This is a genomic window from Saccharopolyspora flava, assembly GCF_900116135.1.
Lineage (GTDB): Bacteria > Actinomycetota > Actinomycetes > Mycobacteriales > Pseudonocardiaceae > Saccharopolyspora > Saccharopolyspora flava.
The window spans coordinates 1205334-1261551 of sequence record NZ_FOZX01000001.1 but is presented as its reverse complement, the minus strand read 5'-3'; the positions used below and the strand labels follow the sequence as shown (position 1 = coordinate 1261551).

The 56218-nt window shown below is 68.3% G+C and carries 61 protein-coding genes (2 of these 61 only partly in view); 54 read left to right on the top strand and 7 right to left on the bottom strand.

Going from position 1 to position 56218, the window contains the following annotated elements; translation table 11 throughout:
* The 37 genes from BM424_RS05780 to map form a co-directional block, all read left to right on the top strand.
* A protein-coding gene (locus tag BM424_RS05780; protein WP_093414206.1) for an ADP-ribosyltransferase crosses the window boundary here: on the top strand, positions 1–649 show its 3' end. 4730 nt of this gene lie to the left of the window's left edge; 649 of the gene's 5379 nt are visible here — the last part of the coding sequence; its start codon lies beyond the left edge, outside the window; its stop codon occupies positions 647–649.
* 34 nt (positions 650–683) lie between these two features.
* A complete protein-coding gene (locus tag BM424_RS29365; protein ID WP_281248674.1) occupies positions 684–2900 on the top strand; it encodes an ADP-ribosylglycohydrolase family protein in 2217 nt (738 codons plus the stop codon).
* Positions 2901–2927: 27 nt separating this feature from the next.
* Positions 2928–4166: an ADP-ribosylglycohydrolase family protein gene (locus tag BM424_RS05770; RefSeq protein WP_139274009.1), complete on the top strand. Its 1239-nt coding sequence runs from the start codon at positions 2928–2930 to the stop codon at positions 4164–4166.
* A gap of 113 nt (positions 4167–4279) precedes the next feature.
* Positions 4280–6331, top strand: coding sequence for an ADP-ribosylglycohydrolase family protein (locus BM424_RS29055; RefSeq protein WP_245775616.1), 2052 nt, complete (start codon positions 4280–4282; stop codon positions 6329–6331).
* Between the two features lie 18 nt (positions 6332–6349).
* Positions 6350–10024, top strand: coding sequence for an ADP-ribosylglycohydrolase family protein (locus BM424_RS05755; protein ID WP_245775615.1), 3675 nt, complete (start codon positions 6350–6352; stop codon positions 10022–10024).
* Positions 10021–11457, top strand: a complete 1437-nt coding sequence (locus BM424_RS05750) for a TNT domain-containing protein (RefSeq protein WP_093414203.1) — start codon at positions 10021–10023, stop codon at positions 11455–11457. Before BM424_RS05755 ends, BM424_RS05750 begins: the two co-directional genes overlap by 4 nt.
* 509 nt (positions 11458–11966) lie before the next feature.
* A complete protein-coding gene (rpsL, locus tag BM424_RS05745; RefSeq protein WP_009948619.1) occupies positions 11967–12341 on the top strand; it encodes a 30S ribosomal protein S12 in 375 nt (124 codons plus the stop codon).
* On the top strand, positions 12341–12811 hold the full coding sequence (gene rpsG / locus BM424_RS05740) for a 30S ribosomal protein S7 (protein ID WP_093414201.1): 471 nt from the start codon (positions 12341–12343) through the stop codon (positions 12809–12811). The genes rpsL and rpsG overlap by 1 nt, the downstream gene beginning before the upstream one ends.
* Positions 12812–12908: 97 nt before the next feature.
* The gene (gene fusA / locus BM424_RS05735) at positions 12909–15011 is read left to right on the top strand and encodes an elongation factor G (RefSeq protein WP_093414200.1); all 2103 of its coding nucleotides are present in this window, start codon (positions 12909–12911) and stop codon (positions 15009–15011) included.
* 203 nt (positions 15012–15214) lie between these two features.
* A complete protein-coding gene (gene tuf / locus BM424_RS05730) occupies positions 15215–16408 on the top strand; it encodes an elongation factor Tu (RefSeq protein WP_093414198.1) in 1194 nt (397 codons plus the stop codon).
* A 511-nt stretch (positions 16409–16919) separates the two neighbouring features.
* Positions 16920–17225, top strand: a complete 306-nt coding sequence (rpsJ, locus tag BM424_RS05725) for a 30S ribosomal protein S10 (protein ID WP_009948626.1) — start codon at positions 16920–16922, stop codon at positions 17223–17225.
* A gap of 35 nt (positions 17226–17260) precedes the next feature.
* Positions 17261–17911, top strand: a complete 651-nt coding sequence (rplC, locus tag BM424_RS05720; protein ID WP_093414197.1) for a 50S ribosomal protein L3 — start codon at positions 17261–17263, stop codon at positions 17909–17911.
* Positions 17911–18594 carry a 50S ribosomal protein L4 gene (gene rplD, locus BM424_RS05715; protein WP_093414195.1) on the top strand — a complete coding sequence of 228 codons (684 nt, stop codon included), beginning with the start codon at positions 17911–17913 and terminating at the stop codon, positions 18592–18594. Before rplC ends, rplD begins: the two co-directional genes overlap by 1 nt.
* Positions 18591–18890, top strand: a complete 300-nt coding sequence (gene rplW, locus BM424_RS05710) for a 50S ribosomal protein L23 (protein WP_093414194.1) — start codon at positions 18591–18593, stop codon at positions 18888–18890. The genes rplD and rplW overlap by 4 nt, the downstream gene beginning before the upstream one ends.
* A 31-nt stretch (positions 18891–18921) precedes the next feature.
* Complete coding sequence (gene rplB, locus BM424_RS05705) at positions 18922–19755, top strand: 50S ribosomal protein L2 (RefSeq protein ID WP_093414192.1); 834 nt, start codon at positions 18922–18924, stop codon at positions 19753–19755.
* A gap of 18 nt (positions 19756–19773) precedes the next feature.
* Positions 19774–20055, top strand: coding sequence for a 30S ribosomal protein S19 (rpsS, locus tag BM424_RS05700; protein ID WP_093414191.1), 282 nt, complete (start codon positions 19774–19776; stop codon positions 20053–20055).
* Between the two features lie 42 nt (positions 20056–20097).
* Complete coding sequence (gene rplV, locus BM424_RS05695) at positions 20098–20511, top strand: 50S ribosomal protein L22 (protein WP_093414189.1); 414 nt, start codon at positions 20098–20100, stop codon at positions 20509–20511.
* Entirely contained in the window at positions 20511–21350 is an 840-nt protein-coding gene (gene rpsC, locus BM424_RS05690) for a 30S ribosomal protein S3 (protein ID WP_093414188.1), read from the top strand. The genes rplV and rpsC overlap by 1 nt, the downstream gene beginning before the upstream one ends.
* Positions 21351–21353: 3 nt before the next feature.
* Positions 21354–21773, top strand: a complete 420-nt coding sequence (rplP, locus tag BM424_RS05685; RefSeq protein WP_093414186.1) for a 50S ribosomal protein L16 — start codon at positions 21354–21356, stop codon at positions 21771–21773.
* Positions 21773–22015 carry a 50S ribosomal protein L29 gene (gene rpmC / locus BM424_RS05680; protein WP_093414185.1) on the top strand — a complete coding sequence of 81 codons (243 nt, stop codon included), beginning with the start codon at positions 21773–21775 and terminating at the stop codon, positions 22013–22015. Before rplP ends, rpmC begins: the two co-directional genes overlap by 1 nt.
* Positions 22012–22287, top strand: coding sequence for a 30S ribosomal protein S17 (gene rpsQ, locus BM424_RS05675; protein WP_093414183.1), 276 nt, complete (start codon positions 22012–22014; stop codon positions 22285–22287). Before rpmC ends, rpsQ begins: the two co-directional genes overlap by 4 nt.
* Positions 22288–22435: 148 nt before the next feature.
* Positions 22436–22804 carry a 50S ribosomal protein L14 gene (gene rplN / locus BM424_RS05670; protein ID WP_010315405.1) on the top strand — a complete coding sequence of 123 codons (369 nt, stop codon included), beginning with the start codon at positions 22436–22438 and terminating at the stop codon, positions 22802–22804.
* A gap of 2 nt (positions 22805–22806) precedes the next feature.
* Positions 22807–23121 carry a 50S ribosomal protein L24 gene (rplX, locus tag BM424_RS05665; protein WP_093414697.1) on the top strand — a complete coding sequence of 105 codons (315 nt, stop codon included), beginning with the start codon at positions 22807–22809 and terminating at the stop codon, positions 23119–23121.
* Positions 23122–23123: 2 nt separating this feature from the next.
* Positions 23124–23687, top strand: coding sequence for a 50S ribosomal protein L5 (gene rplE, locus BM424_RS05660; protein WP_093414182.1), 564 nt, complete (start codon positions 23124–23126; stop codon positions 23685–23687).
* 3 nt (positions 23688–23690) lie between these two features.
* The gene (locus BM424_RS05655; protein WP_093414180.1) at positions 23691–23876 is read left to right on the top strand and encodes a type Z 30S ribosomal protein S14; all 186 of its coding nucleotides are present in this window, start codon (positions 23691–23693) and stop codon (positions 23874–23876) included.
* A 243-nt stretch (positions 23877–24119) separates the two neighbouring features.
* A complete protein-coding gene (rpsH, locus tag BM424_RS05650) occupies positions 24120–24518 on the top strand; it encodes a 30S ribosomal protein S8 (RefSeq protein ID WP_093414178.1) in 399 nt (132 codons plus the stop codon).
* Between the two features lie 16 nt (positions 24519–24534).
* Positions 24535–25074 (top strand): 50S ribosomal protein L6, encoded by a 540-nt coding sequence (gene rplF, locus BM424_RS05645; protein WP_093414176.1) that lies wholly within the window; start codon positions 24535–24537, stop codon positions 25072–25074.
* Between the two features lie 2 nt (positions 25075–25076).
* Entirely contained in the window at positions 25077–25475 is a 399-nt protein-coding gene (gene rplR, locus BM424_RS05640) for a 50S ribosomal protein L18 (protein ID WP_175547934.1), read from the top strand.
* 35 nt (positions 25476–25510) lie between these two features.
* Positions 25511–26122, top strand: coding sequence for a 30S ribosomal protein S5 (rpsE, locus tag BM424_RS05635; protein ID WP_093414173.1), 612 nt, complete (start codon positions 25511–25513; stop codon positions 26120–26122).
* A 5-nt stretch (positions 26123–26127) separates the two neighbouring features.
* Complete coding sequence (rpmD, locus tag BM424_RS05630; protein WP_093414171.1) at positions 26128–26310, top strand: 50S ribosomal protein L30; 183 nt, start codon at positions 26128–26130, stop codon at positions 26308–26310.
* Position 26311: 1 nt separating this feature from the next.
* The gene (rplO, locus tag BM424_RS05625; RefSeq protein WP_093414169.1) at positions 26312–26761 is read left to right on the top strand and encodes a 50S ribosomal protein L15; all 450 of its coding nucleotides are present in this window, start codon (positions 26312–26314) and stop codon (positions 26759–26761) included.
* Between the two features lie 348 nt (positions 26762–27109).
* The gene (locus BM424_RS05620; protein ID WP_093414167.1) at positions 27110–27598 is read left to right on the top strand and encodes a hypothetical protein; all 489 of its coding nucleotides are present in this window, start codon (positions 27110–27112) and stop codon (positions 27596–27598) included.
* Between the two features lie 12 nt (positions 27599–27610).
* Positions 27611–28258, top strand: a complete 648-nt coding sequence (locus BM424_RS05615; protein ID WP_093414165.1) for a hypothetical protein — start codon at positions 27611–27613, stop codon at positions 28256–28258.
* Between the two features lie 140 nt (positions 28259–28398).
* Positions 28399–28998, top strand: coding sequence for a hypothetical protein (locus BM424_RS05610; protein WP_093414163.1), 600 nt, complete (start codon positions 28399–28401; stop codon positions 28996–28998).
* A 341-nt stretch (positions 28999–29339) separates the two neighbouring features.
* On the top strand, positions 29340–30653 hold the full coding sequence (secY, locus tag BM424_RS05605; protein ID WP_093414161.1) for a preprotein translocase subunit SecY: 1314 nt from the start codon (positions 29340–29342) through the stop codon (positions 30651–30653).
* Positions 30654–30847: 194 nt separating this feature from the next.
* Complete coding sequence (locus tag BM424_RS05600) at positions 30848–31402, top strand: adenylate kinase (RefSeq protein WP_217649622.1); 555 nt, start codon at positions 30848–30850, stop codon at positions 31400–31402.
* A gap of 97 nt (positions 31403–31499) precedes the next feature.
* Entirely contained in the window at positions 31500–32294 is a 795-nt protein-coding gene (map, locus tag BM424_RS05595) for a type I methionyl aminopeptidase (protein WP_093414159.1), read from the top strand.
* Positions 32295–32550: 256 nt separating this feature from the next.
* Here map and BM424_RS05590 read toward each other — a convergent pair whose 3' ends face one another.
* Positions 32551–33147 (bottom strand): class I SAM-dependent methyltransferase, encoded by a 597-nt coding sequence (locus BM424_RS05590; RefSeq protein WP_093414157.1) that lies wholly within the window; start codon positions 33145–33147, stop codon positions 32551–32553.
* Between the two features lie 117 nt (positions 33148–33264).
* On the bottom strand, positions 33265–33807 hold the full coding sequence (locus tag BM424_RS05585) for a class I SAM-dependent methyltransferase (protein WP_245775663.1): 543 nt from the start codon (positions 33805–33807) through the stop codon (positions 33265–33267).
* Positions 33808–34275: 468 nt separating this feature from the next.
* On the opposite strand from BM424_RS05585, the gene infA reads away from it, so the two are divergent.
* The 8 genes from infA (at position 34276) to truA (ending at position 38972) form a co-directional block, all read left to right on the top strand.
* Positions 34276–34497: a translation initiation factor IF-1 gene (infA, locus tag BM424_RS05580; protein ID WP_009948665.1), complete on the top strand. Its 222-nt coding sequence runs from the start codon at positions 34276–34278 to the stop codon at positions 34495–34497.
* A gap of 53 nt (positions 34498–34550) precedes the next feature.
* Positions 34551–34664 carry a 50S ribosomal protein L36 gene (rpmJ, locus tag BM424_RS05575; protein WP_093414693.1) on the top strand — a complete coding sequence of 38 codons (114 nt, stop codon included), beginning with the start codon at positions 34551–34553 and terminating at the stop codon, positions 34662–34664.
* A gap of 162 nt (positions 34665–34826) precedes the next feature.
* Positions 34827–35207, top strand: coding sequence for a 30S ribosomal protein S13 (gene rpsM / locus BM424_RS05570; protein WP_093414155.1), 381 nt, complete (start codon positions 34827–34829; stop codon positions 35205–35207).
* A gap of 25 nt (positions 35208–35232) precedes the next feature.
* A complete protein-coding gene (rpsK, locus tag BM424_RS05565; protein ID WP_093414154.1) occupies positions 35233–35637 on the top strand; it encodes a 30S ribosomal protein S11 in 405 nt (134 codons plus the stop codon).
* 27 nt (positions 35638–35664) lie between these two features.
* A complete protein-coding gene (gene rpsD, locus BM424_RS05560) occupies positions 35665–36270 on the top strand; it encodes a 30S ribosomal protein S4 (RefSeq protein ID WP_093414152.1) in 606 nt (201 codons plus the stop codon).
* A 148-nt stretch (positions 36271–36418) separates the two neighbouring features.
* A complete protein-coding gene (locus BM424_RS05555; RefSeq protein WP_093414151.1) occupies positions 36419–37501 on the top strand; it encodes a DNA-directed RNA polymerase subunit alpha in 1083 nt (360 codons plus the stop codon).
* A gap of 50 nt (positions 37502–37551) precedes the next feature.
* On the top strand, positions 37552–38073 hold the full coding sequence (gene rplQ / locus BM424_RS05550) for a 50S ribosomal protein L17 (protein ID WP_093414149.1): 522 nt from the start codon (positions 37552–37554) through the stop codon (positions 38071–38073).
* Between the two features lie 17 nt (positions 38074–38090).
* Entirely contained in the window at positions 38091–38972 is an 882-nt protein-coding gene (truA, locus tag BM424_RS05545) for a tRNA pseudouridine(38-40) synthase TruA (protein ID WP_093414147.1), read from the top strand.
* 269 nt (positions 38973–39241) lie between these two features.
* Here truA and BM424_RS05540 read toward each other — a convergent pair whose 3' ends face one another.
* Together BM424_RS05540 and eccE are read right to left on the bottom strand one after the other, a co-directional pair.
* Complete coding sequence (locus BM424_RS05540) at positions 39242–39973, bottom strand: hypothetical protein (protein ID WP_093414145.1); 732 nt, start codon at positions 39971–39973, stop codon at positions 39242–39244.
* A complete protein-coding gene (eccE, locus tag BM424_RS05535) occupies positions 39970–41184 on the bottom strand; it encodes a type VII secretion protein EccE (protein ID WP_245775613.1) in 1215 nt (404 codons plus the stop codon). Before eccE ends, BM424_RS05540 begins: the two co-directional genes overlap by 4 nt.
* Before the next feature lie 263 nt (positions 41185–41447).
* Here eccE and eccB point away from each other — a divergent pair, with 263 nt between their 5' ends.
* The 3 genes from eccB (at position 41448) to BM424_RS28725 (ending at position 44813) form a co-directional block, all read left to right on the top strand.
* Complete coding sequence (gene eccB / locus BM424_RS05530; protein WP_093414142.1) at positions 41448–43004, top strand: type VII secretion protein EccB; 1557 nt, start codon at positions 41448–41450, stop codon at positions 43002–43004.
* Positions 43005–43161: 157 nt separating this feature from the next.
* Positions 43162–43473 carry a hypothetical protein gene (locus tag BM424_RS05525; protein WP_093414141.1) on the top strand — a complete coding sequence of 104 codons (312 nt, stop codon included), beginning with the start codon at positions 43162–43164 and terminating at the stop codon, positions 43471–43473.
* Between the two features lie 2 nt (positions 43474–43475).
* Positions 43476–44813 carry a WXG100 family type VII secretion target gene (locus BM424_RS28725; RefSeq protein ID WP_175547933.1) on the top strand — a complete coding sequence of 446 codons (1338 nt, stop codon included), beginning with the start codon at positions 43476–43478 and terminating at the stop codon, positions 44811–44813.
* 305 nt (positions 44814–45118) lie between these two features.
* On the opposite strand, the gene mycP is transcribed toward BM424_RS28725, so the two are convergent.
* Positions 45119–46513, bottom strand: coding sequence for a type VII secretion-associated serine protease mycosin (mycP, locus tag BM424_RS05510; protein ID WP_093414137.1), 1395 nt, complete (start codon positions 46511–46513; stop codon positions 45119–45121).
* A 13-nt stretch (positions 46514–46526) separates the two neighbouring features.
* Positions 46527–47969 (bottom strand): type VII secretion integral membrane protein EccD, encoded by a 1443-nt coding sequence (gene eccD, locus BM424_RS05505; RefSeq protein WP_093414136.1) that lies wholly within the window; start codon positions 47967–47969, stop codon positions 46527–46529.
* 311 nt (positions 47970–48280) lie between these two features.
* On the opposite strand from eccD, the gene eccCa reads away from it, so the two are divergent.
* Positions 48281–52366: a type VII secretion protein EccCa gene (gene eccCa, locus BM424_RS05500; RefSeq protein ID WP_093414135.1), complete on the top strand. Its 4086-nt coding sequence runs from the start codon at positions 48281–48283 to the stop codon at positions 52364–52366.
* A 958-nt stretch (positions 52367–53324) separates the two neighbouring features.
* Here eccCa and BM424_RS05495 read toward each other — a convergent pair.
* Positions 53325–53546, bottom strand: a complete 222-nt coding sequence (locus BM424_RS05495; protein ID WP_093414134.1) for an HC3 family zinc finger protein — start codon at positions 53544–53546, stop codon at positions 53325–53327.
* Between the two features lie 113 nt (positions 53547–53659).
* Between BM424_RS05495 and BM424_RS05490 the strand changes: the two genes are divergently transcribed.
* The 5 genes from BM424_RS05490 to BM424_RS28720 all read left to right on the top strand — a co-directional run.
* Positions 53660–54502: a helix-turn-helix domain-containing protein gene (locus BM424_RS05490; protein ID WP_139274005.1), complete on the top strand. Its 843-nt coding sequence runs from the start codon at positions 53660–53662 to the stop codon at positions 54500–54502.
* A complete protein-coding gene (locus BM424_RS05485; protein WP_093414130.1) occupies positions 54499–54684 on the top strand; it encodes a DUF397 domain-containing protein in 186 nt (61 codons plus the stop codon). Before BM424_RS05490 ends, BM424_RS05485 begins: the two co-directional genes overlap by 4 nt.
* Positions 54685–54822: 138 nt before the next feature.
* Complete coding sequence (locus tag BM424_RS05480) at positions 54823–55215, top strand: hypothetical protein (RefSeq protein WP_245775611.1); 393 nt, start codon at positions 54823–54825, stop codon at positions 55213–55215.
* A gap of 13 nt (positions 55216–55228) precedes the next feature.
* Positions 55229–55756: a DUF3558 domain-containing protein gene (locus BM424_RS05475; protein ID WP_093414690.1), complete on the top strand. Its 528-nt coding sequence runs from the start codon at positions 55229–55231 to the stop codon at positions 55754–55756.
* 21 nt (positions 55757–55777) lie between these two features.
* Positions 55778–56218, top strand: partial view of a hypothetical protein gene (locus BM424_RS28720; protein ID WP_175547931.1) — the beginning only. It continues 912 nt past the right edge of the window; 441 of the gene's 1353 nt are visible here — the first part of the coding sequence; the start codon lies at positions 55778–55780; the stop codon falls past the right edge of the window.

The window sequence follows — 56218 nt, the reverse complement described above, 5'->3', positions numbered from 1 at the left end:
ACTGCGCAGTCGTGACCCGGAGCTCGCGGCGCGGATTGATCAGCTGAGTCACGCGGAGCGATTGCAGGTTCACGCGTACACGCGAAACTTCTTCGATGAACTCAACCGAGCCCTTCGCTCCGGAGATCCCGAAGCGCTCGGCAATCAGAGAGAACGGATCGAGGTGCTGTCGGGAGCGTTGAACCAGCTCCCGGACGTCGCCTGCAAGGCGCATCGCGCGGTGACGACGAACAATCCGGACTTTGCGCAGGCCATCGCGGATGGCTACGAGCCGGGTTCGGTGATCACCGAACCTGCTTACACGAGTACGAGCGTTCGCGAAGATCCGGAAACGGGAGAGCCCAAGAGCAAGTTCAGTGGTTTGGTTGAGTTCCACATGGATCTCAAGACAGGCAAGGACATTCGGTTGTTCAACCCGAATGGCGGCGAGGCCGAGATCCTTGTTCCGGCCGGCTCGGCGTTCAAGGTCGTTGAAAAGTGGCGCGATGGCGATACGTGGCACATCAGGCTTGAGCAAGTGCACCCCGATGACTTGCCGAGCGGCCAGCTTCCTCCACCGCCGTCCCTCGATTACTCCTCGCCCAAGCAGGAACCGATGCCTGGCGGTAAGACGGACATCGTGAAGGCGCTTTCGGGAGACTTCGATTGACCAATGTTGGCCCGGATGACTGCGGACGGTAGTGATGGGTAGTACTGGCGGTAAGACGGGAAGCAAGCCGGTCAGGCACACCGTCTTGGGAGACGGAGCTGCTTCCGGGCGTGCACAGCGCTTCCTCGGCTCGATCGTTGGAGCGATGATCGGTGATGCCCTCGGCCGCAAGGTCGGCTCTTTGGGGTGGCCGGATATCCGGGAGCGCTTCGGTGCGTCCGGAGTGACTTCGTTGGGGCCGGACGCCGACAGCAACGACCACATGTCGGACGGTCTCGTGATGCTGGCGTTGTCGCTGGATGGTGCGATCAGGTTCGATCGCGCCTTGGTCCGCGGCCTGGATCCGATGGTCGAGCTGCGCGCTACTTACACGCTCTGGTCGTCGGGTGCAGGTGAAGGAGCGGGGCAGGCCGGTTGGCTGGGCAAGCACCTTCCGCAGCGGCTCGTCGGTTCGTCGGCTGTTGACGCTGTAGCGGCAGGCCTCTCGGGTGAGCCCACGGGGTTGCCTGAATTCCAGTACGTGGCCATTCCTGCAAGTGTCTCGTCCTTGGTCAGCAGGGAAGTGATTGCGCACGCGGGGCGGGTGTGTCGTGTGCTCGGGATGTCCGGAGAGTCAGTTCTGGCGGCGCAGGCTCTTTCGGTGATTCTGCAGCAGACCGTGGTGACCAGGAACTACATCCGTGGGTTCAGTCAGGTTATGGAGGTCGACGCTGACGAGTTCGGTCCTGAGGACGGGGATCTGCTTCGCCTCATGCGGGCCGCCGACTCGTTGTCCCGGCCGGACATTACGCCTGAGCAGATCGAGACACTCGGAGATGGTTTCACGCCGGCATCCGCGTTGGCGATCGCTGCGTGCGCGGTGCAGTCCGCGGGGACGAACTTCGACGAAGCGATGAGGATCGCGGTCAACCATTCCGGCAACAGCGCGGTGACCGGGGCACTCGCCGGGGCGATCGGCGGTGCCAGCTTCGAGGGTCTCGAGGTGATTCCGCCGCACTGGGCCGAAAATTTGTCGACGTCGGCAAAGCTGGTGTTCCGGCTCGCTCAGGATGTTCCTGAACAGCTCAGTGACTCGCCTCGAGATGACGACGAGTGGAATAGGCGGTATCCGGTCATGACTGAGATCTCCTCGGATGCAGCGGCGCCGTCCACTGCATCGCCCATCAGCGCCCAAGAGCGGTTCCTCGGGTCGATGCTGGCCGGGGCGGTGGGGGATGCTCTCGGGTTCGCCGTTGAGTTCAACGACATTGACATGATTCGGCGGCATCACGGGGCTGATGGCGTGACCGGACCGGTGTTGCGGGACGGGGTCGCGCAGGTCTCCGATGACACGCAGATGATGCTGTTCACGCTGGAAGGACTCATCCGGGCGCACGTGGCTCGGCGGATGCAGCCGCGGGACAACGATCCGGTTCCCGAGGTGCAGCACGCGTATCAGCGCTGGTACCACACGCAGGGGCCGGAGTGGCGCACGTCGGGCGGGCCGTACGCGCAGCACCTGCAGCGGCCGGACGGGTGGTTGATCACCCACCGGGAGCTGTTCGCGTCGCGGGCGCCGGGCAGCACGTGCATGACGGCGTTGGCGAACTTCGCGCAGACGGGGGTTTTCGCGACTCCGCAGCACCGGATCAACAACTCCAAGGGCTGCGGCGGGGTGATGCGGGCGGCGCCGGTGGCGGCGTGGTCGAACGACCCGAGCGAGGTCTTCCTCGTGGCGGTGCGGACCGCGGCGCTGACCCACAGCCACCCGAGCGGGTTCCTGTCGGCCGGGGTGCTGGCGGTGATCGTGCATCAGCTGCTGCGCGAGGTTCCGCTGCGCGATGCGGTCCGGATGGCCCGGGATCTGCTGGTGCGCTGGCCTGAGCACGAGGAGCAGCTGCAGGTCCTCGACCGCGCGGTGGCGCTGGCCGAGCGCGGTCGCGTGACACCCGAGGAGCTGAAGGCCGAACTCGGCGAGGGCTGGGTCGGCGAGGAAGCCCTCGCCATCGGCCTCTACGCCGTGCTGGCCACCGACAACCTGCGCGACGCGCTGCTGCTGTCGGTGAACCACTCCGGCGACTCGGACTCCACGGGCATCGTCTGCGGCAACATCGGCGGCGCCCTGTACGGAACCCGCGCCATCCCGGCCGACTGGCTGAAGACGCTGGAACTCCGCCAGATCATCGAAACCATCACCAACGACGCCCTCGCCGAGTTCAGCCCCGGCCCACCCACGGACCCCTCCTGGCCCCAGCGCTACCCGGCCTGGTGACCGTCAGACCGGTTGGAGGAGCTGGGTTTGGGTCAGTACCGAGGGCCGAGCGCTGCGCTCGGCCCGGATTTCGGCGAGCGGCTCACTCTCGATGAGCAAGTCGTCGTGGAAACGCGCGGTCGGCTGGACGCTTCGGAGGACCGCGAGTGGAGCGGCGGCAAGCGCGTCATGCGGTTCTGGGACGTGCAGCGGGTGCGTCGCGCCTTCGGGCGCAGCAGCGACGAGTTCTGCGAGGAGTTGCACTACGACAAGGCCATCGAGGACGAGGCCGCTCGCTTCGGGATCGCGGTGTACTTCGAGATCGCCGCGCTCGAGTCGTTGCAGGCCGACATGCTGGTGAACGGACGGCTGAGCGCATCGGCGCAGATGACGTTGTTCAACCTGGACTCGATGATCCGCACCGAGACCCGGTATCGCCAGACCGGCAAGTTGCAGCCGCGCCACGTCGGCCTCGTGGGCCTGCTGCGGTGGCTGCACACGCAAGGCGTTCCGTGGCGGGAAGCCGTCGGAGCGAGCCTCGCCGAGGAACTTCCCGAACCGGCCGGGATGGTGATGGGGCACCCGATCCTGCACGAACGGCGTGACCCGGATCCGGTGTGCATCGAGGCGTTGTCCGCTTTCGGGGCGCGGGACGTGTCCGGGTGGTTCTCGAAGCCGATCAACTCGGCGCGCACACCGTCGGTCTTGCCCAGAGCCGTCACCTGGGCCGCCTGGTCGGACGTCCCGGAGCGGGTTTTCGAGCAGGCCGTCGCGAACGCCCTGCTCACGCACGGCCACCCCGACGCGTACCTGAGCGCCGGCGCGTATTCGGTGCTGGTCAACACCTTGCTGGCCGGGGGGACGTTGAGCGACGGCATCGAGGTGGCGGTCGACGAGCTCGCGACCTGGCCGGACGAGAACGTCCGACGACTGCTGCGCTCCTGCGAGCTGGACGGCCCGACACCCTCGCGAAGCGAGCTGTCGGCCTTGATCGAGGACGGTTCGGCCCCGAACGTGCTGGCCGTCGCCGCCGTCGTCGCGGCCCGCGATGACGAGTTCGAATCATCGGTGCGGCGAGCGGCTGAGATCGCGCCTGAGGCGGCGCCGCTGGTCGGAGCTTTCCACGGAGCGAGGAACGGCAGCCCGAAGATGCCGAGAGCGGCGCTGAACCTGCTGGAAGCCCGCCAGGTGGCCATTCGGCTGGCGCGGGGAGTCGCGGAAGTGCAGACCGGATGGCCCGACAGGGGTTGGACACCCGAGTGGGCCGAGCTCTACCCGGCGTTGTGAGCGGGGCGGCGAACGTGGATGAGAACGGCGTTGAGCCGGGCGAGTTGACGCCGCTCGAGCGGAGAACGCTTCAGGCGTGGCGGGACTTGAAGTCGCGGCCGATCCTTCTGCCGATGTCGTGGTTCGAGGAGATCGATCACCAGGTCGGCATGGTCTTCGGTGGAGATCGGAACAACCCCATGGCCTGGCCCCGGCGTCAGCACCAGGTTCTCGGTCGCGTGCTGGGCATGCTCGTGGGCGGAGCTCTGGGAAGCACCGTGGGGGCGGTGCAGGAAAGGCTCGGCGAGCACGACGCGCTGATCAGAGCACTTCGACGGCAGCGGTGGGCGGGGCCGAACACCGACGTCGTGATCGGCGTGGTCGAGACCGCGACGCGGGCCTTGGCAGACCACCGAAGTGGTGCAGATCTGGACTCGGCTCTGCACGCGCGCTTCCGGGAGCTGACGCCGGTGAGCCAGCTCGGTTGCTTCGCCGGTTCGGCGTCCGCCGCGCTGGTCAGCATCACCGATGCGGATGCGGACGCCTTCCGTCGCGCTGCCGGGCTGGCCGCATCGCTCGGTGAGTCACCCGAGGCGCAGGCCGGCGCGGGCGTGCTCGCCGTCGCGCTCGTGCGCGGGCTCAACGGACATGTGCTGGACGTGGACCGGCTCGTGGAGATCCTCGTGGAGCACGTGAGCCCCGAGCACTCCGAACTGCGCGGGAAGCTGGAGATCGTGGCTTCGGCGGGAGAGCGGGAAGTGCTCGGCGAACTCGGTCGGGGCGACTCCGAATCCGAGGTGGTCGCCCGGGCGCTCTTCCTCGGGGCTCGCAAGGCCGGTGGCCGCGCCGAGGTCGTCCACGCGTCAGCGGGAGGGAATCCCTCCCGCAACGCGCAGGTGTCCGGCCTGCTCACCGGCGCCCGGCGGGGTGCCGAGGGGTTTCCGCTGGTGTGGCGCCGAAAGCTCGAAACCGAGGCTCGGCTCGAACTCGCCGCGATGCGTTTCGCCTCGGAGCTCGGCCCGGACCAGGTGTACTTGAGCACCCCGAAGATTCCGGGTGAGCCCCGTCCTGTCGAGGAACTGACCGCGACACCGCCGATCGACGCTCACGAGCGGTTTCTCGGGTCGATGCTGGCCGGGGCGGTGGGGGATGGGCTTGGGTTTGCCGTTGAGTTCAAGGACATTCACGTCATTCGGCGGGAGTTCGGGCTTGGTGGGGTCAGCGGGCCTGTGCTGCGGGGTGGGGTTGCTCGGGTTTCCGATGACACGCAGATGATGCTGTTCACGCTGGAAGGGCTCATCCGGGCGCACGTGGCTCGGCGGAGGACGCCGAGCGACAACGATCCGGTTCCCGAGGTGCAGCACGCGTATCAGCGCTGGTACCACACGCAGGGGCGGGACTGGTTGAGCGCGGCGGGGCCGTACGCGCAGCACCTGCGGCGGCCCGACGGGTGGTTGATCACGAACCGGGAGCTGTTCGACACCCGGGCTCCCGGGCGGACCTGCCTGACCGCGCTGTCGAACTTCGCGCAGACCGGGGTTTTTGCGACTCCCCGGCACCGGATCAACGACTCCAAGGGCTGCGGTGGGGTGATGCGGGCGGCGCCGGTGGCGGTGTGGTCGAACGATCCGTCCGAGGTGTTCCACGCGGCCGTCGGGACCGCGGCGCTGACCCACAGCCACCCCAGCGGGTTCCTGTCCGCCGGGGTGCTGGCGGTGATCGTGCACCAGCTGATCCGCGACGTGCCGCTGCGCGAGGCCGTGGCGCTGGCTCGGGAACTGCTGACGCGGTGGCCGGAGCACGAGGAACAGCTGCGGGCGCTGGACAAGGCCGTTGCGCTGGCCGAGCGGGGACCCGTGTCACCTGAGGAGATCGCGCAGGAGCTCGGGGGTGGCTGGGTCGGTGAGGAGGCGCTCGCGATCGGGCTCTACGCCGTGCTGGCCACCGACGACCTGCGCGAGGCACTGCTTCTTTCGGTGAACCACTCGGGGGACTCGGACTCGACCGGGATGGTGTGCGGCAACATTGGCGGGGCGCTTCACGGGGCTCGGGCCGTTCCGGCGGAATGGCTGGAGACCCTCGAACTGCGCGGACTGGTCGAGACCGTGGCCCGGGACGCGCTGGCGGAGTTCAGCCCCGGACCGCCCTCGGACCCGGGGTGGGCGCAGCGCTACCCCGCCTGGTGAGCAACTGAGGAGAAGGCGATGACCGACCCGCAACGACAGCTGAGCTGGGCCGATCGTTTCCGCGGGGCGCTGCTCGGCGGAGCCGTGGGCGACGCCCTCGGCGCCGGAGTCCGGCACACCTCGACCGCCGAGATACAGCAGTGGTTCGGGCCGCGCGGCGTCGTCGACTACCTCCCCGTCTACGGGCGGCGCGGGGCCGTCACCGACCTCACCCAGCTCACCGTGTTCACCCTCGAAGGCCTGCTGCGCGCCAAGGCCGAGGGCTGCACCGGTTTACCCACCGAGTTCGTCCTCGCCAACCACCTGCGCTGGCTGCACACCCAGGGCGTGCCGTGGGAGTACGCGATGGCCGCGTTCGCCGCGACCGAACCCGCGCCCACCAGCTGGCTGCTGGAACGCCGCGAGCTGTACTCCACCCGCAACCCGGCGGGCTTCTCCCTCGGGCTGCTCGGGCGGATGGCCGCGCGCTACCCCATCGGCCCCGACGGCCGGCCGCAGCCACCGGTCGTGGTCGACGGGTCGGCCGACCACTCGGTGCTGGCCGCGCCCGCGATGGTGTGGTCGAACGTGCCCGAAGGCGTGTACGCGGCGGGCGCGGGCATCGCGAACCTCTACACCTCCGGCGCCAACACCGTCGCCGCCTCCGGCCTGCACGCCGACGTGCTCGCCCAGCTCATCCGCGGCATCCCCCTGTGGGACGCGGTCACCCAGTCCGACCAGCGCAGGCTCAACGCCGCCTACCGGGTCGCCGGAGTGCCCGCCGACGTGCGGCGGACCGTGCACGCGGCCATGTTCGTCGGGCAGCGCGGCGGCACCCCCGGACCGCTGGACATCGACATCGAGTTCGACGTCACCGACAAGCCCGGGGAGCTCGGCATCGCGCTCGCCGCCGTCGGCAGCACCCGCACCTTCGCCGACGCCGTGCAGGTCGCCGTCAACAACTCCGCCGACAGCGCCGTCACCGGTGCGCTCGCCGGGCAGCTCGCCGGCGCCGTCCACGGGCCCGGCGCGATCCCCCCGCAGTGGCTGGACGAGCTCGAACTCCGCGAGGTCATCGAGACCCTGTGCGGCGACGCCGCCGAGGCCTTCGCGCCGCCGCCCCCGCCGCAGTGGGCGCAGCGCTACACGCGCGGGCCCCAGCCGACCGGGCCGCGGCAGCTCTCCGCCGGCTCGGGCAAGACCGTCGAGGGCTCGGCCGAGCAGACGATGGTCATGCCCGCGATCAAGGACGCCGCGACGCCTCCCGCGCCGGAACCGCCCCAGGCGGCGCAGGCCCAGGAAGTGCAGTCCCAGCCCGCTCAGCCGACCCCGCCCCAGCCGACGCCGCCGCAGCCCGTCGTGCCGGAACCCGTCGTGCCGGAACCGCCTGCGCAGGAGGAGGTTCCGCGGTTCGACGGCCGGATCGGTGCGCCGACTTTCCCGGCACCCGCCGAGGAACGCCCCGCCGACCAGAGCCGCGTGGATGAGAGCCGGGTCGAGCAGCGGCCCGTCCAGGAGGCCGAGACCACGGCGGTCTTCGCCGCGATCGGTTCCGAGCCGGAGGCCGAGCGCGCGCCGCTCGACCTCGAACCGCGCTACCGCACGCCCATCGACCTCGACCCCGGTGAGGTCGAGGAACCCGAGCCGGAGATCGAGGAACCCGCGCCGATCCCCGAGACGCCGCGCGTCGACCTCGAACCCGAACCGGAGCCCGAACCCGAACCGGAACCCGCTGCCGAACCCGTGGTCGCATCGACGCCCGCGATCGAGCTCGAACCGGACCCGCCCGAGACCGACGCCGTCGAACCGGCGAGCGACCCGCAGTCCGAAGCGGGCACGGTGACCGACCTCGAACCGATCGACCTCGCCGAGCCGGAGGCCGCATCGGAGACCGAGCAGGACCCGGAGCCGGAGACCGAGCCGGAGATCGAATCGGAGACCGCCGAGCCGGACGACGCGGAACCGGCCGACGTCGAACCGGAGGTCGAGCCCGAGCGGGACGTGGAGACCACGCAGGTCGTCGAGGCCGTGCGCGAGGTCGAACCGGAGTCGGCGGCCGAGACCACCGACGTCGTCGAAGCCGTCCGCGACCCCGAACCCGCGGTCGAGACCGGGACGGACGACGAGCCCGACCCCACCGGGTCGACCGTGGTCGACGTGAGCGGTATCGGCTCGCCCTTCGACCTGCTCTCCGTCCCCGAGCGGGGCGAGAACGAGCCGGAGCCCGACGCCCGCTTCACCCGGGACTCCGACCCGGAGTTCCGCTTCGCCGAGTCCGACCCCGAACCCGCGCCGATCGACCTCACCCCGGACCCCGACGTGCTGCCCGGCGTCACGAACCCGCCGGAGATCGCCGCGGAAGCGGCTCAGGACGACGCCGAGGCCGAAGAACCGCAGGTCACCGAGGCCCTTCCGGCTTCAGGCGGTCGTCGCGTGCACGCCAAGAGCGACGGCCCCAGCGACGCCGAGCCGTCGCTGACCGAACGCGTCCTGGGCTGCTTCCTCGGCGGTGCCCTCGGTGACGCGCTGGGCTCGGACCTGGAGTTCACCAAGGCCGCGCAGATCACCGAGCGCTTCGGCCCCTCCGGGCCGGACGGCCTGCGCGAGGCCTACGGCGTGCACGGGGCGATCACCGACGACACCCAGATGACGCTGTTCACCGCCGAGGGCCTGATCCGGGCCAGCGTCGCCGCGCGCACCCTCGGCGCCGACGACCCGCTGCCCGAGGTGCAGCTCGCCTACCAGCGCTGGCTGCACACCCAGGGCGTCGAGTGGGACGCGGCGGCGGGCCCGTTCCTGGCCGACTACCCGGCGCCGGACGGCTGGCTGATCGAGGTGCCGGGGCTGTTCAAGACCCGCGCCCCGGGCAAGACGATCTTCCGGGCGCTGACCGGCTTCGGCGACGGCAAGCCCGCCGGGTCGCTGACCGAGAAGGTCAACGACTCCAAGGGCTGCGGTGGTGCGATGCGCGCCGCCCCGGTCGCGCTGACCTCCACCGACCCCGCCGAGGTGTTCGAGCTGGCCGCGCGCACCGCCGCGATCACCCACAGCCACCCGGCCGGTTACCACTCGGCGGGCGCGCTGGCGGTGATCGTGCAGCAGGCGCTGCTGGGCCGCAGCCTCGACGACGGCGTGTGGCTGGCGCTGCAGGTGCTGGAGACCTGGGAGGACCACGACGAGACCACCGCCGCGATCAAGGCCGCCGTGGACCTGGCCGCCGAGGGCGTGCCGACGCCGGAGCGGATCGCCGAGGTCCTCGGCGGCGGCTGGGTCGGCGAGCAGGCCGTGGCGATCGCGGTGTGCGCGGCGCTGGCGGCCGGGGACGACGTGGCGCGGGCGCTGCAGATCGCCGTGCACCACGACGGCGACAGCGACTCCACCGGCGCGATCTGCGGCAACATCGTGGGCGCGCTGCAGGGCGTGGGCGCGCTGCCGCTGGACTGGCTGGCCGAGCTGGAGCTGCGCGACGTCATCGAGCAGACCGCGCTGGACTGCGTGGCCGAGTTCGGCCGCGGCGGCTTCCAGCCGGGCCGCGCCGCCATCGACCCGCCGTCCGATCAGGACTGGAACGAGCGCTACCCGGTCCGGCCGCAGTGGTCGGCCGAACCCGCCACCGTCGGAGCCGAGACCGGCGGCATGCCGTCGCCGAAACCGGCGCCGCGCCGCCGCCTCGACGGGGTGGCTCCTACCGATACCGCTGAGGGGGACAGTTGATCAACGTCAGGCAGGGTGACCCGCTTCCGGTGCACCCGCCGTTCCCGGCGCCCGCCGCGTTCGGGGCCTTCCCGGACCGCTCCGCGGAGCTCGCCGCGCTGCTGGAGCAGCTGCGGGCCGCGGCGGGCTCCGCCGAGGTGCGCTGCACCGCGCTCGGGACCCGCTACGAGACCGACGCCGACGACGAGGTCTTCGAGCTGCTGCGCCGGATCCGCGACGTCGGCTACACCCCGGACACCGGGGCGTGGACGAGCGCGGTGTTCTCCGGGGGCGAGCTGCGCACGGCGCACGGCGAGCCGCAGTGGCGGACGCCGCCGGAGGACGGCCGCGCCCACCTCGACGAGCTGCGCTTCTACCCGCGCCGCAACCCCGAGCAGTGGCTGCTCGCCCCGGCCTGGGACCACTTCGTCGACGCGGTGACCTACCCGGACGGGGCGACCGGCCCGCTGCGGATGCTGCCGGTGTTCGACGGCCGCGACGCCCAGGGCCGGCCGCAGGTGTTCCGCCCCGCGGTGCCGTGGATCGAGAAGCGGGAGGTCTTCAGCTACCTCAACGGCGGCGAGATCGTGCTCTCGGCGATGTCGACCGACGCCGACGAGCTGGACCCGCAGCGCCGCCCCGAGGTGCCCAAGCAGTTCCACACCGACGGCGTGTTCGTGTGGCCGCAGGCGATGGCCTACTACCTCGAAGAGCACGACGTCGCCCCGCCGCCGGAGTTCCTCGACCACATCCGCCGCGCCCGCTACCAGGCGCCGACGACGGTGGCCGACATCGCCTCGGCGCAGGCGAAGGCGCTGATCCTGGCCACCGACCCGGCCTCGCTGCTGCCCCGGCAGCCGGAGGAGGCCTTCGCGCTGGTCGGCTCGCACCTGGCGGCGCAGGGGGTCAGCAGCCGGTTCTACAGCTTCGAGGAGCCGGTCGGCGGCGGCTGGAGCATGCGGCGGGAGCCGGACGGCTGGTGGGCGGTGGAGGCCCACGACGACCGGCCCAACCCCAAGCACCGATTCCCGGACCCGTGGGCGGCCGGCTGCTTCCTGATCGGTGCGATGACCGTCGAGCGCGAGCGCTACCTGCGCGAGCCGGACGAGCCGCTGCTGGACTTCGAGTGCCCGTGGCCGGAGATGGCTGGCGAACCGCCGCTGTCGGCCTACGACGGCAAGTTCGTGGTGCGGCTGCGGCCCGGTGACGAGGTGGACCGCTTCGGCGAGCCGACCGGCAACACCGCCTACGTCGCGGGCACCACGATCCCGCAGCGCTGCATCGCGCCCGGCGAGCAGCCGGGGCCGTACCACCGGTACCGGGTGGTGCGGGAGTTCGAGACGATCACCGGCGTGGTGCGGCCCGCGCACGGCCAGGTCGGCGGCGGCACCGCCTACGTGCTGCCGAACTCGACCAAGGTCCTCGTCGAGGAGGGCTGGCTGGCCGAGGCCTGACCGAGGCGTGCCGGAGCGGGGTGTCCACGCGGGACATCCCGCTCTCGGCGGTCGGGCGGCTCTTGTCACGCGGGGTAGACTGCGCGCAGGAGTTGACGTGAACTCGCACCTCTTCTGCGGCGCTTCGGCCGCGCCGGGTGATCGAGCAGGTCAAGGGGACCCCCGTTTTGACCCTCTGAGAACGGGGCGGGTATCTTTGTTTATCGGACCCGACGCCAATCGGGTCGATCCGCATGCCCGTGCATGACGTGGCCGCCCGAGCGGAGGGCCGCGGCAGCGCCGAGGATGTGTGGAACTCTTCCGAAAACCCTCTGGGGTCTACCTCGGTTTCGGCCGAAACGGGCGCTGCAGGGGCCGAGGAGTGGGCGACACGCCCGACCTCGTGGTGCGGGGGAGTCCCGAAACACAGTGCCTGACAGGTGCTCGACGCCCAGGGCACGCCGAAGCTCGAACGAGCGGCTGCTTGGTCGAGTACCTAAAAGACGCGAACGCTGACAGAAAGCCGGTCCATGCCCACCATCCAGCAGCTGGTCCGTAAGGGCCGCCAGGACAAGGTCGCCAAGACCAAGACCGCGGCGCTCAAGGGGAGCCCGCAGCGGCGTGGTGTGTGCACCCGCGTGTACACGACCACCCCGAAGAAGCCCAACTCGGCGCTGCGCAAGGTCGCTCGTGTGAAGCTGACCAGCGGCATCGAGGTGACCGCCTACATCCCGGGCGAGGGCCACAACCTGCAGGAGCACTCGATCGTGCTCGTTCGTGGCGGCCGTGTGAAGGACCTGCCCGGCGTGCGCTACAAGATCATCCGCGGTTCCGCTGACACCCAGGGTGTGAAGAACCGCAAGCAGGCTCGCAGCCGCTACGGCGCGAAGAAGGAGAAGAGCTGATGCCCCGCAAGGGTCCGGCCCCGAAGCGGCCGCTGCACGCTGATCCCGTGTACGGCTCGCCGCTGGTCACGCAGCTGGTGAACAAGGTCCTCGTGGACGGCAAGCGTTCGCTGGCCGAGAAGATCGTCTACGCGGCCCTGGAAGGCTGCCGGGAGAAGACCGGCACCGACCCGGTCGTCACGCTCAAGCGTGCCCTGGACAACGTCAAGCCGACCCTGGAGGTCCGCAGCCGCCGCGTCGGTGGCGCGACCTACCAGGTGCCGATCGAGGTGCGGGCCGGCCGGTCCACCACCCTCGCGCTGCGCTGGCTGACCACCTACTCGCGGCAGCGTCGTGAGAAGACCATGGTCGAGCGCCTGATGAACGAGCTGCTGGACGCGAGCAACGGCCTCGGCGCGAGCGTCAAGAAGCGTGAAGACACGCACAAGATGGCGGAGTCCAACAAGGCCTTCGCGCACTACCGCTGGTGACATCTGGTGGGTCTTGCCCGCCAGCCGAACCGATTCGACAGCTTTGCACCTGTCACCGCGACTTTGCACCTGCTGTTAGGGAACGGGGAAGAATCTCGTGGCACGCGACGTGCTGACTGACCTGACCAAGGTCCGCAACATCGGCATCATGGCCCACATCGATGCGGGCAAGACCACCACGACCGAGCGGGTCCTGTACTACACCGGGATCACGTACAAGATCGGCGAGGTGCACGACGGCGCCGCGACGATGGACTGGATGGAGGAGGAGCAGAAGCGGGGTATCACCATTACCTCGGCTGCTACCACCACCTTCTGGGGCGACACCCAGATCAACATCATCGACACCCCCGGCCACGTCGACTTCACGGTCGAGGTGGAGCGCTCGCTGCGCGTCCTCGACGGCGCGGTCGCGGTGTTCGACGGCAAGGAAGGTGTCGAGCCCCAGTCCGAGCAGGTCTGGCGCCAGGCGGACAAGTACGACGTCCCGCGCATCTGCTTCGTCAACAAGATGGACAAGCTGGGCGCGGACTTCTACTACACCGTGAGCACCATCGAGGACCGGCTGCACGCCAAGCCGCTGGTGCTGCAGCTGCCGATCGGTGCGGAGTCCGAGTTCGAGGGCGTGGTCGACCTCGTCCGGATGAAGGCTCTGACCTGGCGCGGTGACGTCCAGAAGGGCACCGACTACGCGGTCGAGGAGATCCCGGCGGATCTGGCCGACCGCGCCGCCGAGTACCGGGAGAAGCTGGTCGAGGCCGTCGCCGAGACCGACGAGGCCCTCATGGAGGCCTACTTCGGCGGCGAGGAGCTCACCGAGCAGCAGATCAAGGACGGCATCCGCAAGCTGACCCTGGACCGCGAGGCGTTCCCGGTGCTGTGCGGTACCGCGTTCAAGAACAAGGGCGTGCAGCCCATGCTCGACGCGGTCGTCGACTACCTGCCCTCGCCGCTGGACGTCCCGCCGGTGCAGGGAACCCTGCCCGACGGCGAGACCCCGGCCGAGCGCAAGGCCAGCACCGAGGAGCCGTTCGCGGCCCTGGTGTCGAAGGTCGCGGTGCACCCGTTCTTCGGCAAGCTGACCTACATCCGGGTCTACTCCGGCAAGGCCGCCTCCGGCGCCCAGGTCATCAACTCGACCAAGGGCCGCAAGGAGCGCATCGGGAAGATGTTCCAGATGCACTCCAACAAGGAGAACCCGGTCGAGGAGATCCAGGCCGGCCACATCTACGCGGTGATCGGTCTCAAGGAGACCACCACCGGTGACACGCTCTGCGACTCGCAGAACCAGATCGTCCTCGAGTCGATGACGTTCCCGGCGCCGGTCATCGAGGTGGCCATCGAGCCCAAGACGAAGGCCGACCAGGAGAAGCTCTCCACGGCGATCCAGAAGCTCGCCGAGGAAGACCCCACGTTCCAGGTCAAGCTGGACGAGGAAACCGGTCAGACCATCATCAAGGGCATGGGTGAGCTGCACCTCGAGGTGCTGGTGAACCGCATGAAGACCGACTTCAAGGTCGAGGCGAACATCGGTAAGCCGCAGGTGGCCTACCGCGAGACGATTCGCAAGTCGATCGAGAAGTACGAGTACACGCACAAGAAGCAGACCGGTGGTTCCGGTCAGTTCGCGCGTGTGATCATCCAGCTCGACCCGATCGAGCAGACGTCCGAGAGCGCGACCTACGAGTTCGTCAACAAGGTCACCGGTGGTCGCATCCCGCGGGAGTACATCCCGTCGGTCGACCAGGGTGCTCAGGACGCCATGCAGTACGGCGTGCTGGCCGGCTACCCGCTGGTCGGCGTGAAGGTGACCTTGCTCGACGGCCAGTACCACGAGGTCGACTCCTCGGAGATGGCGTTCAAGGTCGCGGGCTCGATGGCGATGAAGGAGGCCGCCGCGAAGGCGTCCCCGGCACTGCTCGAGCCCATGATGGCGGTCGAGGTGACCACGCCCGAGGATTACATGGGCGAGGTCATCGGTGACCTGAACTCCCGCCGTGGCCAGGTCCAGGCCATGGAGGAGCGCAGCGGTACCCGCGTCGTCAAGGCTCTCGTGCCGCTGTCCGAGATGTTCGGGTACGTCGGCGACCTGCGGTCCAAGACCCAGGGTCGTGCCAACTACTCGATGGTGTTCGACTCCTACGCCGAGGTTCCGGCCGGTGTGGCTAAGGAGATCATCGCCAAGGCAACGGGCGAGTGACCCGCTGGCCGGCTCCGGGTGACCGGGGCCGGCCCAGAGGCGACGCCTCGCGAAGGCGACCGGGGAGCAATCCCCTCCAGACGGCGGCGAGCGGGCCGCGACCGGTGCGCCGGGGACGATCCGCTCGTCACCTACCCGACAGGACTCCGCCTGGCACAACAAGTCGTACGGCGGAAAGTTAACAAGTCCAGGAGGACAATCCAGTGGCGAAGGCGAAGTTCGAGAGGGACAAGCCGCACGTCAACATCGGGACCATCGGTCACGTTGACCACGGCAAGACCACGCTCACCGCAGCCATCACCAAGGTTCTGCACGACAAGTACCCGGAGCTGAACCCCTTCACGCCGTTCGACGAGATCGACAAGGCGCCGGAGGAAAAAGAGCGCGGCATCACCATTCAGATCGCGCACGTCGAGTACCAGACGGAGAAGCGTCACTACGCTCACGTCGACGCTCCGGGTCACGCTGACTACGTGAAGAACATGATCACCGGTGCCGCCCAGATGGACGGTGCGATCCTGGTGGTCGCCGCGACCGACGGCCCGATGCCGCAGACCCGCGAGCACGTGCTGCTGGCTCGCCAGGTCGGCGTCCCGTACATCCTGGTCGCGCTGAACAAGTCCGACATGGTCGACGACGAGGAGATCCTCGAGCTCGTCGAGATGGAGGTCCGCGAGCTGCTGTCGTCCCAGGAGTTCCCGGGCGACGACGTTCCGGTCGTCCGCGTCTCCGCGCTGAAGGCGCTGGAGGGCGACGCCGAGTGGGCCGACAAGATCGTCGAGCTCATGACCGCCGTCGACGACAACGTCCCGGACCCGGTGCGCGCCACCGACCAGCCGTTCCTGATGCCGGTCGAGGACGTCTTCTCGATCACCGGCCGCGGCACCGTGATCACCGGCCGCATCGAGCGCGGTGTCATCAAGGTGAACGAGGAGGTGGAGCTCGTCGGCATCAAGGAGAAGCCGCTCAAGACCACCGTCACCGGTGTCGAGATGTTCCGCAAGCTCCTCGACGAGGGCCAGGCGGGCGACAACGTCGGTCTGCTGATTCGCGGTATCAAGCGCGAAGAGGTCGAGCGCGGCATGGTCGTCGTGAAGCCGGGCACCACCACCCCGCACACCGAGTTCGAGGCGCAGGTCTACATCCTGTCCAAGGACGAGGGTGGCCGTCACACGCCGTTCTTCAACAACTACCGTCCGCAGTTCTACTTCCGGACCACGGACGTGACCGGTGTTGTGACCCTGCCCGAGGGCACCGAGATGGTCATGCCGGGCGACAACACCGAGATGTCGGTCCAGCTGATCCAGCCCATCGCGATGGACGAGGGTCTGCGGTTCGCGATCCGCGAGGGTGGCCGCACCGTCGGCGCCGGTCGCGTCACCAAGATCACCAAGTGATGTGACGAGGGCCCGCTTCCCGTCCGGGAGGCGGGCCCTCTCTCGTTTTGCGGTGACTTCGGTCCCGTAAGGCGACCCCCGATTTCGGGTGGTGCAGAGGATGTGCCATCCTATATGGGTTGCTCGTTCAGGGCGGCCGGAATTTCCGCGTTGAAGCTCCGGCCGCCCTGGTGCGAGGGCCTCGCGCCCTTGTTCGGTGTTCGGCTCCGTTCTCCTTCGGATTCCGATTCCCCGGCCGTTCGGTCGGCCGAGCAGGGCACAAGAAAGGTGTACGGGCCTCCGGGCCCACCCCATCGGCGACGTTCGAGGGGACCGGTCTGCGGCAGCTGGGCGACACGCCCGACCGCGTGTACCGGGCACCTACACACCTGAACAGGGGCGGACTGAGAGCTGTGACGGCTCCCGGTAATCGGGGACGACACCAAGCTGAGGGCCGTGAGGGGCACCGATGGGTGCGCCCTGCACCCAAGTACCTGACCGCGGCACGAGACAAGAGGAACGGCAAGCCACCATGGCGGGACAAAAGATCCGCATCCGGCTCAAGGCCTACGACCACGAGGCGATCGACGCGTCCGCACGCAAGATCGTCGAGACCGTGACGCGCACCGGCGCTCGGGTCGTCGGGCCGGTGCCGCTGCCCACTGAGAAGAACGTCTACTGCGTCATCCGCTCCCCGCACAAGTACAAGGACTCGCGGGAGCACTTCGAGATGCGGACGCACAAGCGGCTGATCGACATCCTCGAGCCGACGCCGAAGACGGTCGACGCGCTCATGCGCATCGACCTGCCGGCCAGCGTCGACGTGAACATCCAGTAAGGCACGGCGACGAGGTAGCGGAGAGAACGAGACCAATGTCTGACAGGCAGATCAAGGGGATTCTGGGCACGAAGCTCGGCATGACCCAGGTCTTCGACGAGAAGAACCGGGTCATCCCGGTGACCGTCGTGCAGGCCGGGCCGAACGTGATCACCCAGATCCGGACCCCCGAGAAGGACGGCTACTCGGCCGTGCAGCTGGCGTTCGGCGCCATCGACCCCCGCCGGGTGAACAAGCCGCGCAGCGGCCACTTCACCAAGGCCGGTGTCACCCCGCGCCGCCACGTCGTGGAGCTGCGCACCGCGGACGCCGGTGAGTACGAGCTCGGCCAGGAGATCAGCGCGGACCTCTTCGAGGCCGGCGCGGTGGTCGACGTGGTCGGCACCAGCAAGGGCAAGGGCTTCGCGGGCACCATTAAGCGGCACGGTTTCCACCGTCAGCCGATGAGCCACGGTGCTCAGGCCGTGCACCGCAAGCCGGGTTCCATCGGCGGCTGCGCGACCCCCGGTCGCGTCTTCAAGGGCATGCGCATGGCGGGGCGGATGGGTTCCAACCGCGTCACCACGCAGAACCTGAAGGTGCACAAGGTCGAGGGCGACAACGGCCTGCTGCTGATCAAGGGCGCCGTGCCCGGCCCCAAGGGCGGCCTGGTGCTGGTGAAGAGCCCCGCGAAGGGTGGTGCGTGATGAGCTTGACGCTCGACGTCCGTACCCCGGACGGCAAGACCGACGGCACCGTCGAGCTGCCGGCCGAGATTTTCGACGCGCAGGCCAACGTGGCGCTGATGCACCAGGTGGTCGTGGCCCAGCTGGCCGCGGCTCGCCAGGGCACGCACGCCACCAAGACCCGCGGTCAGGTCTCCGGCGGCGGCAAGAAGCCGTACCGGCAGAAGGGCACCGGTAACGCCCGTCAGGGCTCCATCCGCGCCCCGCAGTTCACCGGTGGTGGCACCGTCCACGGCCCGCAGCCGCGGGACTACACCCAGCGGACCCCGAAGAAGATGGTGAAGGCCGCCCTGCGCGGTGCCCTCTCCGACCGGGTTCGCGCCGGCCAGCTGCACGTGGTCACCGGCGTGGTCGGCGGCGAGACGCCGTCCACCAAGTCGGCCAAGACCGCGCTGCGGAACTGGACCGAGGCCAAGAAGGTTCTGGTCGTGCTCGACCGCCACGAGGAGAACAACTCGTGGCTGAGCCTGCGGAACCTTGAGAACGTGCACCTGATCGACCCGGGTCAGCTGAACACCTACGACGTGCTCAACAGCGACGACGTGGTGTTCACCAAGGCCGCCTACGACCGCTTCGTCGCAGGCCCGGCCAAGGGCCGGTCGGTCAAGGCCGCCGCTTCTTCCGCTGAGGAGGCTGAGCAGTGAGCGCCGACCCCCGGGACATCATCCTCAAGCCGGTGATCTCCGAGAAGAGCTACGGGCTGCTGGAGCAGTCGCAGTACACCTTCTTGGTGGACCCGCGCTCGAACAAGACCGAAATCAAGATCGCCATCGAGCAGATCTTCGACGTCAAGGTCGCCAGCGTCAACACGATCAACCGCAACGGCAAGCGCAAGCGCACCCGCACCGGGTTCGGCAAGCGCAAGGACACCAAGCGCGCGATCGTCACCCTGACGCCGGAGAGCAAGGCGATCGAGATCTTCGGCGGTCCGGCCGCCTGACGGTGCTGACGAGGACGAGGTTTCTTTAGAAATGGGCATTCGCAAGTACAAGCCGACGACGCCTGGACGTCGTGGCTCGAGCGTGTCCGACTTCGCCGAGATCACCCGGACGGAGCCGGAGAAGTCGCTGATCGTTCCGCTGAACCGCAAGGCGGGCCGCAACGCTCAGGGCAAGATCACCACGCGGCACAAGGGTGGCGGTCACAAGCGGGCCTACCGCCTGATCGACTTCCGCCGCAACGACAAGGACGGTGTGCCGGCCAAGGTCGCGCACATCGAGTACGACCCGAACCGCAGCGCTCGGATCGCTCTCCTGCACTACGCCGACGGCGAGAAGCGGTACATCATCGCGCCGAACGGTGTGAAGCAGGGCGACGCCATCGAGAGCGGCGCTCGGGCCGACATCAAGCCGGGTAACAACCTCCCGCTGCGCAACATCCCCACCGGTACCGTGATCCACGCGATCGAGCTCCGCCCCGGTCAGGGCGCGAAGATCGCTCGCTCGGCCGGTGCCCGGGTGCAGCTGGTGGCCAAGGACGGCCCGTACGCCCAGCTGCGGATGCCCTCGGGCGAGATCCGCAACGTGGACGCGCGCTGCCGCGCCACCGTCGGCGAGGTCGGCAACTCGGAGCACGCCAACATCAACTGGGGCAAGGCCGGCCGCATGCGGTGGAAGGGCAAGCGCCCGACCGTCCGCGGTGTCGTCATGAACCCGGTGGACCACCCGCACGGTGGTGGTGAGGGCAAGACCTCCGGTGGTCGCCACCCGGTCAACCCGAACGGCAAGCCGGAGGGTCGTACCCGTCTCCGCAAGCCGAGTGACAAGCTCATCGTCCGCCGCCGCCGTACCGGCAAGAAGCGCTGAGCAGGGAGGTAAGCAAACATGCCACGCAGCCTGAAGAAGGGCCCGTTCGTGGACGACCACCTGCTCAAGAAGGTGGACGCGCTGAACGAGTCCGGCAAGAAGACCGTGATCAAGACCTGGTCCCGCCGGTCGACGATCATCCCGGACATGCTCGGTCACACCTTCGCGGTGCACGACGGCCGCAAGCACGTCCCGGTGTTCGTCACCGAGGCGATGGTGGGGCACAAGCTGGGCGAGTTCGCCCCGACCCGCACCTTCAAGGGTCACGTCAAGGACGACCGGAAGTCGCGCCGCCGCTGAGCGGGTCTGTGACACGAACGAGTAAGAGCAAGGGGTAGCAGGATGACAGCCCGTTCCGACTCCACTGCGGCGGAAGCCCCGCACGCAGTGGCGCGGGCCCGGTTCGTCCGCGTGTCGCCGATGAAGGCGCGCCGCGTGGTCGAGCTCATCAAGGGCCGGAGCGCCAGCGATGCCCTGGCCGTGCTTCAGTTCGCGCCGCAGACCGCCAGCGGTCCGGTGTCGAAGGTGCTCGCCAGTGCGATCGCCAACGCGGAGAACAACCTTTCCCTCGACCCCGAGACGCTGGTCGTGCGCCACGCGTACGTGGACGAGGGCCCGACGTTGAAGCGGTTCCGGCCGCGCGCGCAGGGCCGTGCGTACCGGATCCGGAAGCGGACCAGCCACATCACGGTCGAGGTCGAATCTCGGCCGGCGGCGACCAAGTCCCGAAAGAGCCAGAAGGGGAGTGCCCGGTAGTGGGTCAGAAGATCAACCCGCACGGCTTCCGACTCGGCATCACCACGGACTGGAAGTCTCGCTGGTACGCCGACAAGCAGTACTCGGAGTACGTCGCGGAAGACGTCAAGATCCGCCGGCAGCTGTCTCGCGGGATGGAGCGCGCTGGGATCTCGAAGGTGGAGATCGAGCGCACCCGTGAGCGCGTCCGCGTGGACATCCACACCGCCCGGCCGGGCATCGTCATCGGCCGTCGCGGTGCCGAGGCGGACCGCATCCGCGGTTCGCTGGAGAAGCTGACCGGCAAGCAGGTCCAGCTCAACATCCTCGAGGTCAAGAACCCCGAGGCGGACGCCCAGCTCGTCGCGCAGGGCGTGGCCGAGCAGCTGTCCAACCGCGTGTCCTTCCGTCGCGCGATGCGCAAGGCCATTCAGTCGGCCATGCGCTCCCCGCAGGTCAAGGGCATCCGGGTGCAGTGCGGCGGCCGCCTGGGCGGCGCGGAGATGTCGCGCTCGGAGTTCTACCGCGAGGGTCGCGTTCCGCTGCACACGCTGCGCGCGGACATCGACTACGGCTTCTTCGAGGCCCGCACCACCTTCGGGCGCATCGGCGTCAAGGTGTGGATCTACAAGGGCGAGCTGGTCGGTGGCCTGAAGCAGAAGCAGCAGGAGTCCGAGGTCCGCCCGCCGCGCGGCGGCGGCGACCGCAACGAGCGTGGTGGCCGCGGTGACCGCGGTGGCCGTCGTCGCGGCGGCGACCGCGGCGAGCGCGGTGGTGCTGACAAGTCCGCCAAGTCCGAGGCCAAGGCCCCGGAGGGCGAGCAGCAGGCCGCGCCGGCTGAAGAGAAGACGGAGGGCTGAGACGTGCTCGTCCCACGCAGGGTGAAGTGGCGCAAGAGCCACGCGCCGAAGCGTAAGGGCTTCGCCAAGGGTGGCACCCGGATCAGTTTCGGCGAGTACGGCATTCAGGCGATCGAGCACGGCTACGTGACCAACCGTCAGATCGAGTCGGCCCGTATCGCCATCACCCGGCACGTCAAGCGTGGCGGCAAGGTGTGGATCAACATCTTCCCGGACCGCCCGCTGACCAAGAAGCCGGCCGAAACCCGTCAGGGTTCCGGTAAGGGTTCGCCGGAGTCCTGGGTCGCCAACGTCAAGCCCGGACGCATCATGTTCGAGCTGACCTTCCCGAACGAGAAGACGGCGATCGAGGCGCTGACTCGTGCGGCGCACAAGCTCCCGATGAAGTGCAAGATCGTGTCCCGCGAGGGTGGTGACTTCTGATGGCAGCGGGTGTCACCGCATCCGAGCTCCGCGAGCTGAACAACGAGGAGCTCGTGCAGCGGCTGAAGGAATCGAAGGAAGAGCTGTTCAACCTCCGGTTCCAGATGGCCACGGGTCAGCTGCAGAACAACCGGCGGCTGCGCGTCGTCCGCCAGGACATCGCCCGGATCTACACCATCATGCGCGAGCGCGAACTGGGCCTGACGGTTAACCCCGAAGGCGCTGAGGAGGGCGCGGCATGAGTGAGAAAGGACAGGGCGTGGAGCGCAACAGCCGCAAGGTGCGCGAGGGCTACGTCGTCTCGGACAAGATGGACAAGACGATCGTGGTCTCCCTGGAAGACCGCAAGAAGCACGCCCTCTACGGCAAGGTCATGCGTCAGACCACCAAGGTCAAGGCGCACGACGAGGCCAACACCGCCGGCGTCGGCGACCGGGTGCTGCTGATGGAGACCCGGCCGCTCAGTGCCAGCAAGCGCTGGCGCTTGGTCGAGGTCGTCGAGAAGGCCAAGTAACGAACACCAGTGAACCGGCCGGTCGTCGGCAAGATCAGCGACCGGCCGTTTCGCTTGTGGAAGTTGACCGCGCGTGTCAGGTCGGGAATTTGGCACGCCAGAGTGTGTCCGGGCACAAGGTCCGGGCACTTAGGGTCAGGAGTCAGACGTGATCCAGCAGGAGTCGCGACTTCGCGTCGCCGACAACACCGGGGCCAAGGAGATCCTCACGATCCGTGTCCTCGGTGGGTCGGGCCGGCGCTACGCGGGCCTCGGGGACATCATCGTGGCGACCGTCAAGGAAGCCATCCCCGGTGCCGGAGTCAAGAAGGGCGATGTGGTCAAGGCCGTCATCGTCCGCCAGAAGAAGGAAAAGCGTCGCGCGGATGGTTCCTACATCCGGTTCGACGAGAACGCCGCCGTCCTGGTGAAGCCGGGTGGCGAGCCGCGGGGTACCCGCATCTTCGGGCCGGTGGCCCGAGAGCTGCGCGACAAGAAGTTCATGAAGATCATCTCGCTCGCGCCGGAGGTGTTGTGATCATGAAGATCAAGAAGGGCGACACGGTCGTCGTCATCTCCGGTAAGGACAAGGGCGCCAAGGGCAAGGTCATCCAGGCCATGCCGGCGGAGCAGCGGGTCCTGGTCGAGGGTGTCAACCGGATCAAAAAGCACACCAAGGTCTCCCGGACCGAGCGTGGTGCGCAGTCCGGCGGCATCGTCACCCAGGAAGCCCCGATCCACGTGAGCAACGTGATGGTCGTGGACTCGGACGGCAAGCCCACCCGCGTCGGACACCGCGTCGACGAGGACGGCAAGAAGGTCCGCGTCGCGCGCAGCAACGGTAAGGACATCTGATCATGACCACTGCTGAGAAGATCGTCCCCCGGCTCAAGACCCGGTACCGCGAAGAGATCCGCTCGGCGTTGAACGAGGAGTTCAACTACGCCAACGCCATGCAGGTGCCGGGCGCGGTCAAGGTCGTGGTCAACATGGGTGTTGGCGACGCCGCGCGGGACAGCAAGCTGATCGAGGGCGCGGTCCGCGACCTCACCCTCATCACCGGCCAGAAGCCCGAGGTTCGTCGGGCCCGCAAGTCCATCGCGCAGTTCAAGCTGCGCGAGGGCCAGCCGATCGGTGCGCGGGTCACCCTGCGCGGCGACCGCATGTGGGAGTTCCTGGACCGTCTGGTCACCATCGCGCTGCCGCGCATCCGTGACTTCCGCGGTCTTTCGCCGAAGCAGTTCGACGGCAGGGGCAACTACACGTTCGGCCTCAACGAGCAGTCGATGTTCCACGAGATCGACCCCGACTCGATCGACCGTCCGCGAGGCATGGACATCACCGTCGTTACCACTGCCACCACCGATGAAGAGGGCCGGGCGCTGCTGAAGCACCTGGGCTTCCCGTTCAAGGAGAACTGAGCGATGGCGAAGAAGGCGCTGGTTCACAAGGCGGCCCAGAAGCCGAAGTTCAAGGTGCGCGGTTACACCCGCTGCCAGAAGTGCGGACGTCCGCGTTCGGTCTTCCGCAAGTTCGGTCTGTGCCGCGTCTGCTTCCGCGAGATGGCGCACGCGGGTGAGCTGCCCGGCGTGAGCAAGTCCTCCTGGTGACGTGACGCCCGCTTCGGGGTCCCGGTTGTCCGGTGCGAACCGGCGGCCTTTACCCTGAAGCGGGCGCTACCAGGGCTGATGCCCACGCTCCGCACGCGAGCCGTGCTCGTGCACGACTGGAACAGGGCCCCGTCACCGTGGCGGGAGGCCCCGAACTTCGTCCAGGCCAGAGCCCAGACGTCCGCCCGCAGGGCGTGACCGGTCCGGGCTCATCGGAACCAGACGAGAAAGGTTGAGCAGGTCATGACGATGACCGATCCGATCGCAGACATGCTGACGCGTCTGCGCAACGGAAACTCGGCATACCACGACGAGGTCGTGATGCCGCACTCCAAGCTGAAGGCGAACATCGCCGAGATCCTCAAGCGGGAGGGCTACGTCGCCGGCTCCCGCGTCGAGGACGGGGACACTCACAAGAACCTCGTCGTCGAGCTGAAGTACGGCCCGAACCGCGAGCGGAGCATCGCGGGCCTGCGCCGGGTCTCCAAGCCCGGTCTGCGGGTCTACGCCAAGTCCACGAACCTGCCCAAGGTTCTCGGTGGTCTGGGCGTCGCCATCATCTCGACCTCCGGCGGTCTCGTGACCGACCGGCAGGCCATGAAGAAGGGCGTGGGCGGGGAAGTCCTCGCCTACGTCTGGTAAGGGAGGAGGAGCGGCCATGTCGCGCATCGGAAAGCTGCCGATCACCGTCCCCTCCGGCGTCGAGGTGAACATCGACGGCCAGGCGGTGACCGTGAAGGGCCCCAAGGGCGAGCTGTCGCACCAGGTCCGCGAGCCGATCGTCGTCGAGAAGGACGAGGACGGCGCGGTGCTGGTCAAGCGCCCGGACGACGAGCGGGAGAGCCGGTCCCTGCACGGGCTGACCCGGACCCTCGTCAACAACATGGTGATCGGCGTCAGCCAGGGATACCAGAAGGATCTGGAGATCCAGGGCGTCGGTTACCGCGTGCTGCAGAAGGGATCGAACCTCGAGTTCTCCCTCGGCTACAGCCACCCCATCGTGATCGAGCCGCCGGACGGCATTCAGTTCGCGGTCGACGGCCCGACCAAGCTTTCGGTCAAGGGCATCGACAAGCAGCTGGTCGGCGAGATCGCGGCTCGTATCCGCAAGCTGCGCAAGCCCGACCCGTACAAGGGCAAGGGTGTCCGGTACGCGGGTGAGACCATCCGCCGCAAGGTCGGAAAGACGGGTAAGTGACCATGAGCGAGACAGCTACCAAGCGCAAGCCGGTTGGCAAGGACATCTCGACCAAGCGTCGGCTCGCCCGCGCCAAGCGTCACACGCGCCTCCGGAAGAAGATCCTGGGCACCGCCGAGCGCCCGCGTCTGGTCGTCACCCGGTCGCTGCGCAACATCACCGCGCAGGTCATCGACGACACCAAGGGCCACACCGTTGCCTCGGCCACCAGCTTGGAGAACGAGCTGCGCGGCTTCGAGGGTGACAAGAAGGCCGTGGCCACCAAGGTCGGCGAGCTCGTCGCCGCCCGGGCCAAGGACGCCGGTGTCGAGAAGGTCGTGTTCGACCGCGGCGGCAACGCCTACCACGGTCGCGTGGCCGCTCTGGCCGACGCCGCCCGTGACGGCGGACTGGAGTTCTGACAAGTGCGTAAGAACGAGACTGGAAGGGACGCCTGATGCCTGGACGCACTCGGCGTGAAGGCGGGGAGTCCGGCGGCAAGGACCGCCGGGACCGCCGCGACGGCGGCCGTGGCGGGGCGGCCCAAGAGAAGACCCCGCAGTTCGAACGTGTCGTGACCATCAACCGCGTCGCGAAGGTCGTCAAGGGTGGTCGGCGCTTCAGCTTCACCGCTCTCGTCGTCGTCGGCGACGGTGACGGCGTGGTCGGCGTCGGCTACGGCAAGGCCAAGGAAGTTCCCGCGGCCATCGCCAAGGGCGTCGAGGAGGCGAAGAAGAACTTCTTCCGCGTCCCGCGCCTGGGCGGCACCATCACCCACCCGGTTCAGGGCGAGGACGCGGCCGGCGTCGTGCTGCTGCGTCCGGCCAGCGCCGGTACCGGTGTCATCGCCGGTGGCCCGGTCCGCGCGGTGCTGGAGTGCGCCGGTGTCCACGACGTGCTGAGCAAGTCGCTGGGCTCGGACAACCCGATCAACATCGTGCACGCCACGGTGGACGCCCTGAAGCAGCTGCAGCGTCCGGAGGAGGTCGCGGCCCGCCGCGGTCTGCCGCTGGAGGACGTGGCTCCGGCCTTCATCATGCGTGCGCGCGCCGCCGGGACGGGGGTCTGATCGTCATGGCACAGCTCAAGATCACCCAGGTGCGCGGGCTGGTCGGCACCAAGCAGAACCAGCGCGACACCATGCGCAGCCTCGGTCTGCGCAAGATCCGTCAGTCCGTGGTGCGCCCGGATGACTCGAACGTGCGCGGCATGGTCAACGCCGTCCGTCACCTCGTGACGGTCGAGGAGGTCGACTGACATGGTCATCAAACTGCACGACCTGCGTCCGGCCCCCGGTGCCAAGCGCGACAAGATCCGCGTCGGCCGCGGTGAGGCCTCCAAGGGCAAGACCGCCGGTCGCGGTACCAAGGGCACCAAGGCCCGCAAGACCGTCTCCCCTCGTTTCGAGGGTGGGCAGATGCCGATCCACATGCGGCTCCCGAAGCTCAAGGGCTTCAAGAACCGCTTCCGCACCGAGTACCAGGGTGTGAACCTCGGCAAGCTGGCCCAGGCGTTCCCGGAGGGCGGCACCGTCGGTTTCGACGAGCTCGTCGCCAAGGGCCTGGTCAAGAAGAACGAGCTGGTGAAGATCCTCGGTGGTGGGGACCTGGAGGGCGTCAAGCTCGACGTCTCCGCCCACGCCTTCACCGGCAGCGCTCAGGAGAAGATCACCGCCGCCGGCGGTTCGGTCACCAAGATCGAGCGCTGATAAGGCTCAGCGGAAGACCCGCCATCCCCACGGGATGGCGGGTCTTCTCTTTTTCCCGTTCGATCCCCGTCGTTCTGCTGATTACCACTACTTCCCAGTCGGGATACCCTGCGCGCTCGGGACATCACCCTGGGCAGTTCACTTAGCCGGATCGCGCGTTCCCGGGCCCCGATCCGCTCGAACGCCGGAACCCCTCTTCAGCGCAAGCCGGTCCGCCGAAGAGCCTCAAGCGAAGGTGGGGTGGGCAGGCTCCGTTTCGTGGGTGTTCCCGCGATCACAGGACTCCCTAATTTTGTCGGCGCCGTTCAGCCGGGCGGCGCTGGTGAATCGAGGGAGGAACGACGGCATATGCGACCACGACAGGTGGGACGGCGCGCCGTCCTGGTGATCGCCGCGGTGCTGGCCGCGGTCGTCCCGGGGGCTGCGGTGGCCCAGGCCGGTGGCCAGGCGCCGCCGCCCGAATCGCACTGCACCTATCACTTCAGCACCGGCGAGACGCTGTGCTTCAAGAGCCTGGCCGAGGCGACCGCGCAGTCGCGCGACGCCCGCGGTGACGTCATCCAGGCGACCCTGTTCGCGGACCCGAACTACGGCGGCAGCAGCTTCACCGTCTACGGCGACGGCATGTGCGAGAAGGACGGCGTCGTCAACTTCCAGATCAACCTGCCCGACGACTGGAAGAACACGGTCTCGTCGGTCCAGCCGTGGGGCGGGTGCTGGATCTGGCTGTACCCGGAGCCGGACCTCGGCGGCGAGCGCGACGGGCCGTTCAAGGAGAACACGCCCGACGTCGGTTCGATGATGAACGACCGCACCCAGTCCGTCGGTCTGAGCTGAGGGGATTCCGCGATGCAGGCACGAACGATCCGCACCCTGGTGGCCTCGGCGAGCGTGCTCGGCGCCCTGGCCGTGCCCACGACGGCCAACGCCGAGGACGTCGGCGTCCTCGACGCCCGCGGCGTCAGCGCCGCCGACGAGCCGACGGTGCGCGAGCTGCTGGAGAAGTGCGACAACGGCACCGACAGCTGCGTGTTCCACCCGGCCGGCGAGCCGGAGTACTTCACCGCCGACGCCAAGCAGGTCGGCGACCCGGTCTACAACTGCACCCCGGACGACCAGCGGCACAACGTGACCTGGTCGGACACCACGTCGCAGAGCAACAGCGTCGGGCTGTCGATGACCACCGAGGCCGGGTTCGGGAAGGTCTTCGCGGTCAGCTACGAGCAGACCTTCCAGCACACCTGGGAGGAGTCGCACACCGAGTCGCAGACGACGTTCGTGGACACCGGCTCGCACCAGGTCGGCTGGGTCGAGCGGGCGGCGCAGATGCAGAAGGTGCGCGGCACCTACGAGCTGCACTTCGAGGACAAGTTCCACGACCACTACATCTGGTACGTCAACGACTTCGAGGCGACCGGGCCCGCGGAGGACTCCTCCACGGCGGTCAGCCAGCACACCCGGGACATGACCGAGGACGAGGTCAACGCCTGCCCGTGACCGCCCTCCCGGGGGTGACCGGATTACCGCAGTAATCCGCCACCCGATTACGGCGGTATTCCGTCCCCCGATTACCGGAGTAATCCGGTCACCCCGTGGGGACGTGAGCGTGGAACGGGAATCCGATCGAGAGGAACTCGATGTACAAGCGCATTGCGGTGAGCTGCGCGTCCGCGGTCGCGGTGGCGCTGCTGGTGGCGCCGTCGGCCTCGGCGGCGGACGAGCCCACGGTCCGGGAGCTGCTGGAGAAGTGCGACAACGGGACCGACAGCTGCGTGTTCCACCCGGAGGGCGAGGTGGAGTACTACCAGGACACCTCGAAGGAGGTGGGCGCTCCGGTCTTCAACTGCACCGACCGGGACCAGCAGATGAGCGTCGCCTGGTCGGACAGCTCGGCGGAGAGCAACAGCGTGGGGCTGTCGATGAGCACCAGCTTCGGCGAGGTGTTCAAGGTGACCTTCAAGGCCACCTACGGGCACGAGTGGCGGTCCGAGCACACCGAGTCGCAGACGACCTTCATCACGGTGCGGCCCGGTGAGGTCGGGCAGGTCTACCACGGCGCGAAGATGCAGAAGGCCAAGGGCACCTACGAGCTGCACTTCGAGGACAAGTTCTACGACCACTACATCTGGTACGTGAACGACTTCGAGGCCAGCGGCCCGGCCGACGACCAGGGCGGCACGGTCACCCAGTCGACACGCCCGATGACCGATGAGGAGAAAGCGGACAACTGCGGTTGAGAGAGGTGGGGGAAGTTTTCATGAAAACTTCCCCCACCCCTCACGGGAAGTGACGTTTCCACGGGAACTTCCTGTCCCCGCAACGCAGCTGGTCACCGTGTGAATAACGGCAACCGCGCCGAACCGGGCGGGGTTGCCGCTGCTGGGCGGCGATGTTGCTGAACGTTGATCGTCGTGAGGGTTCGGTCGCTGTCCGTATCCGGCTCGCGGCCTGCTAAAGTCGCGCGGTAGTGCCGTGGGTGACCACGGCCTTGTCCATGGAGTTTCCCGCCGTGCCGGCTGGCGAAGCCGGCCGCTTGTTTTCCGGCCGGTTCCGACCGGCTCGCGTACAGGAGGTTCGCGTGCTCGGCGCCTTCCGCTCGGCTCTGGCAACGCCGGACCTGCGCCGCAAGATCCTGTTCACGCTGGGAATGGTGGTGCTGTACCGCCTGGGCGCGACGATCCCGTCGCCCGGTGTGTCGTACCCGAACATTCAGCAGTGCATCCAGCAGATTCAGGGCAGCGGCGCCCAGAGCGTGTACTCACTGCTCACCCTCTTCAGCGGCGGCGCGCTGCTGCAGCTGTCGGTGCTGTCGCTGGGCATCATGCCCTACATCACGGCGAGCATCATCATCCAGCTGCTGCAGGTGGTCATCCCGCGCTTCGAGCAGCTGAAGAAGGAAGGCCAGTCCGGCCAGGCCAAGCTCACCCAGTACACCCGGTACCTGACGATCGCCCTGGCGATCCTGCAGGGCACCGGCATCGTCGCGCTCGCGGTGCGCGGTCAGCTGTTCCAGGGCTGCTCGGTCTCGCCCATCCCGGACGACTCCGTGCTGAACCTGATCACCATCGTGGTCGTGATGACCGCGGGTGCCGCCGTCCTGATGTGGATGGGCGAGCTGATCACCGAGCGCGGCATCGGCAACGGCATGTCGCTGCTGATCTTCGTCTCGATCGCGTCGCGGATCCCGGCCGAGGGCGGCAACATCCTGACCTCGCACGGTCCGCTGGTGTTCGCGATGGTCTGCGTGTTCGCGGTCGCCATCATCGCCACGGTCGTCTTCATCGAGCAGGCGCAGCGCCGCATCCCGGTGCAGTACGCCAAGCGCATGATCGGCCGCCGGATGTACGGCGGGACGTCGACGTACCTGCCGCTGAAGGTCAACCAGGCGGGTGTCATCCCGGTCATCTTCGGTTCGTCGCTGCTGTACCTGCCGCAGCTGATCGGTCAGCTGGCCGGCAACCAGGACAGCTGGTGGGCCCGCTTCCTGCAGACCTACATCGTCGACCCGTCCAGCTGGGTGCACATCCTGCTGTACATGCTGCTGATCATCTTCTTCGCCTACTTCTACGTGTCGATCACGTTCAACCCGGAGGAGCGGGCGGACGACATGAAGAAGTTCGGCGGGTTCATCCCGGGCATCCGCCCGGGTCGCCCGACGGCGGAGTACCTGAGCTTCGTGCTCTCCCGCATCACCCTGCCCGGTTCGCTGTACCTGGGCGTGGTGGCCATCCTGCCGATGTTCTTCCTGGGCTTGACCGGTGGTCAGGGCCAGAACCAGAACTTCCCGTTCGGCGGCACCGCGGTGCTGATCATGGTCAACGTGGGTCTGGACACCGTGAAGCAGATCGAGAGCCAGCTCACGCAGCGCAAGTACGAGGGCTTCCTCCGGTAGGCTGGAGCGTCCGGGCGTGTGCCACACACGCCCGGACCTGCGTGCGTGCCCTTGCGCTCACTTCCGCATGGGCGTGTTCGCATGCCCGCCGTCCATGCGTAGGGTGGTTGGGATCGCGGCGCCGTCGGTCCGGGGCGGCGCGGCGCAGCTCGTCAGCAGTTGGCGCGCGATGGTGAGGATTCGGAGGCAGACCCTTGGTGCGATTGGTTCTCGTCGGCCCGCCCGGTGCCGGTAAGGGTACCCAGGCGGCTGTGCTCAGCGAGAAGCTCGGTGTGCCGCACATCTCCACCGGAGATCTGTTCCGCGCGAACATCGGCAACTCCACGCCGCTCGGCCAGAAGGCCAAGAGCTACATGGACGCCGGTGAGCTGGTGCCGGACGAGGTCACCAACGAGATGGTGCGCGACCGCCTCTCCGACGAGGACGCGGCCCAGGGTTTCCTGCTCGACGGCTACCCGCGCAACACGTCCCAGGCCGAGGTGCTGACCGGGATCCTCGGTGAGAAGCACCTCGAGCTGACCGCGGTCGTGCAGTTCGACGTCCCGGAGGAGGAGCTGGTCAAGCGCATGCTGGCGCGCGGCCGCTCGGACGACACCGAGGACGTCATCCGGCGTCGCCTCGCGGTGTACCACGAGGAGACCGAGCCGATCCTGGGCTACTACCAGGACAAGGTCATCAAGATCGACGCCCTGGGCTCGATCGAGGAGATCACCGGCCGCGCGCTGGAAGCGCTGCGCAGCCACCAGTGAGCGTTCGCGCGGCCGGTCACCTCGGGTGGCCGGCCGTCGCGTTTCATCCGCCGGGCGCGACCCGGCACCGTCCGTACATACTTCGAAGGTGAGTGCCTTGTTGCGTCGGGGGAAGGGCATCGAGCTCAAGTCGCGCGGTGAGATCGAGGCGATGCGCGCCGCCGGTCTGGTCGTCGCGCGTGCGCTGGCCGCGGTGCGGGAGAAGGCCGTGCCGGGGGCGAGCACCGGCGAGCTCGACGCCGTGGCCGAGCAGGTCATCCGCGACGCGGGCGCGGTGCCCTCGTTCAAGGGCTACCACGGTTTCCCGGCCTCGATCTGCGCCTCGCTGAACGAGAAGGTCGTGCACGGCATCCCGTCGGTGCGCGAGACCCTCTCCGAGGGCGACCTGCTGTCGGTCGACTGCGGCGCGATCCTCGACGGCTGGCACGGCGACTCCGCCGTCACGCTGGCCATCGGCGAGATCAGCGACGCCGACCGGGCGCTGTCGGCCGCGACCGAGGCGTCGATGTGGGCGGGCATCGAGCAGGTGCGCGCCGGCAACCGGCTCACCGACATCTCGCACGCGGTGGAGTCGGCGGCGCTGGCCGCGGCGAAGGCCGACGGTCGCGAGTACGGCATCATCGCCGAGTACGGCGGCCACGGCATCGGCACCCAGATGCACATGGAGCCGTTCCTGCCGAACCTCGGCAAGCCCGGCCGGGGGCCGAAGCTGCGCGTGGGCATGTGCCTGGCGGTCGAGCCGATGCTCACCGGTGGCACCGCGGAGACCGAGGAGCTCGACGACGCGTGGACCGTCGTCACCGAGGACGGCTCCCGCGCGGCCCACTGGGAGCACACGGTCGCCATCACCGACGAGGGCCCCTGGGTCCTCACCGCCCCCGAGGACTCCTGATCGGGCGCAGTTTTCATGAAAACTGCACGTCCCCACACCACGGGAAGATTTCATGAAAACTTCCCTCCCCCCAACCACCCGAATCTCTCAGGACCTTCCTGACCAGGGGTTTTCCGGTGGAAACCGGGGTTCCCGAGTCTGGTGGGGTGTGTGGGACTCGTGGGGAGGGGGACAGTTTTCATGAAAACTGTCCCGTCCGGGGGATCAGGACTTGTGTCCCGTCCGGGGGATCAGGACTTGTGTCCCGTCCGAGGGATCAGGACTTGGGGCGTCGGCAGGCGTAGACGCGGGCCGGGGGGATGTTGCGCCAGACGGCGCTGCGGGGGAAGACCTCGTCGAACGTCTCGTCGAGGGCGCCGACGAACTCCTTGGTCTGGGCGCGCCACAGCGTCGTCAGGTAGGTGACCGTGGTGAACACGGCGCTCGGTGACATCACCGAGGCCGTCTCGTGCAGCAGCTCGCGCTGCTTGTCGCCGGGCAGCAGCGTCCACGGGATCGAGCTGATCACCGCGTCGACCCGGTCCACACCGGCGTCGGCGAGGATCTTGCGCAGGTCGGAAGCGTCCCCCTCGATCACTTCCAGCCACGGCTTAATGCGGTTGAGGTAGCGGACCAGCGCCGGGTCGATCTCCACCGCCAGGTGTCGGGACCCGGGCGCGATGCGCTGCCGGATGGGTCCGCTGAGCGCTCCGGTGCCCGGGCCGAGCTCCAGCACGGTGCTGGGGCGGTTGCTGGGCACGACGTCGGCGACCGCGCGGGCCACGTGCTCAGAGGTCGGCAGCACCGCACCCACCTTGGACGGGTGCTGCACGGCGCGGCCCACGAACGTCAGGTATTCGCGCGACTTGTTCACGGTTCTCCTGCCCCTCCCCGGGTTGAGATGCCGCCCGACCGTAACCGGTCCGCAATCGGCTCCCGACATCGACCGAATACCCGCCTTTTGCCTGGAAGTACCCGCTTGTCGAGCTCGTCAGGCCTGCGCGAGGGGGCGGCGGCAGAGGTAGTGCAGGATCGGGGGGAAGTTCCGCCACGTGGTGTGGGTGAGGACCTCGTCGAAGGACTCGTGCAGCCGTCCCCGGAACCGGCGCGCGTTGCGGGTCCGCTCGGCGGGCAGGTAGGTCAGCGCGGTGAACGCCCCGTGCGGGGTGAGGGCCTGCGTGACCTGGTCGAGGATGTGGCCCTGGGCGGAGTCGTCGAGCAGCGACCAGGGGATGCTGCTGATGACGGCGTCGACCCGGTCGATGCCGCGGTCGGCGAGCACCGCCTTGAGGTCGCCCGCGTCGCCGTGCACAACCTCCAGCCACGGCTTGTTCTCGCGCAGGTGTGCGACCAGGTCGGCGCCGAGCTCGATGCCCAGGTGGCGCGCCCCGGCGGGCAGCCGGTCGTGGATGCCGTCGGACAGCGATCCGGTGCCGGGGCCGAGCTCCACGACCACGGGGGTCCCGGTGCTGGGCACGACCTGGGCGACGGTCGCGGCGACCGCGTGCGAGGTGGGGGTGGCGGCGCCGACCATGCGCGGGTTGCGCACGGCCGTGCTGAAGAAGGTCCGGTACTCGGCGAGCTTGCCGGTCAACGGCGTGCCGGTGCGCTGCTGCTGGGCTGTCACGCTGCTCCTCGGTCTTTTCCCGGGTGGCCGCGCCCCGACGCCGGTGTCGAGGGTGTCGAGTGTGCGATCGAAACTAGTGAGCCCGAGAAGACCCGCGCAAGCCGCCGATGGCGTCGGATGCGGTGTGAGCAGCCCCGATGTGTGGTGCTCAACGGGCTGCGCGTACGATGGACTATCGGCGCACGAGTGGCGCCGGTTCGTTGTGCCCGGAGTGTCCGTCCGCGCGGCTCTGATTCCCAGAGTATCCGGATCGGGTGGTCATCGGTATTTCGAATCGGGCCCCGCGTGTGTCGGTCATGCGCGTCGGGGCCTCCGACGTGCGTGGCAGGGGCCTTTCGGCCCCGCAAACCGTCACCGTCACGAAACGCGGAGGACATGGGCAAGAAGGACGGGGCCATTGAGGTCGAGGGTCGGGTGATCGAGCCGCTTCCCAACGCGATGTTCCGCGTCGAGTTGGAGAACGGCCACAAGGTCCTCGCGCACATCAGTGGCAAGATGCGCCAGCACTACATCCGAATCCTCCCCGAGGACCGGGTTGTGGTGGAGCTCTCGCCGTACGACCTCTCCCGTGGGCGCATCGTCTACCGCTACAAGTGACCTCCACGGTGTCCGGGGCGACCCGGACACGCGTCCAACAGGAGAGCACGACCGTGAAGGTCCAGCCGAGTGTGAAGAAGATCTGTGACAAGTGCCAGGTCATCCGTCGTCACGGACGGGTCCTGGTGATCTGCGACAACGCCCGTCACAAGCAGCGTCAGGGCTGAGCGCAGACCACTTCGGTCGCAGACGACATCGAGAAGAACTCCCACGACCTGTCGGCTCGAGAGCTGAGCCGGCTGACCTCCGGACCAGGCCGGGGCTCCGCACCTCACGTGCGGGGGCGGCGTGGGAGCAGACCTGGACCGATCTAAGGAGAAGGAGCCGACATGGCACGGCTCGTTGGTGTTGATCTCCCGCGCGAGAAGCGCATGGAGATCGCGCTCACCTACATCTTCGGGATCGGCAAGACCCGGGCCAAGGAGATCCTCTCCGGCACCGGCGTCTCCGCCGACGCGAAGCCGCGCGACCTCGACGACGAGCAGCTGACCAAGCTGCGCGACTTCATCGAGGAGAACTACCGGGTCGAGGGTGACCTCCGCCGCGAGGTCCAGGCCGACATCCGCCGGAAGATCGAGATCGGTTGCTACGAGGGTGTGCGCCACCGTCGTCACCTGCCCCTCAACGGGCAGCGGACGAAGACCAACGCGCGTACCCGCAAGGGACCGAAGAAGACGGTCGCCGGCAAGAAGAAGGCCGGGAAGAAGTAAGCCTCGCTAGGAGAAAGCTGAAGCTATGCCACCCAAGGCTCGCGCCGGCGCCGTCAAGAAGGTGCGGCGCAAGGAGAAGAAGAACGTCGCCCACGGGCAGGCTCACATCAAGAGCACGTTCAACAACACGATCGTTTCGATCACCGACCCCACCGGTGCGGTGATCAGCTGGGCCTCCGCCGGCCACGTCGGGTTCAAGGGCTCCCGCAAGTCCACCCCGTTCGCCGCGCAGATGGCCGCCGAGAACGCGGCCCGCAAGGCCGCCGAGCACGGCATGAAGAAGGTCGACGTCTTCGTCAAGGGTCCGGGTTCGGGCCGGGAGACGGCGATCCGCTCGCTGCAGGCCGCAGGCCTCGAGGTGGGCACCATCCAGGACGTGACCCCGCAGCCGCACAACGGCTGCCGCCCGCCGAAGCGTCGTCGGGTCTGAGCCGCGGGAAAGGAGTAAGGATCACCAATGGCTCGTTACACCGGTCCCGCGACCCGCAAGTCCCGTCGTCTCAAGGTTGACCTTGTCGGCGGAGACCAGGCCTTCGAGCGTCGCCCGTACCCGCCGGGGCAGCACGGTCGCGCGCGCATCAAGGAAACCGAGTACCTGCTGCAGCTCCAGGAGAAGCAGAAGGCCCGGTACACCTACGGCGTGCTCGAGCGTCAGTTCCGCGCGTACTACGAGGAAGCCAACCGCCGCCCCGGCAAGACGGGTGAGAACCTGCTGCAGCTGCTGGAGTGCCGGCTGGACAACGTCGTGTACCGCGCCGGTCTGGCCCGCACCCGTCGCATGGCGCGTCAGCTCGTCAGCCACGGTCACTTCCTGGTCAACGGCAAGAAGGTGAACGTCCCCAGCTTCCAGGTTTCGAAGTGGGACATCATCGACGTCAAGCCGAAGGCCCTCGGCACCACGCCGTTCCTGATCGCCAAGGAGACGCTGGGCGAGCGCCCGGTGCCGGCTTGGCTCCAGGTCGTGCCCTCGAACCTGCGCATCCTGGTGCACCAGCGCCCGGAGCGCGCGCAGATCGACACCCCGGTCACCGAGCAGCTCATCGTCGAGCTCTACTCGAAGTGACGCGTCCCGCCGGCGATCTCCTCGCGAGGTCGCCGGCGGCCGCAGCCAGCGGTGGCGGTGCAGGAATCCGTCGCCGGCCCGCGATCTTTCGCGGGCATGCCGTTCCATCGGCGTCAAATAGCGGGCGCCGTGAGGAAAGGAATACGAAGTGCTCATCTCCCAGCGACCCACACTGTCCGAAGAGGCCGTGTCGGAGACCCGTTCCCGGTTCGTCATCGAGCCGCTGGAGCCGGGCTTCGGTTACACCCTGGGCAACTCGCTGCGTCGTACGCTGCTCTCCTCCATCCCGGGGGCGGCGGTCACCAGCCTGCGCATCGACGGTGTGCTGCACGAGTTCACCACCATTCCGGGTGTGAAGGAGGACGTCACCGACGTCATCCTGAACATCAAGGAGCTCGTCGTCTCCTCCGAGGAGGACGAGCCGGTCACCATGTACCTGCGCAAGCAGGGACCGGGTGAGGTCACCGCGGCGGACATCGTCCCGCCGGCCGGTGTCACCGTGCACAACCCCGATCTGCACATCGCCACGCTGAACGCGAAGGGCAAGCTGGAGATCGAGCTCGTCGTCGAGCGTGGTCGTGGCTACGTCCCCGCGATGCAGAACAAGCAGACCGGTGCTGAGATCGGCCGGATCCCGGTCGACTCGATCTACTCGCCGGTTCTGAAGGTGACCTACAAGGTCGAGGCCACTCGTGTCGAGCAGCGCACCGACTTCGACAAGCTGATCCTCGACGTCGAGAGCAAGCCGTCCATCACGCCCCGCGATGCGGTGGCGTCGGCCGGTCGCACTCTCGTCGAGCTGTTCGGGCTCGCTCGCGAGCTCAACATCGATGCCGAGGGCATCGAGATCGGCCCGTCGCCGGCGGAGGCCGACACCATCGCGGCGTACGCGATGCCGATCGAGGACCTGGACCTGACGGTTCGCTCTTACAACTGCCTCAAGCGGGAGGGCATCCACACCGTCGGCGAGCTGGTTTCGCGCAGCGAGGCCGACCTGCTGGACATTCGCAACTTCGGTGCGAAGTCCATCGACGAGGTCAAGATGAAGCTGGCCGGTCTGGGCCTGGCCCTGAAGGACAGCCCGCCCGGGTTCGACCCGTCCGCTGCCGCGGCCGAGTACCCCGCGGAGAGCTGGACCGCCGAGGACGAGGTCATCGTCGGTTCGGCGGGTCCCGTCGAGGACACCGGCTACGACGACGGTCAGGACTACGCGGAGACAGAGCAGCTGTAGCTGTGTTGCGCGTCCGGGGTTCACCGGCGCGCCCTCGAGAGGAGCAACCGATGCCCACCCCGACCAAGGGTCCGCGTCTCGGCGGGTCCCCGTCGCACGAGCGGCTCATCCTGGCCAACCTGGCCACCTCGCTGTTCGAGCACGGTCGGATCACGACCACCGAGGCGAAGGCGAAGCGGCTGCGGCCGATCGCCGAGCGGCTGATCACCAAGGCCAAGAAGGGCGACCTGCACAACCGTCGCGAGGTCATGAAGACCATCCGCGACAAGGACGTCGTGCACAAGCTCTTCGCCGAGATCGGTCCGTTCTTCGCCGACCGCAACGGCGGTTACACCCGCATCGTCAAGACGATGCCGCGCAAGGGTGACAACGCGAAGATGGCCGTGATCGCGCTGGTGGCGGAGAAGACCGCCACCTCCGAGGCGGAGGCCGCCCGCGGCACCACGTTCGCCAAGGACGAGCCGAAGGCCGCCGAGCCCCAGGCTGAGGAGACCGCGGAGACCACCGAGGCCGCCGAGGCCCAGGTGGAGTCCGCTGAGGACACCGCCGCCGAGAAGAAGGACGAGTCCTGATTCTGGGCAGTGATGCTGTGAACGAGCCCGTTGTCCCCGCTGGGGATGGCGGGCTCGTTCGCGTGCGCCTCGACCTGTCCTACGACGGCACGGACTTCAAGGGCTGGGCGAAGCAGCCGGGTCTGCGCACGGTGCAGGGCCTGGTGGAGGACGCGCTGGCCAAGCAGCCGCCGGGCCGCGAGGTGCCGAAGTCGGTGGTGGTCGCCGGCCGCACCGACACCGGCGTGCACGCCACGGGTCAGGTGCTGCACTGCGACGTGGTGCCGCTGGATCCCTCGGCTCCCGGCCGGTTGGCCGTCGACGAGCGCGGGATCCCGGACCTGACGCGGATGGTGCACCGCTGGAACCGGATCCTGCCGCCGGACGTGCGGATCCTCGGGGCCCAGGTGGTGCCGGGCGAGTTCGACGCGCGCTTCTCGGCGCTGCGCCGCCACTACCGCTACCAGGTCTCGGACGCGCCGTGGGGCGCGGATCCGCTGCGTCGCAAGGACACGCTGGCCTGGAACCGGCCGCTGGACGTGGACGCGCTCAACGCCGCGTCCCGGGAGCTGCTGGGGCTCAACGACTTCGCGGCGTACTGCAAGCCGCGCGAGGGTGCGACGACGATCCGGGAGCTGCAGCGCTTCAGCTGGAGCCGAGTGGAGGACAACCTCATCGTCGCCGACGTCTCGGCCGACGCCTTCTGCCACTCGATGGTCCGCAGCCTCGTCGGCACGCTGCTGATGACCGGTGACGGCCGCCGCCCGGACTCCTTCCCGGCGGACCTCCTCGCCGAGGGCACCCGCACCACGGCGGTCGCCCCGCCGCACGGCCTCACCCTCCGCGCGATCGACTATCCCCCGAACGCGGAGCTCGCGGCCCGCAAGAACCAAACCCGCGCCACCCGCACCCTCTCCTGACCCCGCGCAGCTCGAGAACCGCCATGCCGCCCGGGAGTGCCGTGTTCGGCAGTGGGGCAGTTTTAGCCATAATCACCCATGATCAATGTCCGTTATGCCCGGTCAATTATGGCTAAAACTGTCCCCGGTCCACGTACGACGGAACAGCAGCCGCTGATAGCGGAGGCTAGTAATGGCGGGCATTCCCGGTCGGAATCGACCGGGTGGAACGGAAGAAGCCCCTGGGGCCTCGGTTCGAGGTCCCAGGGGCTTCCGCGCGGAGCTGGGGCTCAGTCGCCTCGGCGGATGGGGCCGAGGATGTCCTTCTCCTTCTGGTTCGTGACCAGGCGGATCATGGTCCAGGTCATGTTCCCCAGGGCGATGAGCTGATCGTCCTGCAGCTGCGTGAGCGGCTGGACCTGGTGGTTGCGCAGGCTCCAGATGCGCTGGGCCAGCTGGGCCTGGTTCAGCGGCAGCCGCTGCAGCAGCACCAGGTCCGCGGTGTTGGCGGCCGTGCCGCTGCTGACCTGCGGGTGCAGGTAGGGCAGCACGTACATGGTGGTCTGCCACGGCGCGCGCGGCGGGAACAGCTCCTGCGGGACCGCACCGCCGTCGTGGATCACCAGCAGCGGGGTGTCCTCGGACGACCTCGGCAGGTCGAACGGGGCGAGCCGGCGGATCTGCACCAGCGGCACCGGCTTGCCGTCGGGCGTCTCGCCCGCGGCCCGCTCCAGCATCTTCCACGCGGCCGGACGCCCGGTCGCGATGATCACCCACGCGCCGGTCGCCATCGCGCGCAGCGCCAGCTGGCGGGCCAGGTAGAGGCCGCCGACGGTGACCATGCGGGTCGGCAGCGACCGCAGCAGCGACGCGGCCTGCGCCTCGCCCTGCGGGTCCGATCCGATGATGACGCCGCCGCGGTCGCCGGACGGGCTGATGGCGTCCAGCGTCTCCGGGGTGACCAGGAACTCCGGGGCCGGCCCGTGGCTGCCGGGAACGTCGATCGTCCTGCTTCGGCTCATGCCGCACCTCCGAGCGGCAGCGTCGCTGCGTAACCGGCCAGCTGCGAACCGCGCAGCGGCGTGAGCGTCAACCCGAGTCGGTTGCTGATGGCCTTCAACCGCGCGTCGGCGGTGTCGAGCTCGGCGGGCGTGCGGGCCGAGACGCGCACCAGACCGCGCAGCCCGACCTCGCCCTCCTCGCCGACCGGCGACACCGACAGCGCGATGCTGGTCGACAGCGCCCGGATGCCGGTGAGCGCGTTGAGGCTGTTGTTCATCTGGTTCGGCCACGACGTGACGGCGTAGCTGGAGTGACCCACGCCGCCCGCGGTGACGCCGTCCCAGCGCTCCTTGAGCGCCACCGGGCGTTGCGAACCGAGCACGGTGTGCAGCTCCGCGGAGGAGACGCCCGCCTGCAGCAGCTCGTCCGGGTCCAGCGGCCGGGTCGGAATTCCCTGCTGCTCCAAGGAGGAACGCACGCGCGAGAGCGCGCCGATGAGCGCGCGCTGGGCGCCGAGGACGCCGCCGCCGCGCTCGCCGATGGCCTTGGCGCACCGCTGCGGGTCGAGCCGCACGGCGATCCAGGTGGTGCGGCGGGCGGCGGCGGGAAGCCGGCCCAGCACCTCCAGGTAGGAGTTCAGCGCCGGGGAGTTCGACGGCAGCGCCGCGCTTCCCGGGTAGCAGTGCCAGATGACCTGGATCGCGTCGAGCACCACGCCGCGGTCCTCCAGGCACGGCACCAGGGCGCCCATGGGCAGGTTCGGCGCGTTGTCCACGGGGTTGAGCAGCGAGGGGGTCGGCTCGACCATGAGCACCGCGGTCCACTTGCCGTCGTGCCAGGACATCCCGACGGGGTTGCGGTCGTGGTCCTGGGCCCGGGCGATCACGAGGTCTTCGACGACGAGGCGTAGCAGCGCGACCCGGTGGTTCTCGTCCGGGCCGATGATGCCGTCGCCGTCCTTGTCCTCAGCGGGCTCGGTGACGTCGACGTTGGCCGGGTGCGAGACGCGGGTGTGGTTGCGGCTGCGGTACTCGAGAACCTGCCCGAACCACTGCGTGAACCAGCGCCCGCGGCGGCGCAGCAGCGCGAGGATCAAGGCCAGCAGCACGATTCCGCCCGCGATCGACCACATGACGGGATCGCGCGGGTTGATCAGGAACACGCCGGCGCCGATTCCCAGGCCGACTTCGATGAGCACGATGTTGGCCGCCGGGATTCCGGCGAGCGTCACGCCGTTGATCCGCCGACGTCGCGCGCGAATCCGGGCGCGGGTCGGGTTGGCTGGCCCGGGAGCCTTCGGCTGGGCCGGATGTTGTGTGGGCACGGACATCCGTTCGGTCTCTCCCCCTCGCAGGTAGGTGCGGCGGACGCGTTCGTCGGAGTTGAGCCGCGTGCAGAGAATACTGACGGAGTCCGCCGAACCGCACCCATTCGGTATATCTCAGCGACTATCCTGCGAAACCGTACCTCGGACGGGAGAGCTGTAGGCGAAGAATGGCATCAACACCCACAACGAAGTCACAGGTTCAGGCCTATCGGTTCGTGCTTCGCCGCATGGAGTCGGCGCTGGTGCGGAAAGACGCGGTGATGCTCCACGATCCGATGGGCTCGCACAAGCGGGCCACGGTCGCGGGTGCGGTGCTGGCGGCCGTCGGCGTGATCGGGTTCCTCGTCTGGGGCCTGTTCGGCGGCAAGGGCACGGTTCCCGAGCCCGGGAACATCGTGGTGGCCAAGGAGAGCGGCAGCGTTTTCGTCGTCACCTCCGATGACAAGGCCCAGAAGCGGCTCATCCCGATGTTGAACATGGCCTCGGCGAAGCTGCTGGTCATGCAGCAGGGCGGCAAGCAGGGCAGCGGCGCGGTGCCCACGACCACGGTGAAGGAGGCGGCGCTGGCGGACTTTCCGCGCGGCCCGCTCACCGGCATGGTCAACGCGCCGACGTACGTGCCGAGCGCGGACAACCCGGCCGAGCCGTCGTGGGCGATCTGCGACGTCGGCCAGGTGCAGGGCAACCTCAACTCCGAGCGGGTGGAGGCGGCCACCAAGGTCGAGACCACCGTGATCGGTGGTGACGGCAACCACGGTGTCGAGATCAACCCCGATCAGTCGCTGTTCGTCGAGGACCAGAGCTCCGGCGACGAGTACCTGATCTACCGGGTGGGCCGGGACGACAGCACCCACGCGGTGAAGTCGAAGATCGGCAAGAACGAGTCGGTCGTGCGCGACGTGTTCGGGCTCGACGGCGCGACGCCGCGCACCATCAGCACCAACATGCTCAACGCGATCCCGAGCGTGCCGGACCTGTCGGTGCCGTCCATCCCGGGCGAGGGCGACCCGGCCAGGTACCTGAACCGGTACAAGGTCGGCGACGTCGTCAAGCGCAGCGTTCCGGGCGAGCCGGAGCAGTTCTTCGTGCTGATGAAGGACGGCAAGCAGGAGCTCAGCGCCGAGGGCGCGGCCGCGGTGCTGCACGCGGGCCGTCTCTCCAGCAAGGACATCCCGAACGTCACCGGTGCGATCACGGACGCGCCGCGGACGGAGAACCCGCTCGACCTCGACTACTTCCCGATGTCGGTGCCGAAGCCGGTCTCCTTCCAGCAGTCCGACACCTCGTGCCTGAGCTGGAAGAACGTCGGTGGCGCGCAGGTGATCACGATGACCCTGAGCAAGGGCAGCCCGGCGGTCAAGCCCGCCGTGAAGCTGGCGCAGTACGACGGTTCGGGCCCGAAGGTCGACTACTACTACGGTCCGGCGGGCAAGGCGGCGGTCGTGCGCGGCACGTCGAACGAGGCCGGTGCCGACAGCGGGCCGATCTTCCTGGTGTCCGACCAGGGCGTGCAGTACGGCATCAAGGACGTCGCCACGGCGCAGGGACTGGGCGTGGCGAAGAGCGCGAGCGACATCAAGGCCGGTCCGTCGTGGCTGATGCGGAGCCTTCCGCGCGGCGACTTCCTGGACCCGGCCGGGGCGAGCGTGACCTACGACTCGGTTCCGGTGGGCCCGGGCGGTGTGAACCGCCCCGCTCCGAAGCCGCAGGCCGGAGGGGCCTAGTTCTCGTGGGGTGGGGAAGTTTTCATGAAAACTTCCCCACCCCACGAGGAACCGGATAGCCGGGTTCGACGTCCGAGGGAACGAGCAAACCGCCCGCAGCCACGGTGAGCTGCGGGCGGTTTCGTCTGGGAAGACGGATCCGATCTGGGAGGTGCGGATGTCGGGGATCAGGATCGACGTCGACTGGCTGTCGACCCACGCGCGACAGGTCCGCGAGGCCGGCGAGGACATCAGCACCGGCCGCGCGCGGCTGTCCGAGGCCGAGCTCGGCGGCGAGTCGTTCGGCGAGATCGGGCGGAAATCCGGTGCGCCGGAGGCCTACCAGCGGTTGTGCGAGCAGCTGCTCGACCGGCACCGCACCGCCGCCGAGACGCTGACCAGCGCGGGTGACGAGCTGCGCGAGGTGGTCGAGCACCACGCGGGCGGCGATGACGACAGCGCTGTCGACCTGCGCAGACGGGAGGCGTGACGATGTCATCCGAGCACCTGCACCACCTCGCCGAGGTCGCCGACGAGCTCGGCGTTCCGCACTCCATCCCCGCCGACCTGGCGGAGCTCGTCGGGCGCCCGGACGATTTCCGCGCCGCCGCCCGCGTGTGGCGCGAGGCCGCCGCCACCGTCGAGGAGTCCTCCGGTGACGTGGACGGCAAGCTGGGTGGGATCGACACCGCCTGGCAGGGCGCGGACGCGGAGGCGTTCGTCGCGCACATCCGTGACGCCGGGCTGGCGGGCAAGGGCCTCGCCGACGCGATGACCGGGCTCGCCGACGCCCTGGACCACACCGCCGAGGGCGTCGGTGCGCAGCGACGACGTCTCCTGGACCTGGTCGCCGAGACCGCTGAGGACGTCGATGCCGCGATGGAGGCCTCCGATGAGGACGGCGCTCGCGCACGCCTGGCGGAGCTCGCGGAACCGGCTCAGGAGCTGCTGGAGTCCATCGCGGACTACTACATGGCCTTCACCCGGCTCTGCGATGACGTGGCCGGGGGTTCCGGGGGTCCCGGTGGTTGGGGGACGGGGGAAGTTTTCATGAAAACTTCCCCCACCACCGAAACACGGGAGACCGCCGGGGTTTCCGAGTCCGAGGGGACGTTCGGGGTTTCCGGGACTTCGGGGGCCGCTGAGACTTCCGGGACTTCGGGGGCCGCTGAGACTTCCGGGACTTCGGGGACGGCTGGGACCGCTGCGGCGAGTGCGTCGGGTGAGTTGGGTGGGTCCGAAGAGGACGAGTCCGGTGGTGCCGGTGCGGCTGCGGGTGCGGCCGTGGGCGGTGCCGCCGTGGGTGCCGCGGGCGTCGGGATGGGCATGATGCCGATGGGGATGATGGGCGGCATGCTCGGCCAGCGCGGCGGAGGCGGCGGCAAGGAGCGGCAGAACTCCTCCCGCCTGAAGTCCAACCCAGAAGAGCTCTTCGGCACCCCACCGGACGCCCCGCCCTCGGTCTTCGGCGAGATGGCGAAACCCCAGCAACCCCAACAGGACCAGCAACCCCAGGCCACCCCGCCGAAGCTGGACCTCCCCTCAACCCTCCAACCAGCCCCGCCGAAACCCTCCATCGACGAAGCCCTAGCACCACCCCAAACCTCCCAGAACCCCACAGCACCCCAGACCCCCACGACGTCCCAGAACCCCACAACGCTCCAGACCTCCGCAACCTCGCAGACCCCCACGGCATCGCAGACCCCCACGACGTCCCAGGGCTCGGGACCGACGGTCGAAGCCGGGGTGCTCCAGGACTCCAAGGCCCCAACACCCGAGGTGCGGACCGCTGGAGTGGAGGACGCGCCTCCGCCGAAGCCCCGCGGTTAGGTCCCTCGCGTCTCGATGTGCTGGGCAGTGGACAGTTTTAGCCATAACTGTCCGGACATAACGGACATTGATCATGGGTGATTATGGCTAAAACTGCCCACTGCCTCGACGTGCCCACCTCGAGTCGGGGGCTCACCGCGAGTGCGTGCGCTCAAAGCCTTGGTGAAGGTTCGCCGGGAATGTACCTTGTGGCGAGCATGGCGTGTGGATGTTGAAAAGGGCCGTCTCCGCAGGGAGACGGCCCTTTTTCGATGTCGAAGTGGACGTCCGGCCTCAGCTTCGGCCGAAGCGCGGAACCTTCCCGCTCAGCGGTTCTGGCGGGCTCGGGCTCGGACGTTGCGGACCGCGTTGGCGAGGAACGCCGTGAAGACGATGCCCGCGATACCCGCTCCCGCGCCGCCGATGGCGACGATGATCGCCGGGAAGTCCTTCTGCTGCAGGGCGTCCGCCGCGAGGTGCGTCGGCTTCTTCGGCGGTTCCTGCTTGCCGTGCTCGGCCGGGACGACGTCCTGCAGCGCGGCCATCGGGTCGATCATGCCGTAACCGACGATGTCGTTGCGGCCGTTGACCCCGCCCGGGTGCAGCGCCGTGGTCTTGATCCGGTCCATGACCTGGCCGGCCGACAGCTCCGGGTGCTTCTGCTGGATCAGCAGCGCCAGCCCGGACACGTACGGCGCGGCGAAGCTGGTGCCCTGGATCGGGCCCATTTGCCCCTGCTCGCCTTCCGCGATCTGGCTGACCAGGCCGTCCCCGCGCTGACCGGGGTCGATGGCGATGAGGTTCTCGCCGGGCGCGGCCACGTCGACCCACGGCCCGGGGACCGTGAACTCCGAGGGAGCGCCCTGCTGGTTCAGCGAGGCCACGGTGAGCACCTCGTCGTCGAACCAGGCGGGGAGCACGGCCGTCGAGGGGCTGCCGGGCGAGTTCTTCTGGCAGTTCCCGCCGACGTTGCCCGCCGCCGCGACGACCACGACGTTCCGGTTGTAGGCCCGCTTGACCGCGTTGTGCAGCATCTGGTTGCCCCAGTTGCCGTACTGGCTGGCCTGCGCGACCGGCTGGCACGACGACTGCGAGATGTTGATGACCTTCGCGCCGCGGTCCACCGCCATGTTGATGGCCTGCGCCATCGTCTCGGTGGTGCCGACGGTGGCGTTGGTCTGGTCGTCGACGAACAGGTTCGACGTCTGCCGGATGGACAGGATCGTGGCGTCCGGTGCGACGCCGACGTAGCCGGTCTCGCCGGTGGGGTCGGGGTCGGCGCCGATGATGCCGGCCACGATCGTGCCGTGGCCGTCGCAGTCGTTGGTGCCCCGGCCGTCGGGGATCGCGGTGCCACCGGACTCGACGCCGCCCGAGCCGAGCTTCGGCTGGTCGGCGTTGACGCCGGTGTCGATCACGGCGACCTTCGAGCCCGCACCGGTCAGCCCGAGCTGGTGAGCCCGCTCGTAGCCGAGGACCAGCTGGCTCCACGGCTTCTCGGGGATCGTGCTGCCGGGGCTGCCGTTCATGCAGCCCTGCTTCTGCGGGAAGTTCTGCTGGGACAGGCTCGACCCGGCCACCTTGCTCGGGTCCAGGTCCGGCGGCCCGACCTGCTGCGCCAGGGCCGGGGCCATCGGTCCGCCGAGCCCGAGGACGCCCACCGCGGCGCACAGCGCGAGTCCGCGCCGCGCGCCGCGAGAGGGGGAGTGCTTGAAGCCCATGTGCAGGCCCCTCTTAGAAGTTCAGGTTCAGGTCGCGGATGGCCATGTAGAGGTCCATCGCGGCCAGCGCCAGCGGGAGCACGAGGGCGATGAGGACGGCTTCGAGGATGTCGACCATCCGCCGCTGCACCGGCGAGAACCGGCGGTTCGGGAACACCACGCCGAAGATCACCGCGAGACCGCCGAGGACCAGCAGCGGCGGGAACACCGCGGCCACGTACAGCGGGTTGTCGGCGACCTGGGCGAGCAGGCCGATCGTGATGCCGCCCGCGGCCAGCAGGCCGTTGAACAGCAGCGCCAGGGCCTGGCTGCCGTTGGCGTAGTTGCGGCCGCGCAGCAGCAGGACGGCGGCGACGACGATCGCGAACGCCGCGCCCCAGATCGGGTTGGTGGCGGCGGCGACGATCGCGCCGACGGCGGCGACGAGGCCGCAGCCGATGATCAGGCCGGTCATGTACTGGTGGGCCAGGCCGGTCTGGCGCTCGATCATCCGGAACTCGGGGAAGCCGGAGTCCTCCTTGAGGTCCTCCGCGCTGCCCGGCACGTGCGGCAGCGGCAGCTTCGACAGCTGGATGGTGATGCGCGGCAGCAGGGAGATCCCGGCCAGCGCGACGGCGCCCGCACCGGCGGCGACGCCGGAGGCGGTGACCTGCGTGAAGATCGTCGCCACGATGAAGGCGATGGTGCCGAAGGCACCGGCGGTGGCGGCGGCGATGAACGTCACGATGCCCGCGCCGATCACCATGATCGCCACCGAGGCGAAGATGAACACCAGCGCGCTGCCCAGCAGCAACCGGGGTTCCAGCGTGTTGCCGGGAACCATGTTGAAGCCGGCCACGAACGCCATCGGCAGACCACCGGCGGCGGCGATCACGGTGCCGGTCGTGGAGGCCGCGTAGGCGCGGGTGACGATCGAGCCGATGCCGGTCGCGAAGATCGCGACGACGATCGCCGCCACGGCCGCGACCAGCTGGAACACCACCGCGACCGTGCCCTGGATGGTGGTCGGGTGCAGCATCCCGGCGGGCCCGGCGAGGCCGAGCGCGGCGGCCGCGGCGATCAGGCCCAGCGCACCGGCGGTGTGACCGACCTTCGCGGAGGTCTCCTTGGTCCACGGCCGGTAGCTGCCCGGTTCGGCTTCCGCGAGCGCGTCGACGACGTCGTCGTAGAGCGGCGGCGGCGGGTCGTCCGACCGGCGGCGCAGCTGCAGGATGTCGCCGTCGACGACGCCCTGCGAGGACAGCGACTGACTCGGATCCAGCGCCGCGCTCTCGCCGAGCTTGGCCAGCACCCAGCCGCCGTGCCGCGAACCTCCGTCCGGGGTCATCTCGCGGGCCATGTCCAGCAGCATCGGCAGCAGATCCGCCACCGATACGTCTGACGGCAGCGCCAGGTCGATACGCGTTGTAGGCGCCACCACCGTCACGCGGCTGAACACCGTGGTCCCGGTCGCCACTTGGGCCCCCTACTCCCTGAAGTTGATTGCCTTGCATTCATTTGTCGAGGGCTCGATCCAACCAAGCTCGGGTTTTCTTGTCGAAACCCACCCGCCCGATCGGAGAGCGCCCCTAGTATGGCCACATCGACCGTCCACGGGTGACGGGTTTGGCGGAACTCGTGTCAACTACTTGGTATCTGGTTGGTCACGCTGAGCCGCACCCCGTCCTCCAGAGCTGCGCGGCAGTGAACAATGCTGGCTGCGAGTTCGACGAGCACCGGAGGTCTTCTGGTGTTTTCAGGCACGTCTGAGAAAGGTTGTTGCGTCCGGTGAGCACGCTGCAGTTCAAGCGCACGCCACGCCTGGCCGCGCCCCGGCCACCGGGCGGGGAGGTGCATCTCGAGCCACCGCCGGAGATTCCGCGGACCATCCCGGGCAACATCGTTCAGAAGGTCTTGCCGGGCCTGATGATCGTGGCGTCGCTGGGAATGATGGCGTTCATGTTCACGCGGGCCCAGAACAACCCGATGATGATGATGATGCCGATGATGATGCTCATCTCAACATTCGGGATGATGGCCGGCGGCGGCCGGGACGGCAGTCAGAAGAAGGCCGAGATGGACGAGGACCGCAAGGACTACCTGCGGTACCTCGGCCAGATGCGGGATCGCGCCCGCGAGGCCGCCGACGAGCAGCGGCTGGCCCGCGAGTGGGTGCACCCCGACCCGCAGACCCTGTGGTCGATGGCGGCGGGCAGCCGCCGCATGTGGGAGCGGCGCCCCAACGACAACGACTTCTGCCAGGTCCGCGTGGGCCGCGGTTCGCAGCGGCTGGAGACCCGCCTGGTCCCGCCGCAGACCGGTCCCGTCGACGAGCTGGAGCCGATCACCACGCTGGCGCTGCGCCGCTTCGTGCGCGCGCACTCGCTGGTGCAGGACCTGCCGATCGCGACGTCGCTGCGCGGCTTCGCCGCGGTGGGCCTGCAGGGCGAGAAGGAGCAGGTGCGGGCGCTGGCCCGCGCGATGCTGTGCCAGCTGGCGACCTTCCACACGCCCGAGGACGTGATCATCGCCGTCGCGAGCTCGGGCCAGGCGCGCCGCGAGTGGGAGTGGGTGAAGTGGCTGCCGCACGCGCAGCACCCCACCGAGACCGACGGCATCGGCCAGATGCGGCTGATGGCGGGCTCGCTGGCCACGGTCGAGAGCATGCTGGCCGAGCAGCTGGCCGAGCGCCCGCGCTTCCAGCGCAACGCGGCTCCGCCGGAGGGCCAGCCGCACGTGGTGATCCTCATCGACGACGCCGAGATCAGCCGGGAGGAGGCCCTCTACGTCGAGGGCGGCCTGGCGGGCGTCACCATGATCGACCTCTCCGACCTGCTGGGCCCGCTGACGGCCCGCCGCGGGATGCGGATGGTCGTGGAGGAGGACCGCATCGGTGCCCGCGGTGGTTCCGGTGTGGAGTGGTTCGGCAAGCCGGACGCGCTGACGATGGAGGAGGCGACGTCGCTGGCCCGCCAGCTGGCCCCGTACCGGGTGGCCGGCGGTCCCGCCGTCGACACCGACTCGGGCAGCTACGAGCCGCTGACCACGCCGCTGAACTACATCGAGCAGCTGGGCCTGGCCGGTGACGTGGTCACCTTCGACCTCAACGAGGCGTGGCGCCCGCGTCCCACCGACGATCTCTACAAGGTCGCGATCGGTCCCGGTGAGCAGGGCGAGATCGTGCACCTGGACATCAAGGAGACCGCCTCGGGCGGTATGGGTCCGCACGGCCTGTGCATCGGTGCGACCGGTTCCGGTAAGTCGGAGTTCCTGCGCACGATCGTGCTGGGTCTGATGGCCACGCACTCGTCGGCGATGCTCAACTTCGTGCTGGTCGACTTCAAGGGTGGTGCGACCTTCAACGGGTTCGACACGCCCCACGTGTCGGCGTCGATCTCGAACCTCGAGGGCGACGGCTCGCTGATCGACCGGATGCAGGACGCGCTGGCCGGTGAGATGAACCGCCGCCAGGAGATCCTGAACAAGGCGGGCGCCAAGAACGTCTGGGACTACCGGAAGATGGCCGAGGCCGGTGACGAGCACGCGCAGGAGCCGCTGCCCGCGCTGTTCGTGGTCATCGACGAGTTCTCCGAGCTGCTGTCGCAGCAGCCGGAGTTCGCCGACCTGTTCACGATGATCGGTCGTCTGGGTCGTTCGCTGCAGGTCCACCTGCTGCTGGCCTCGCAGCGCCTGGAAGAGGGCAAGCTGCGCGGTCTCGACTCGCACCTGTCGTACCGGATCGGTCTGAAGACGTTCAACGCGGCGGAATCCCGCGCCGCGATCGGTGTTCCGGACGCCGCGGACCTGCCGGCCAGCGGTGGTCACGGCTACCTCAAGCACCCCAACGGCATGGAGCGCTTCCGCGCCGCCTACGTGTCCGGCCACTTGCACCAGACCAGCGGTCGTCGTCCCGCGCTGCGGGGCGGGGCGTCGCCGGTGACCGGTGAGAAGATGCCGCGCTACTTCATCCCGGACTTCATCGAGAAGCCCCCGGAACCGGAGAAGCCGGCCGAGCCGGAGGCCAAGGAGGAGCAGAAGGACCCGGAGTACACCGACTTCCAGATCATCGTCGACAAGTTCAAGGGGATCGCCGCGGCTCCGGCGCACCAGGTGTGGCTGCCGCCGCTGGACGCACCGCCCACTTTGGACACCCTGCTGCCGCCGCTGCAGCAGACCGACGATCGCGGCTACACGGCCGCCGGTTACTCGGGCAGCTCCCGGCTGCAGATCCCGATCGGCATCATCGACGTGCCCTACCACCAGCGTCAGGACCCGATGGTCCTGGACCTGTCGGGTCAGGGCGGTCACGGTGCCGTGGTCGGCGGTGTCGGTTCGGGCAAGTCGAACGCGATCCGCGCGATCATCACGTCGGCGGCGCTGACCCACACGCCGCAGGAGATGCAGTTCTACTGCGTCGACCTCGGTGGTGGTTCGCTGACCGCGCTGCGCGGCCTGCCGCACGTCGGCGGCTACGGGTCGCGGCGCGACCCGGACACGGTCCGCCGGTCGATCGCCGAGCTCAAGGCGGTGCTGGCCGAGCGCGAGGGCCGGTTCCAGCAGCTCGGCGTCGAGGGCATGAACGACTACCGCAACCGCAAGCGTCGCGGTGAGTTCGACGACGACCCGTACGGCGACCTGTTCCTGGTGATCGACGGGTGGCGCGCGTTCCGCGAGGAGTTCGAGTCGCTGGAGCAGGACGTGCTGAACCTGGCCGCCAACGGCCTGGCGTTCGGCGTCCACGTGCTGGTCACGGCCACGCGCTGGGCGGAGATCCGGCCGGCGATGAAGGACCTGATCCAGACCCGCATCGAGCTGCGGCTGGGTGACCCGAGCGAGTCGGAGATCGACCGCAAGGCCGCGGTGAAGGTGCCGCAGGGCCGTCCTGGTCGCGGTATGCACGAGTCGAAGCTGCACTTCCTGATGGCTCTGCCTCGTGTGGACAGCGAGAACATCGGTGACCGCGTCGAGGTCGAGGTCGCGGCCGCCGAGGAGGAGCGCCGTCCCGCGCGGATGGGCTGGGAGCTCTACAACGACGACGTCTCCGACGGTGTCGCCGATTTGGTCAACCGGGTCAAGAGCTCCTGGAAGGGCCGTCCGGCCCCGCAGGTCCGCCTGCTGCCGGAACTGCTCCCGTACCAGCAGCTCCCGCGCCCGGAGCAGCAGCCGAACCCGAAGCTGGTGCCGATCGGCATCAACGAGGACGGCCTGCACCCGGTCTACCTGGACTTCCGCGCGGAGCCGAACTTCTACGCGTTCGGCGAGCGGGAGTCGGGCAAGACGTCGCTGCTCAAGTCGATCGTCCGCGGCATCACCGAGCGGTACACGCCGAAGGAAGCGCTGATCCTGCTGGTGGACTACCGGCGTTCGATGCTGGGCTTCCTGAACTCCCACCTGCTGGAGTACTCGGTGAGCGCGGACCAGCTCAAGAGCAACGTCAAGGACGTGACCGCGTCGCTGAAGAAGCGGCTGCCCGGACCGGACGTCACGCAGGAGCAGCTGCGGGACCGCTCGTGGTGGAAGGGCCCGGAGCTGTTCGTGGTCGTCGACGACTACGAGCTGGTCGCACCGCAGGGCAACAACCCGCTGGCACCGCTGGCGGAGTTCATCCCGCAGGCGGCCGACGTGGGTCTGCACATCATCCTGGCCCGCAACTCCGGTGGCGCGGGACGTGCGCTGTTCGAGCCGGTCATCGGCAAGATGCGCGAGACGTCGGCTCCGGGTCTGGCGATGAGCGCCAACAAGGACGACGGACAGCTGGTCGCGAACATCAAGTCGCGCCAACTGCCCCCAGGCCGAGGCACCCTCGTCAGCCGCACCCTCCGCGGCGGCCCCCAGATGATCCAAACCGCCATGATCACAGACCAACAACAGTGATCTGACCACGAAAAAGCCTCCCCCCGAACCCGTTCGGGGGGAGGCTTTTTCGTCGCGGTGGCCCCGTGGGGGCGTCGACGAAGGTGGGCAGTGGACAGTGGACACCACGGGTACGTTCCGCAAGGAACGCGATTAAGGCGGCCCAAGCTTTGGTAGACGCGACCCACTACGGATGCGTTTCGCAAGGAACGCGACCAAAGCGGCCCAAGCTTTGGTAGACGCGACCCACTACGGATACGTTTCGCAACGAACGCGACCAAGACGACCCAAGCTTTGGTATAGGCGACCCACTACGGGTACGTTTCGAGAGGCAGTGGCAATTTCTTCTGAAATTGGCGGCCCCCACAACGCAAGAAAACGACAAGACGAAGCCAATTTCTGGAGAAATTGCCACTCCGCACCCAAGCAACCCGACCCCGCGAAGCGCTCCCGAGGAACCCCGTGGAGGGGTGACAGTTTCATGAAAACTGTCACCACCCCACGGGGTTCCGCTGTGGAGAGGGCTCCAGACCCTCCACGTGGTTGAGCTGGGATTTCGGTGTCCCGTCGTGTGGGTGGAGTGACAGTTTTCATGAAAACTGTCCCGACCCCCACGGGGTCGTCTTGGGAGCGCTCCGCGGGGTACTTTGGGTGCGTGCGGAGGAGCAATTTCGTCCGAAATTGGCTTCGTTTCGTGGTTTCCTCGCGTTGCGTGGTCCGCCAATTTCAAACGAAATTTCCCCTGCCTCTCGAAACGTATCCGTAGTGGGTCGCCTCTACTAAAGCTTGGGTCGTCTTGGTCGCGTTCGTTTCGAAACGTCCCCGTAGTGGGTCGCGTCTACCAAAGCTTGGGTCGCCTTAATCGCGTTCGTTGCGAAACGTACCCGTAGTGGGTCGCCTCTACTGAAGGTTGGGTCGGCTCGGTCGCGTTCCTTTTGAAACGTATCCAAGAGCTGTCGTTCTCCCGGACCTCGCTGCCTCAGGTGCGTGGTGGGGTGTTCGCGAGGTGCTTCCAGCAGTCCATGCAGGTGGGTTCGAGGATCCAGGCGAGTTCGTTGAGGTCGTGGAGCTTGGCGGCTTCGACCTCGGTTCCGCAGTAGGCGGTCGCGGTCTCCTCGGGGGCGAGCTTGGTGGCTGCGATCGGGAACGCGTGGCGGCTTCCCGGCACGGGACGCCAGACGTAGGTGAGGTATTCGGGCATTCGGTCTCCCCAGTGAGTTGGATGTGGCAAGTTTGCCGCTACCTCGGCAATCTGATCAATTACACGAAAGAGGGAGGTCAGGAAGGCTGTTCGAGCACTCGTAAGCTGTGCTCATGTCGGACACACCCAGGGCTCGCATCTTGGCGAAGGAACTTCGAGCGGCCCGAGCTGCCACCGGGATGACCGCGCGAGAGCTCGCCCGCACCTTGGGGTGGTCCGAGGCGAAGGTGAGCCGCATCGAGACCGCGCGCCGCGGGATTCGCGTCGAGGACGTCGAAGCGATGCTCGAAGTCCTGAAGGTGCGCGGAAAAGAGCGCGAGCGCCTGGTCAAGATGGCTGCCGCCGTCCGCGAACCGGCCTGGTGGGAGGTCGGGCGCGACCTGCCCGAGCAGCTCTCAGCGCTCATCGACGCGGAATCTCGCGCCAAGCGCATCACCGACGTCACCCTCAACGTCCTGCCCGGACTCCTGCAGACCAGGTCGTACACCCGCGCGATCATGGAGAGCGTCGATCTCGCCGACGAGGAGATCGAGGAGCGCATCGGGATTCGCCAGATGCGACAAGGGATTCTGAGCCGCCGGGACCCCGTTGAGCTGCGCGCCTTCATCGACGAGACGGCGCTGATCCGGCCGATCGGTGGCGCGCGGGTGATGGCTCAACAGCTCCGGCAGATCGTCTCCGCAACGGACGAGCCGAACATCAGCGCACGGGTGCTCCCCGTGTCGATGGGCGTCCACGCCGGGCTGAGCGGAACGTTCGTGCTGTTCGAGTTCAGCAGGTCGCGCCCGGTCGTCTACATGGAAGCCCGAAGCACTGGCGCGTTCATCGACGAACCCGACGACGTTCAGCCCTTCCTCGACTCCGTCGAACTCCTCGAAGCTCAGGCATCGGATTCCGAAGGCTCCCGCGAGATACTGAACGCGTACGTGCAGCAGTACGAACGGGAGACGGAATGACATCCGGCTTAACCGACTGGCGCAAGTCCAGCAGGAGCGCCGTCGAGGGCAACTGCGTTGAAGTGGCCGTGGCTCCGGAGGTCGTCGGGGTTCGGGATTCGAAGGATCGGGACGGCGGTGTCCTGGTGTTTTCCTCCGATCGATGGGTTGAGTTCGTCGAGGGGCTACGCCGTTCCGGCTGACGTTCTGGGCTGTTCGGCTGGTGTGTGAGGTAGGTCCCTCGAAACCGCCTCCGCGCCAGGTCGTCGCCTTGTACTCTCTGCGTTCGTGATCGCTCGGTTGAGTGACGTTCATGATCACGAACGTGGAGGGGGCTCTCGATGACCACCGGGATGGAAGGCTTAGCCCAAGGCGCTTCAGCGCTGGCAGGCCAGTCAGCCGGCCTGCGCGCAGCCGTCGACAACGGCCAGCTCGTCATGGACCCGGAGAGAGCCGAAGCCGTCGCCAAGGTCTACGACGACAAGGCCGACGACATCCGCCGCAAGCGTTTGCGCACTGATCAGCTGATTGCACGTGACGCCTACGGTGACTGCTTCATCGGGCGGCAGCTGGACCAGAAGTTCAACGAGAAGGTCAACTCGCCGGATACCGGCCTCGTCGCGTTGCTGACCAAGATGGAATCGATCCTGAAGGACATGGCCCAGGCCTACCGAGATTCCGCCCGCGACATGAAGAATGCGGACGAAGAGAACGCCCGGAACCTGAACGTCTGATCTGATGGTGGTTATGCGTAAGACTGGAATCACGCTGGTAACGGCCGCTGCGGCTGCACTGCTCCTGGCCGGATGTTCAGGCGGGAGTGAGACCGGCGGAGCCCCGGCTCCCGCACCGGAGAACAAGCTCGCCGGTTTCGATCCGTGCACCGTCCTGTCGGATTCCGAGCTCCAGGCCTTCGGGGCATCTGGCCCGGGTGAACCGGTCGACCAGGGTGTTGGGGAGCCCGGCTGCGACTTCGACGCGGGCGACTACATCCTCACCGTCTACAAGGCCGAGGGAAATGGGCTGGACTACTGGGAAGGCCAGCGCAGCAAGTTCGGCATCTTCGAACCCAACAAGGTTGGTTCGAGCAACGGGATCAAGGCCGTGACGAGCGGTTCGCAGGGGCAGGGCATTTGCCGCCAGATCATCGAGGCTGGTGGAGGGACCGTTTCAGTGTCGGTCGGGTACAGCGCAGACAAGATTCCGAGTGACGACGCGACCTGCACCAAGGCGATGGAGATCGCTCAGGTCGTCGAGCCGAAGCTGCCGAAGTAGGAACTGTCGAGGGGGAACGACATGGGGAACGGGTTCACCGACTTCGTCGGCGGAGTCGCATCGTCGGCGGGCGACTTGTTCGTCGGTGCCGTCGGCGGTGAGACCTCCGCGCAGGAGGAGGCTCGGCTGGCGCGGGAGGAAGCCGCGAAGCACGGGCGCCAGGACCTCCGGGCGCTCACGCAGGAGCAGCGGAATCTCGAGCTCAACGGCCACGACCCCGCGTCGATCACCCAGCAGGACAACTGGAAGAACTGGGACCAGGCTCGTCTCGCGACGCAGCTGAAGCCGTCGTTGAACCCGGAGCAGATCGCGAAATCCGGTCAGGCGTGGGAGAAGCTCGGCAACGACATCGCCGAGATCTTCGGCGACCTCGACCAGAAGGCCCGGGCCGCTGCTGGTGACGGCATGCGCGGCCAGGCGGCCGAGGCCGGGTTCAACGCCGCGAAGCCGCTGCAGGAGTGG

Excerpts from the sequence above, each read along its gene's own strand:
- BM424_RS05485 (WP_093414130.1), top strand. The coding sequence starts at position 54,499 with ATGACATCCGGCTTAACCGACTGGCGCAAGTCCAGCAGGAGCGCCGTC.
- infA (WP_009948665.1), top strand. The coding sequence starts at position 34,276 with ATGGGCAAGAAGGACGGGGCCATTGAGGTCGAGGGTCGGGTGATCGAG.
- BM424_RS05480 (WP_245775611.1), top strand. The coding sequence starts at position 54,823 with ATGACCACCGGGATGGAAGGCTTAGCCCAAGGCGCTTCAGCGCTGGCA.
- BM424_RS05615 (WP_093414165.1), top strand. The coding sequence starts at position 27,611 with ATGCAGGCACGAACGATCCGCACCCTGGTGGCCTCGGCGAGCGTGCTC.
- rplB (WP_093414192.1), top strand. The coding sequence starts at position 18,922 with ATGGGCATTCGCAAGTACAAGCCGACGACGCCTGGACGTCGTGGCTCG.
- rpsJ (WP_009948626.1), top strand. The coding sequence starts at position 16,920 with ATGGCGGGACAAAAGATCCGCATCCGGCTCAAGGCCTACGACCACGAG.
- rplF (WP_093414176.1), top strand. The coding sequence starts at position 24,535 with ATGTCGCGCATCGGAAAGCTGCCGATCACCGTCCCCTCCGGCGTCGAG.
- rplC (WP_093414197.1), top strand. The coding sequence starts at position 17,261 with ATGTCTGACAGGCAGATCAAGGGGATTCTGGGCACGAAGCTCGGCATG.
- BM424_RS05655 (WP_093414180.1), top strand. The coding sequence starts at position 23,691 with ATGGCGAAGAAGGCGCTGGTTCACAAGGCGGCCCAGAAGCCGAAGTTC.
- BM424_RS05610 (WP_093414163.1), top strand. The coding sequence starts at position 28,399 with ATGTACAAGCGCATTGCGGTGAGCTGCGCGTCCGCGGTCGCGGTGGCG.
- rpmC (WP_093414185.1), top strand. The coding sequence starts at position 21,773 with ATGGCAGCGGGTGTCACCGCATCCGAGCTCCGCGAGCTGAACAACGAG.
- BM424_RS05540 (WP_093414145.1), bottom strand. The coding sequence starts at position 39,973 with ATGAGCCGAAGCAGGACGATCGACGTTCCCGGCAGCCACGGGCCGGCC.
- BM424_RS29055 (WP_245775616.1), top strand. The coding sequence starts at position 4,280 with ATGTCGTGGTTCGAGGAGATCGATCACCAGGTCGGCATGGTCTTCGGT.
- rpsD (WP_093414152.1), top strand. The coding sequence starts at position 35,665 with ATGGCTCGTTACACCGGTCCCGCGACCCGCAAGTCCCGTCGTCTCAAG.
- BM424_RS05620 (WP_093414167.1), top strand. The coding sequence starts at position 27,110 with ATGCGACCACGACAGGTGGGACGGCGCGCCGTCCTGGTGATCGCCGCG.
- rplR (WP_175547934.1), top strand. The coding sequence starts at position 25,077 with ATGAGCGAGACAGCTACCAAGCGCAAGCCGGTTGGCAAGGACATCTCG.
- BM424_RS28725 (WP_175547933.1), top strand. The coding sequence starts at position 43,476 with ATGTCATCCGAGCACCTGCACCACCTCGCCGAGGTCGCCGACGAGCTC.
- BM424_RS05490 (WP_139274005.1), top strand. The coding sequence starts at position 53,660 with ATGTCGGACACACCCAGGGCTCGCATCTTGGCGAAGGAACTTCGAGCG.
- rplE (WP_093414182.1), top strand. The coding sequence starts at position 23,124 with ATGACCACTGCTGAGAAGATCGTCCCCCGGCTCAAGACCCGGTACCGC.
- rplO (WP_093414169.1), top strand. The coding sequence starts at position 26,312 with ATGGTCATCAAACTGCACGACCTGCGTCCGGCCCCCGGTGCCAAGCGC.
- eccB (WP_093414142.1), top strand. The coding sequence starts at position 41,448 with ATGGCATCAACACCCACAACGAAGTCACAGGTTCAGGCCTATCGGTTC.
- rpsH (WP_093414178.1), top strand. The coding sequence starts at position 24,120 with ATGACGATGACCGATCCGATCGCAGACATGCTGACGCGTCTGCGCAAC.
- BM424_RS05755 (WP_245775615.1), top strand. The coding sequence starts at position 6,350 with ATGACCGACCCGCAACGACAGCTGAGCTGGGCCGATCGTTTCCGCGGG.
- BM424_RS29365 (WP_281248674.1), top strand. The coding sequence starts at position 684 with ATGGGTAGTACTGGCGGTAAGACGGGAAGCAAGCCGGTCAGGCACACC.
- BM424_RS05495 (WP_093414134.1), bottom strand. The coding sequence starts at position 53,546 with ATGCCCGAATACCTCACCTACGTCTGGCGTCCCGTGCCGGGAAGCCGC.
- rplX (WP_093414697.1), top strand. The coding sequence starts at position 22,807 with ATGAAGATCAAGAAGGGCGACACGGTCGTCGTCATCTCCGGTAAGGAC.
- rpsK (WP_093414154.1), top strand. The coding sequence starts at position 35,233 with ATGCCACCCAAGGCTCGCGCCGGCGCCGTCAAGAAGGTGCGGCGCAAG.
- rpsS (WP_093414191.1), top strand. The coding sequence starts at position 19,774 with ATGCCACGCAGCCTGAAGAAGGGCCCGTTCGTGGACGACCACCTGCTC.
- mycP (WP_093414137.1), bottom strand. The coding sequence starts at position 46,513 with ATGGGCTTCAAGCACTCCCCCTCTCGCGGCGCGCGGCGCGGACTCGCG.
- rpsL (WP_009948619.1), top strand. The coding sequence starts at position 11,967 with ATGCCCACCATCCAGCAGCTGGTCCGTAAGGGCCGCCAGGACAAGGTC.
- rpsG (WP_093414201.1), top strand. The coding sequence starts at position 12,341 with ATGCCCCGCAAGGGTCCGGCCCCGAAGCGGCCGCTGCACGCTGATCCC.
- rplQ (WP_093414149.1), top strand. The coding sequence starts at position 37,552 with ATGCCCACCCCGACCAAGGGTCCGCGTCTCGGCGGGTCCCCGTCGCAC.
- rpsQ (WP_093414183.1), top strand. The coding sequence starts at position 22,012 with ATGAGTGAGAAAGGACAGGGCGTGGAGCGCAACAGCCGCAAGGTGCGC.
- BM424_RS05585 (WP_245775663.1), bottom strand. The coding sequence starts at position 33,807 with ATGGTCGGCGCCGCCACCCCCACCTCGCACGCGGTCGCCGCGACCGTC.
- BM424_RS05525 (WP_093414141.1), top strand. The coding sequence starts at position 43,162 with ATGTCGGGGATCAGGATCGACGTCGACTGGCTGTCGACCCACGCGCGA.
- BM424_RS05475 (WP_093414690.1), top strand. The coding sequence starts at position 55,229 with ATGCGTAAGACTGGAATCACGCTGGTAACGGCCGCTGCGGCTGCACTG.
- rpsM (WP_093414155.1), top strand. The coding sequence starts at position 34,827 with ATGGCACGGCTCGTTGGTGTTGATCTCCCGCGCGAGAAGCGCATGGAG.
- rplD (WP_093414195.1), top strand. The coding sequence starts at position 17,911 with ATGAGCTTGACGCTCGACGTCCGTACCCCGGACGGCAAGACCGACGGC.
- rpsE (WP_093414173.1), top strand. The coding sequence starts at position 25,511 with ATGCCTGGACGCACTCGGCGTGAAGGCGGGGAGTCCGGCGGCAAGGAC.
- rplV (WP_093414189.1), top strand. The coding sequence starts at position 20,098 with ATGACAGCCCGTTCCGACTCCACTGCGGCGGAAGCCCCGCACGCAGTG.
- rpmD (WP_093414171.1), top strand. The coding sequence starts at position 26,128 with ATGGCACAGCTCAAGATCACCCAGGTGCGCGGGCTGGTCGGCACCAAG.